Raw genomic sequence first — 56,681 nt, forward strand, 5'->3', positions numbered from 1 at the left:
CGAACCGAGCCCCCACGAGGAGCAGGCCCGTCGCCGCCAGATTGACCGGGACGTAGGACTGCGGGTAGCCCGGCGTCCGGGTGATGACGACGTTGTTCCAGGCGGCGAGGAGCACGGCGACAGCGGCGGCGAACAGGAGCGCGCCCCGGCGGCCTGCTGGTCGACCATGCACGCGTGAGGTCTTCCCCGTTCGCGCGCCGGCTCACCTTCGCGGCCATGGCGCTGTCCTGCGTCGCTGCCGTGATGGCCTGGGGTGAGCTGTCGGTGGGCGCGCTCGTCGTGATCGGCGCGGCCGGGACCGCCGTCGTCGTCGTGGCGCTGGTCCGGCAGTCGGGCGAGACCGCCCCATCAGTGGGGCGACGAGGGCTGCCGTGGCTCGCCCTCGTGACCGCCGCCGTGTCCTGGGAACTCGTGACGCTCGCCGACGACGAGCTGCCGACGGCGAGCGATCTCGCGGATCCCTTCCTCGCCGAACCGCTGCTGCGCGGCGCCGCCACCGTGTGCTGGCTGGCCGTCGGGGCCTGGCTGCTCGATCGTCCGCGCCGCCGGCCACAGCGATGACCAACGGCGTCCTGCTGAGCGCTGCCGGCTTCCTGGGGCTGCTCGTCGTCGGTGCGGCGATCGAGGTCTGCGCCCGCCTCGGACTCGGTCCGGCCACCGCGGGCCGAGCTCTGGGCGCCGCCATGCGGACGACGCCCGGCCGCGCAGTCGTCCTGCTCACCTGGCTCTGGCTCGGCGTGCACTTCCTGGCGCGTTGATGCGGTCGGACGGTCCCTCGGGTTGCGGGTCGGCCGAGCAGTGAGCGAGTCAGCTGTACGGCGGACGGGAGAGGCCCGGGGCGCTGCCACGACGGGCGTCACGCACCGTCTGAGATGCGGAACCGCTGCCGGTAGGACGTGGGAGTGGTGGCGTAGGCCGCGGTGAAGTTCTGGCGGAGGGTCACGGCGCTGCGGAAGCCGCACGCGCGTGCTGTCCGCTCGATCGACCAGGTCGTGGTCTCCAACAGCCGCCGGACCTCCTCGAGTCGCTGGGTCAGGACCCAGCGGGCGGGGGTGGTCCCGACCGCTTCGGTGAACCGGCGGGTGAAGTTGCGCCCGCTCATCCGGGCGTGGCCGGCCAGCTGGTCGACCGCCAGGTCCCGGTCGAGGTTGGCCAGCGCCCAGTCCATGGTGGCGCCGATCGGGCCTCCCCCGCCCGGTTCGGGCACGGGCCGCTGGACGAACTGGGCCTGGTCTCCGTCGCGATGCGGCGCCACCACCAGGTGCCGGGCCAGCGTGTTGGCCGCAGCGCTCCCGAGGCGGGTGCGGACCACGTGCAGACAGGCGTCCAGGCCCGAGGCGGTGCCGGCTGACGTGAGGACGTCGCCGTGGTCGAGGTACAGGGCAGAGGCGTTCACCTGCACCGCGGTCCGCCGCTGCTGCAGCAACGGTGCCGCCGCCCAGTGCGTGACGGCGCCCCGGCCGTCGAGGAGCTCGCTGTCGGCCACCGGGAACGCGCCCAGACACAGTCCGACGACGGTCGAACCGTCGTCGTGCGCACGGTTGACCAGTTGGACCAGGTCGTCGCTGGCTGGCCGGAGATCAGCCGGCCAGGAAGGCAGCACCACGATGTCGGCGCCCGACACGACCTCAGGTCCCGCGACGTCCTCGACGCGCAGACCCTCAGCAGTGCGGATGCCATGCCCATCCTGCGTCCACACGGAGGTCTGCCAGCCGGACGCCAGGCCGAGCCGGGAGGCCTCACCGAACACGAGCAGAGGTGTGGCCAGGTGGAACATCGTCATGCCGTCGAAGGCGTGCACCGCGATCTTCACTCTTGTCCTGATCTCATCGACTGTCGTCAGTTCAGCCACTCACGGTATGCCCAGCGCGGCGGGCACCCTGATGGGCGTCGACGCCGTCCAGCCAGGGAGTACGAGCCATGTCCGCCCCCCGCCGTGCCCTCGTCGTCATCGACGTGCAGAACGACTACTTCGATGGACCGCTGGAGATCCAGTACCCGCCGCGCGAGGACTCCCTCGCCCGCATCGTGAGCGCCATGGACGTCGCCGCTCAGCACGAGCTCCCGGTGGTCGTGGTCCGGCACGAGCTTCCTGAGGGGGCGCCGGTCTTCGCGGCCGGCTCGGCCGGGCAGGCGCTGCACCCGGACGTCGAGAAGCGCACGACGGACACGTCCAAGCTGGTGACCAAGAGCAACGCCAGCGTCTTCTCCGGCACCGACGTCGCGTCCTGGCTCGCGGACAACGGGCTCGACTGCATCACCTTGGTCGGGTACATGACCAACAACTGCGTCATCGGCACCGCAGCCGCCGCCGAGGACCTCGGGATCGCCGTCGAGGTCCTCTCCGACGCCACCGGCGCCATCAGCATCGTGAACGACGCCGGCAGCGCCTCCGCTCGGCAGGTTTACGAGACCCTCATGGCGCTGCTGAACTCCAACTTCGCCGCCGTCGCCACCACCGCGACGTGGACCAGTGCCGTCGAGCAGGGTGAGGCCTTGACCAGCAGCGACCTGGGGACGTCCGCCGTCCAGGGCCGTGCCGCCTACGGCGCCACGCCGTAGGCGCCTCCCGTCACGCCCGGGCGGGCGGTGCTCCCGCACCGGGCAGCCGCGGCCCGGTGGTCACTCCCGCAGGGCCGCGTGGACCTCCTCGGCGTGGTCGAAGACGAGGAAGTGCCCCTCACCGGCGAACCAGTGAGCCGAACAGTTCGGGAGCATCGCACTGAGCACCTGCCCGAGCGCCACGGGCACCAGCCAGTCCTGCGTCCCGTGCCAGAGGTGCACGCGCTGACGCACGCTGGACAGCGGGAAGCCCCACGGCCGGAACAACAACGCCCGGTCTTGGGCCAGCGACGAGGACCCCTGGCGCAGCCCCTCGGTGAAGGTCTCGGACAGCACCTGTCGGACGTCGGGCCGACCGAGCAGTCGCCGGTCGGTCGCGTTGAGCCGCAGCTGCAGGTAGCGCGGGATCAGCGCCGGCCGCAGCGCGATCGGCGCGAAGACCGGCTGCAGGAACGCCGCCGCCACGCCAGGCCGGTGGACGGCGTCCCGCACCCGTCCGGGCACCCACTGCGGCCAGGGCCACGGGACGTCGGGCGGCGGCGCCCCGCCGAGGACGCCGACGGCCCGCACCCGCTCTCCGAAGACGTGCGCACAGGCCAGGGCGTAGGCGGCGCCACCGGAGAGGCTGAGCACGGCGAACCGGTCGACGCCCAGGTGGCTGAGCAGCTCGTCGACGTCGTCGGGCCAGTCGAGCACGCGGCGGCCGGGTTGCGGGTCCGAGCGCCCGAAGCCGGGACGGTCGGGGACGACGAGGCGCACGCCCCACCGTCGGTAGGTCTCGCCGTCCGGGACGTGCCGCTCCAGCCGTGAGCTCGGTGAGCCGTGGCAGGCGAGCACCGGCCACCCGTCCGGGTCGCCCCACTCGGCGTACGCGAGCGCCCGGCCGTTCCGCAACCGGATGCTGCCCTCCCGGTGCCCCGCTGCGCCGCTCACGCAGCCTGCTTACCCCGCCCGGACGCTCAGCCGCACCTCACAGGCAGGAGCGATGGTCACCGGCGCTGGCGGACCGCGCCTCACCTTGCCGGCCGGTGGCGGGGCTCCTAGCGTCGGCCCACCCGAGGACGTGCGCGCGCCTGCCGGCGGGCCCTCTCGAGGGGCAGCGAGGAGCTGATCGTGGACCGCATGAGCGCGACCGACGCCGGGTTCTTCTACGCGGAGAGCGAGAACACGCCCATGCACGTGGGCTCGGTCTCGGTGTTCGAGGGGCCGGCACCGTCCTACGGCGACGTGGTGCGGCTGCTGGTGAGCAAGCTGCCCCTGGTGCCCCGCTACCGGCAGCGGGTGCGTTCGGTGCCGTTGGAGCTGGGCCGCCCGCTGTGGGTCGACGACGAGCACTTCCAGGTGCTGTACCACGTGCGGCACACCGCGGTGCCCAGGCCGGGTGACCGCGAGCAACTGCGCAACCTCGCCGGGCGGGTGCTGGGTCAACGGCTCGACATGAGCAAGCCGCTGTGGGAGGTCTGGCTGGTGGAGGGCTTGGAGGAGGACCGGTGGGCACTGATCCTCAAGGTCCACCACTGCATGGTCGACGGCGTGGCCGGCGCCGACCTGATGCAGCTCCTCTTCGACTCGAGCCCCGACGCCGTGCACGGCGACCCGCGGGACTGGTCGCCGCAGCGCAGTCCCTCGACGCTGGCAGTGGTCGCCGGTGCGGTGCAGGACGCCGCGCTGCGGCCCACCCGGCAGCTGCTCGCCGCCCCGGGCGTGGTCGGGACGGTGAAGGGGCTGGTCAGCACCGGCCGGGGCCTCGCCGCGGAGATGCCCACCCTGGCCCGGCAGCTGACGACCCCCGTCGCCCGGGCGCTGAACGGGCCGATCGGACCGCACCGCCGGTGGGCGTGGGCGGAGACGCAGCTGGCGGAGGTCAAGCGAGCTCGCACGGCCCTGGGCGGCACGGTCAACGACCTGGTGCTCACCGCCATCACCCGCGGCTTCCGCGATCTCCTGCAGGGCCGGGGGGAGCTCGCCGACGGCCTCGTCGTGCGCACCATGGTGCCGGTGTCGGTGCGCACCGAGGGCGAGCGCGGCTCGCTGGACAACAGGATCTCCGCGGTCTTCGTCGACCTGCCGGTGGCCGAGCCGGACCCCCGCTCTCGGCTGGCCTCCGTCCGGGAGCAGATGGACCACCACAAGTCCGCGCTGCAGCGGCTGGACACCCGCTCGATCATCGGGCTGGCCGACGTCACCGCCCCCGGCCTGCTCGCCTTCGGCGTGAAGGCAGGCACCCGGGCCGGGCAGTGGTACGCGCAGGCGGTGACCACCAACATCCCCGGGCCGCGGGTGCCGCTGTTCGTACTGGGCTCCCGGATGCTCAACTCGCACGCCTACGTGCCGATCTCCAGCGGGATCCGACTCAGCATCGGCGTCTTCAGCTACGTCGACGAGATGACCTTCGGCGTCAACGCCGACTTCGACGCCTTCCCCGACGTGGACGTCCTCGCCGAGGGGATCAGCGCGGGCATGGACGAGCTGTGCGCCCTGAGTGCGGAGCCGGCCGCCGGCACGGCCGGCTGACCCGCGGCGGCGTCCCCGGCCGGGTTGGCATCCCGTCCCGGGGGTAGCCGCCGGAGGTGACCGACACCGATGACCGGACCACCGCTGGCTCTCCGGGGAGCGCAGGGGACGGGGTCGGCCTGACGGTCGCCGTCACCGGGCCCACCGGGACCTTCGGAGCCGGCCTGGTCCCGCTCCTGCAGTCCGATCCCGGGGTCGCGCGCATCGTCGGGGTCGCCCGGCGTCCGTTCGACCCGGCCGACCGTGGCTGGACGAAGATGGAGTACCGCCGAGGCGACGTCCGGGATGCCAGCACCCTCGCCGACGCCTTCGCGGGTGCCGACGTGGTCGTGCACCTGGCCTTCCACATCACCGGCAACGCCCGGCCCGAGGAGATCCGGGCCATCAACGTCGACGGGACGCGGAACGCCTTCCGCGCCGCCTCGGCCGCCGGCGCGCGACGGTTCGTGCACGCCTCCTCGGTCGCCGCCTACGGCTTCTCCCGCGACAACCCGGTGGGGATGACCGAGGAGTGGCCGGTGCGCACGTCGTCCCGGCTGTTCTACGCCCGGGAGAAGGCAGAGGTGGAGGAGCTGCTGGTCACCGAGGCGGTTGCCGCCCCCGACGTGGCGCTCTACCTGCTCCGGCCGCCGTTGGTGCTCGGTCCGCACAGCCTCGGCGCCAAGGACCTGCTGCCCGGTCCCCTGGCGCCGCTGGCCCGGCGGTTCGCCGGGGCGGCCATCCGGCGCCTGCCGGTGCCCGTGCCGGTCGCCGTGCCCGCCGTCCCCGTGCAGTTCGTCCACGAGGACGACGTCGGCTCGGCCCTGCTCCTGTGCGTCCTCGGCGCCGGCCCGCCCGGGGCCTACAACATCGCCGGCGACGGCGTCCTCACCGCGGCCGGCGTGGCCCGCGAGTGCGGCGCGCTGCCGCTGCCGCTGCCGGCCGGCCCGGCGCAGCTGGCCGCCCGGGCGGTCTCCCGGCTGCCCTTCCTGCCGCCGCCGGCCCAGTGGGTGGAGGCGCTGAGCCATCCGGCGATCATGGACACCACGAAGGCCCGGACCCAGCTGGGCTGGCGGCCGCGGTACACCGGCCTGGAGGCACTGCGCGACACCGTGTCCCGCTGAGGCCGGGCCGCAGCCGGCCCTGCCCTCAGCCCGGCGGCAGCTGCTGCAGCCAGGGGACGACGTCGTCCGCCAGGCGCTCGGGAACCTGCAGCTGCGGCACGTGCCCGACGCCGGGGAGCTCGACGTACCGCCAGTCCGGGTGCCGGTGGGCCACGTCGCGGGCGTTCGCGACCGGCACCAGCCGGTCCCGCTCGCCGTGCACGAGCAGGACCGGCACCGAGATCGCCGCCATCGCCCGGCGGTAGCGACGCGGGTCCGCCTGCACCCGCAGCAGGGACCGGGCGGCGGTCAGGAACGCCCGGTCCATGCCCGCCACGTCCTGCCGCTGCTCCACCAGCGCCACCGACCGGTCCACCAGCGACGCCGGCACGCCGGCCGGGTCGACGCCGCAGAGCCGGAGCATGTCCAGCACCTGCGCCCGAGCCCCGGTCCGTCGGCGTCGCGCCCGCAGGGTCTGCTCCCCCACCCCGGGCAGGGCGTAGGCGGCGAAGGTCAGGGCGACCAACGGGTCCAGTGCCCGCCGCGGGCCGGGCAGGGCCGGGTCGAGCAGCACCAGGCCGCGCACCAGCTCGGGCGCCGCCGCCGTCTCCAGGATCGAGATCATCCCGCCCATCGAGTTGCCGACGAGGACCGCCGGTCCGCCGGCGACGTCCCGCAGGAACCGGTCCAGCACGAGCACGTTGCCGTGCACGGTGGCCTGCCGCCGGCCGGGCTCGCTGCGGCCGAAGCCGGGGAGGTCGAGGGAGAGCACCCGGGCATGCGGGGTGAGCAACGGCGCGAACAGATCCCAGTTCAGGTGCGAGCCGCCCAGCCCGTGGACGAGGACGACGGTCGGCCCGTCCGAGCGACCTCCGTGGTCCACCATGTGGACCGGGCCACCCAGGTCGACCGTGCTGCTCTCCCCGACCGCCCCGTCCTCCTGCGGCCCGTCCGGATCTGGCCCGTCCTGCTGCGCTCCGGCCATGCCCACCTCCTCCTCGACGACCAGGCCCCGCCGCGGGCGGGCGCACCCGCCCAGTCTGCGGCTGCCCACCCGACCTGCGGCCGGGTGGGCAGCCGCCACGCGTCGCTCGACAGGTGACGGTCAGGGCGCCATGCTCGACCGACAGCGGGCCACCGGCGGTCGGCGAGGAGGCCCACGTGCGCAGCCACACCCCCGATCGACCGCCGCTCCCGCTCTACCTGACCGAGGCCTGGCGGGCGACCGCCGACTACGGCCTCTACCTGGCCACCCACCCTCTGCTGCGGGCGCTGCCCTCCGGCGACGGCCACCCGGTGCTCGTGCTGCCCGGCCTGCTGGCCGACGACGCCTCCACCCGCGTGCTGCGGCGCGAGCTGCGCAGGCTCGGCTACCGCGCGCACGGCTGGCAGCTGGGGCGCAACATCGGCCCCACCCCGCTCGCGGTCAACGGCCTGCGGGACCGGCTGGACCAGCTCGCCCACCGCCACGACCGGCCGGTGACGCTCGTCGGTTGGAGCCTGGGCGGCATCTTCGCCCGCGACCTGGCCCGCCGGACGCCCGCGCACGTACGCCAGGTGATCACCCTGGGCAGCCCGTTCCGGATGGTGCACACGAACCAGAGCAGGGCCCACCGCGCCTTCGAGCGCTACTCGCACCTGCACGTCGAACGGCTCGCGCTGCCCCTGGAGGGCGACCGCGGCCCGCTGCCCATGCCGTCGACGTCCGTCTACTCCCGCTACGACGGGATCGTGCACTGGCAGGCGTGCCTGGAGGCCCCGGGTCCGCAGACGGAGAACATCGCGGTGCACGCCAGCCACCTGGGACTGGGCCACCACCCCGCCGTCCTCTACGCGGTGGCCGATCGGCTCGCCCAGGCCGAGGGCACCTGGCGGCCGTTCCGGGCTCCCCTCGCGCTCGGACGGCTCTTCCCCGCCCCGGACCAGCCCGTTGCCGACGAACTCGCGGGCACCGGCACGGTGGCCTGACCCGGACGGCGCAAGGTCGCCGCGGTCGCGGCCCGGACCGCCGGCTGCACTAACGTCCCCGGGCATGGCGGACGTCGACATCCAGCGGGCACAGATCGGCGAGATCGAGATCGCCTACGAGACCTTCGGCGACGCGGGGAACCCGCCCGTGCTCCTGATCATGGGCCTGGCCACCCAGATGGTCGGCTGGCCGGACGAGTTCTGTGCCGGCCTGGCCGACCAGGGCCTGTTCGTGATCCGGTTCGACAACCGCGACATCGGCCTGTCGACGCACCTGGACGCTGCCGGGCCGGCCGACGTCCTGGCCGTGATGGGCGGCGACCGGTCCGGCGTCCCGTACCCGCTGGCCGACCTCGCGAAGGACACCATCGGCCTGCTCGACGCCCTCGGCCTGGACAGCGTCCACCTGGTCGGCGCGTCGATGGGCGGCATGATCGCCCAACTGGCCGCCATCGAGCACCCCACCCGGGTGCGCAGCCTGACCTCGATCATGTCGACCACGGGGAGCCCGGCGGTGGGCGCACCGTCCGAGGCGGCCATGGGCGTGCTGCTGGCACCGCCCGCGGTCGACCGCGAGAGTGCGATGCGGCGGATGGTGGACACCTACCGGGTGATCGGCTCACCCGGCTTCGAGTTCGACGAGGCAGCGCTGCGGCAGCGCGCGGGGCTGTCGTTCGACCGGGCGTACGACCCCGACGGGGTGGCCCGTCAGCTCGCCGCGATCCTGAGCACGCCCGACCGGACCGCCCAGCTCGGCGGGATCGCAGTTCCCACGCTCGTCGTGCACGGCGACCAGGACGCGCTCGTGAACGTCGACGGCGGACGGGCCACCGCAGCCGCCGTCCCGGGTGCCGATCTGCTGGTCGTCGAGGGCATGGGCCACGACCTGCCGCGGGACACGTGGCCGCAGCTCATCGACCGGATCACCGACCTCGTGCGCGTGGCGGAGCGTGGGCGCTGAGCTTCAGCTGGTCAGCATCCCACCCTCGACCGGCAGCGTCGTGCCGCTGATGTAGCCTCCGGCGTCGCTGACCAGGAAGACCAGGGCGGCGGCGAGTTCATCGGGATCGCCCGGCCGGTTCATCAGGACGCGGGCCATCTGGGAGTCCAGGTAACCCTCGGCGTAGTTGTCCGTCATCTCCGACGCGAAGAACCCCGGTGCCAGGGCGTTGACCCGGATCCCCTTGCGGCCGGTCCACTGCTGGGCGAGGTCGCGGGTCAGGCCGATCAGCCCGGCCTTGCTGGCGGCGTAGGCAGCTTGCGGCAGACCCGCTGTGGTCAGTCCGAGGATGCTGGAGATGTTCACGATCGAGCTGCCCGGCTGCATGATCCGCCCGCAGGCCTGCGCCATCCAGTAGCAGCCGTTGAGGTTGACGTCGATCACCTGCCGGAACTGCTCGGGGGTCTCCCGGGTCGCCGGATGGGCGGTGCCGATGCCCGCGTTGTTGACCAGGACGTCGACCTTGCCGAACTCCGCCATGCAGGCGTCCACCAGCGCCTGGCAGTCCTCGGGGCGGGAGACGTCGGTGCGCACGGTGATCGCCCGCCGACCGGCCCGCTCCACCGCTTCCCGGGTGGCGGTGAGCCGGTCTTCCCTCCGGGCGGCGATCGCCACGTCGGCGCCGGCCTCGGCCAGGGCGCGGGCGAACACCGCCCCCAGCCCCGATGACGCGCCGGTCACGATCGCCACGCGGTCGTCCAGTCGGAACATGTCCAGGATCCTGCGGTCAGTCACCGGTGTCGGCTCCTCTCCCCCGCGACGTCCCGGCCCCGTGCGGTACGGGACCCGTCGTTGCGAGCACCGTATCCGCGATGTGCGGTACATCACCCGACGAGCGGGTAGGGCCCGGGTCCGCTTCCCCGCAGGAGGGCTCGACGATGACCAACCTGGCGCAGAACCTGCTCGACACCGCTGACCGGGAGGGCACCCGTACCGCACTGCGGATGGACGACGCGTCGTTGACCTACGCCGAGTTCCGGGACGCGGCCCTCCGGGTGGCTGCCGCCCTGCAGTCGCGCGGCGTCGAACCGGGCGACCGGGTGGGCATGGTGCTGCCCAACGTGGTGTCCTTCCCGGTGGTGTTCTACGGCGCCCTGCTGGCCGGAGCGGCGGTCGTGCCGATGAACCCCTTGCTCAAGGCGCGCGAGATCGAGTACTTCCTGGAGGACTCCGGAGCGCGGCTGGTCGTGGCGGTGGAGCAGTCGGCGGCGCCGGCACAGGAAGCGGCCACGCGCGTCGGTGTCGACGTCGTGACCGTCGGGGCGGCGCTGCCCGCCGAGCTCATGGACGCCGGAGGGGACCTGACCGCGCCGGTCGAGCGTGCCGACGAGGACACCGCCGTGATCCTGTACACGTCCGGGACGACCGGGCAGCCCAAGGGGGCCGAGCTCACCCACGCCAGCCTGGCCAGCAACGCCCGCACGACCCAGGACACGCTCCTGGAGGCCACCCCGGACGACGTCATCATGGGCTGCCTGCCGCTGTTCCACGTCTTCGGGCTGACCTGCGCGCTGAACGCCGGCGTCCTGGCCGGCTCCTGCCTGACGCTCATCCCGCGGTTCGACGGCGGCAAGGCACTGTCGATCGTCCAGCGCGACGCGGTGACGGTGTTCCAGGGAGTGCCCACCATGTTCTCCGCGATGCTGAACCAGCCCGACCGGGACGACCACGACCTGTCCAGCCTGCGACTGTGCGTCTCCGGCGGATCAGCCATGCCGGTCGAGGTCATGCGCTCCTTCGAGGAGACGTTCGACTGCGTCATCCTCGAGGGGTACGGGCTGAGCGAGACGTCGCCGGTCGCGTCGTTCAACCACCCGCACGCCGAGCGCAAGCCGGGCTCCATCGGCACGCCGATCCGCGGCGTCCAGATGCGCCTGGTCGACGACGACGGGAAGGACGTCCCGGCCGGCGAGGTCGGGGAGGTGGCCATCCGCGGCGAGAACGTCATGAAGGGCTACTGGCAGCGGCCGGAGGACACCGCGAAGGCGATCCCGGACGGCTGGTTCCGGACCGGCGACCTCGCCCGGCAGGACGAGGACGGCTACTACTCCATCGTCGACCGCAAGAAGGAGATGATCATCCGCGGCGGCTTCAACGTGTACCCGCGGGAGATCGAGGAAGCGCTCTACGAGCACCCGGCCGTGGCCGAGGTCGCCTGCATCGGCATCAAGCACCCCGAGCTCGGCGAGGAGATCGCGGCGGCGGTGGCACTCAAGCCGGGGGCGACGGCCGAGGTCGACGAGCTCCGGGAGTTCGCCAAGGCCCGGGTGGCCCCGTACAAGTACCCGCGGCACGTCTGGCTGGTCGAGGCGCTGCCCAAGGGCCCCACCGGGAAGATCCTGCGCCGCGCAGTGGACGTGCCCGGGGAGGTCGGGCAGCGATGACCGAGCCCCCGCTCTGGCGCGATGCCTTCGACGCCGCCGAACGCAGGGTGACGCCGCACGCGGAGCGGCTGGTGCGGACGCCGGGGTTCGCGATCGGGGCGGCACTGGTGCAACGGGCGCAGACGATGGCGCGCAGCTCCGTGCGCGGGGCCAGCGCCCGCGCCTGGCACCTGCTCAACCTGCCCGCCGGCAGCGACGTCAGCCGCCTGCGGTCCCAGATCGGCGCACTGGACCGCGAAGTGCGGCGGCTGACGGTGCAGTTGGAACTCGAGCGCCGCCGACCGCCGTCCGAAGCCACCGCCCGCGACGTCCCGGCCGAGCCCCACTCCGACACCAAGGAGCCTCATGCCAACGGTGCCCAACCCGCAGACCGTGCTCGACCGCGTGCGGCGCGACGTCGAGCGGAACGCCCTGCGGAGTCGTAACGGGATCCGCCTGGTCGCCGGGATCGACCGGCCGGGCGTCGGGCAGACGCCGAAGGACGTCGTCTGGCAGCGCGGCCGCTCGCAGCTGTGGCACTACCGCAACGACGACGTCCGCCACTCGCCTCCCCTGCTGATCGTGTTCAGCATGATCAGCCGCAGCTACATCCTCGACCTGTCCCCCGGCAACAGCTTCGTCGAGCAGCTGCTCGAGGCCGGCTTCGACGTGTACCTGCTCGACTGGGGACAGCCCGACGAACGGGACGCGCACAACCGGCTCGAGGACTACGCCGACGACTACATCCCGGCCGCGGTGGCCCGCGTGCTCGAGCTCGCGGGCACCGACGAGCTGAACCTGTTCGGCTACTGCTTCGGCGGGAACCTCTCGCTCCTCTACGCCGCGCACCATCCCGATGCGCCGGTGCGCAGCCTCACGGTGCTGGCCACCCCCGTCGACTTCCGGCATCTGGGTCCGCTCGCCGACGTCTTCACCGTCGGCGGTCTGGACGTCGACTCGGTCGTGGACGACCAGGGCAACGTGCCGCCGCAGATCGTCGTCCAGGCGTTCCGTGCACTGACCCCCACGTCGCAGGTGACCCGGTACGTGACGCTGTGGGAGCGGCTCTGGAACGACGAGTACGTCGCCGCCTACCAGGCGATGACCGGGTGGTCCGACGACCACGTCCCCTTCCCCGGCGAAGCGGCCAGGCAGGCCGTGCAGATGCTGCTGCGCGACAACGGCATGCTGACCGACCGACTCAGCCTGGACGGCGACCAGGTCCACCTACGGGACATCACGCTGCCGTTCCTCACCGTGCGGGCCAACCGCGACCACATCGTGCCCAACGACGCGTCTGCACCCCTCATCGACCTGGTGGGGTCGACGGACAAGCACGAACTGTGTCTCGACGCCGGGCACATGGGGCTCGTGGTCGGGCGCACGGCGGCGAAGACGACCGTGCCCACGATCATCGACTTCCTCCGCCGCCGCAGCGACGGCATCGGACCGGCCACCGACGGCTCGGGAACCCAGCAGGTGGACCGGTGAGCGTCGCCGCAGGTGGACCGATGGGCATCGTCCCGCTGGACGTTGCACTCGGCGACGCCCTGCTGCAGTTCTTCCGCTCGCTCCCGGAAGCCGACCGCACCTTCATCAAGGAGGACGTCACCGACCCGGCGACCGTCCGGTCCATGGCATCGGCGGCGACGTCCAGAACGGGCCGGCACCACCGATGGGTGGCCGTCGACGGGAACGGCGAGGACATCACCGGATACGTGGCGGTCCTCCCGCTGGCGGGCTGGTCGGACCACGTCGGCGAGATCCGGCTGGTGGTGGCCTCCTCCCGCCGCGGGAGCGGGCTCGGCCGCGCACTCGCCCGGCACGCCCTGGTACAGGCCGTCGAGGCGGGGCTGACCAAGCTGATCGTCGAGGTGGTGGCCGAACAGGGCCCGTCGCTGGCCCTGTTCACCGGCCTGGGCTTCAGCGGTGAGGCGCTGCTACGGGACCAGATCCGCGACCGGGACGGAGAGCTGCGCGACCTGATGGTGCTGGCCCACCACGTCGGCGAGACCTGGTCGAGGATGGACAGCGTGGGCGTCGCCGATGCGCTGGGGGAACCGGCCGACTGAGCGACCGGGAGTCCCCCCGGCTCCCCCGGGCTGCCGACCACCTCGGTGGGCACGGAACAGGGCGTGCGTGGCGATGGCCTGCCCGTCCTCCGCAGGCCGTCGTCGTCCGGCTCAGCGGAAGACGACCGTGCTGTGGCCGTTGAGCAGCACCCGCCGCTCGCTGTGCCAGCGCACGGCCCGGGAGAGCGCGAGCGCCTCGGCGTCCTGGCCCACGGTGGCCAGTGCGCGGGGGTCGTGGGTGTGGTCGATCCGGATGACCTCCTGCTCGATGATGGGGCCCTCGTCCAGCTCGGGGGTCACGTAGTGGGCGGTCGCCCCCACCAGCTTGACGCCGCGGTCGAACGCCTGGTGGTAGGGCTTGGCACCCTTGAAGCCCGGCAGGAACGAGTGGTGGATGTTGATCGCCCGTCCGTACAGCGCCGCGCACGTCTCGTCGGAGAGGACCTGCATGTACCGGGCCAGCACCACCAGGTCGACGCGGTGCTCGTCGACCAGCTCGAGCAGCCGGGCCTCGGCGTCGCGCTTCGTGGCCGGGGTCACGGGCACGTGCACGAAGGGCAGGCCGGCGGCCTCCGCCATGGGCCGCAGGTCCTCGTGGTTGGAGACCACCGCGACCAGCTCTCCGCCCAGGTTGCCCGCCCGCCACCGGAAGACCAGGTCGTTCAGGCAGTGCCCGAGCTTGGAGACCATCACGAGCACCCGCTCCGGCTGATCGCCGGCGACCCGGTAGGACATCCCGAACTCGTCGGCCACCGCGCCGAATGCCTGGGACAGGCGGTCGACGTCGGAGTCCTCGGCGCAGACGAACGCGGTGCGCAGGAACAACTGCCCGCGGAGTGGGTCGTCGAACTGCTGGTGCTCGACGATGTCGCAGCCGTGCTCGAACAGGAACGAGCTGACGGCGTGCACGATGCCCGGGCGCTCGGCGCAGCTGAGCGTGAGGGTGAAGGGGTGGGACACGGGTGCCTCCTCAGCACTCGACGATGTTGAGCGCCAGCCCGCCACGGGCGGTCTCCTTGTACTTGTCCTTCATGTCCGCGCCGGTCTCGCGCATGGTCTTGATCGCCTTGTCCAGCGAGACGTGGTGCCGGCCGTCGCCCCGGACGGCCATGCGGGCCGCGGTGATGGCCTTGATCGCGCCGACGGCGTTGCGCTCGATGCACGGGATCTGCACGAGCCCACCGACGGGGTCGCAGGTGAGGCCGAGGTTGTGCTCGATGCCGATCTCGGCGGCGTTCTCCACCTGTTCCGGGGTCCCCCCGATGATCTCGGCGAGCCCTGCGGCGGCCATGGAGCAGGCGGAGCCGACCTCCCCCTGGCAGCCCACCTCCGCACCCGAGATGGACGCGTTCTCCTTGAACAGCAGTCCGACCGCCGCGGCGGTGAGCAGGAAGCGCACCACCCCGTCCTCGGAGTAGGAGTCGACGAAGTCGCGGTAGTAGTGCAGGACGGCGGGCACGATGCCGGCGGCGCCGTTCGTGGGAGCGGTGACCACCTGTCCGCCGGCCGCGTTCTCCTCGTTCACCGAGAGGGCGTAGAGGGTCACCCACTCCATCGCCCGGAGCGGGTCGGACTCGTCCGGGTGCTGCTCCAGCTGGGTGCGGAGCGCGGCGGCGCGTCGGCGCACCTTGAGCCCCCCGGGCAGGACGCCGGAGGCCCGGGTGCCGCGGTCCACGCACTCCTGCATCACCGACCAGATGTGCAGCAGTCCGGCGCGGACCTCCGCCTCGGTGCGCCAGGCCAGCTCGTTGGCCAGCATCACGTCGCTGATCCGCAGGCCCGTCTCCCGCGTCCGGGCCAGCAGCTCGTCACCGGTGTGGAACGGGTACCGCACCGGTGTCGGGTCCTCGACGATGGCCGGGTTGCCCGCGTCGTCCTCGTCCAGGACGAACCCGCCGCCCACCGAGTAGTACTCCCGTCGGCTGATCTCCTCGCCGTGCGCGTCCAGCGCCCGGAAGAGCATGCCGTTGCTGTGGAAGTCCAGGCGCTTGCGCCGGTGGAGCACCACGTCGTCGTCGATGGAGAAGGAGATGAGGTGCTCGCCCGCCAGGCGGAGCGTGCCCTCGGTACGAACGGCGTCGACCCGGGGTTGGGCGGCCACCGGGTCGACGAGGTCGGGTCGCTCGCCCTCGAGGCCCAGGACGACCGCCTTGACGCTGCCGTGTCCGTGTCCGGTGGCGCCGAGGGAGCCGAAGAGCTCGCAGCGCACACCGGCGACACGTGGGAGCAGCGCCTCGTCGTGCAGCCGGGACGCGAAGGAGCAGGCCGCACGCATGGGCCCGACGGTGTGCGAGCTGGACGGGCCGATCCCCACCTTGAACAGGTCGAAGGCGCTGATGGTCATGCGGGCTCCTCGCAGCACCGGCGGCCGGAGCGGCACGTCGCGATCACTGGCTGATATACCAGTTATAGGATCAGCGTATGTCTTTCACCACATGGAGGCAAGCCTCGGTGATCGTCACCCCCTACGATCGGGGCGTGACCGCCGTACCGCTGGACCTGGACCCGTCCGCCGTCACGTCCTTGGCGGACAAGGCCTACGTGGCGATCAGGGACCGGCTGATCATGCTGGCCATCAGCCCGGGCGATCCCATCGACGACGACGCACTCGCCCAGGACCTCGGCGTGGGCCGCACCCCGGTCCGGGAGGCGCTGAAGCGGCTGGAGGTCGACCGTCTGGTCGTGTCGTACCCGCGACGCGGCACGTTCGCGACCGGCATGGACATCTCCGATCTCGCCCACATCTCCGACATCCGCGCCCAGCTGGAGCCGCTGGCCGCCCGCCGCGCCGCGGACCGGGCCGCCCGCACCGGGCCGGCCGAGCTCGAGGAGCTGGCCACGAGCATCGAGCACCTCGACGTGGCCCAGCTCGACCGGACGGAGCTGATGCGCTGGGACCTGGCCGTGCACCGGGCCATCTACCGGGCCGCCGGCAACCCGCACCTGGAGGACGTGCTCATCCGCTACGACAACCTGGCGACGCGCATCTTCTGCCTGTTCCTGGACCGCCTGCCGAGGGTCGACGAGCACGTGGGCGAACACGTCGACCTGCTCCGGGCGATCGCGGCCGGTGACGCCGACCGGGCCGATGACCTCGCCCGTGAGCACGTGCTCGGCTTCGAACGGGCCATCCGTGCGGTGATCTGACCGACGAAGACCGCTGCCCCGTCACACCGTCTCGACGGCCGCCAGGACGGCGAGGACGTCCCGCGTGGCCGCCACGTCGTGCACGCGCAGCACCGCAGCACCCCGCTGGGCCGCGATGACGGCCACCGCCAGGGAGGCGGGCAGCCGCTCCCCCACGGCCCGACCGGTGAGCTGCCCGAGCATCGACTTGCGGGACAGCCCGACCATGATCGGCACACCCAGGCTGCTGAGACTGCCGAGGGACGCCAGGAGCGCGAGGTTGTGCGACAGCTCCTTCCCGAACCCGAAGCCCGGATCGACCACCAGGTGCTCCGGCCGGACGCCGGCCTCGAGGCAGGCCCGCAGTCGCTCGGCGAGGAAGGCGCGCACCTCGGGTACGACGGCCTCGTAGCGGGGCTCGCGCTGCATGGTGTCCGGCGAGCCCTGCATGTGCATCAGGCACACCGGCACCCCCGACTCCGCGGCGGCCTGCAGAGCGCCCGGTGACCGGAGTGCTCGTACGTCGTTGATCATGCCCGCGCCGGCGGCGACGGCCTCCCGCATCACCTCGGGCCGCGAGGTGTCCACGGACAGCGGCACCGGGACCCGCCGCACCAGTGCCTCGATCACCGTGACGACGCGGTCCAGCTCCTCGGCGAGGGTCGGCGGGCGGGAACCGGGCCGCGTGGACTCCCCGCCGACGTCGATGAGGTCCGCCCCCTCGTCGGCGAGCGTGCACCCGTGCTCCACGGCTGCGGCGACGGTGGGACACCGCCCCACGTCGGAGAAGGAGTCGGGAGTGACGTTGAGGATGCCGCAGACCAACGGCCGCCTCGCCGCGAGAGCCCGACCGAGGGAGTGCGGCGAGCCCGCCCCGCCCGCGGGCAGACCGGGCACAGCGTGCGCCAGGGCCATGACGTCGCCCGATCTGGTCTGTCCCGGGCATGCCGTCCGGTGGCATGCCCGGGAAGGGGTCCCGGCTCAGCCGCGGATCCGGGTCATCTCCGGGTCCACCAGCGGTTCGGCGGCGACCGTCGCCCGGATGCGACTGCCGAAGTACTCGATCTCGACGGCCGTGCCGACGGTGGCCGAGGCCGGGAGCCAGGCGTAGGCGATCGGCCGGCCGACGGTGTGCCCGAAGGCCGCGCTGGTCACGTAGCCGGCCGGGCGGCCGTCGACGAACACCGGCTCGTGGCCGAGGACGACGCTGCGTCCGTCGTCGATGGTCAGGCAGGACAGCCGGCGGCTCACCGTGTCCGCGCTGAGCCCCTCGACGGCCTGGCGGCCCACGAAGTCGGTCTTCTTCTGCATGCGCACGGCGAAGCCGAGACCGGCCTCGTAGGGGTCGTGCTCCGTGGTCATGTCGTGGCCCCAGGCGCGGTAGCCCTTCTCCAGCCGGAGGCTGCTGAACGCGGCCCGTCCGGCGGCGACCACGCCCAGGTCCTGGCCGGCCCGCCACAGCACGTCCCACAACCGCTGACCGTTCTCGGCGCTGGCGTAGATCTCCCAGCCGAGCTCGCCGACGTAGGACAGCCGCATCGCCGTGACCGGCACTCCCCCGATCCGGGCCGGCTTGGCGCGGAAGTACTTCAGCCCGTCGTTGGTGAAGTCGTCGGCGCTGACCCGCTGGACCAGGTCGCGGGCCCGCGGCCCCCACAGGCCGATGCAGCAGGTGCCGCCGGTGATGTCCCGGATCTGGACCGTGCCGTCGTCGGGTGCCTCGCGGAGCAGGTGGTCGTGGTCGAGGGGGCCGTTGGCCCCGATCTGGAACCGCTGCTCCCCCAGCCGGGCGACGGTGAGGTCGCTCCGGACGCCGCCGGCCTCGTCCAGGGCGAGGGTGTAGGTGACCGCCCCGACCGACTTGTCCATCTCCCCCGTCGTCAGCCGCTGCAGCAGGCCGAGGGCGCCGGGACCGCTGACCTCGAGCCGCTTGAGCGGCGTCATGTCGTACATCGCCACGGCCGTGCGCGTGCGCCACGCCTCGGCCGCCGCGATGGGCGAGTGGAACTGCGCGCTCCACGGGTCACGCGCCGGCGGGGTCCACTCCGGCGGCAGCTCCGCCACCAGCCCCGCATTGGCCTCGTACCAGTGCGGCCGTTCCCAGCCGGCCCCCTCGAGGAAGACGGCGCCGAGCTCGCGCTGCCGGGCGTGGAAGGGGCTGACCCGCAGGTCGCGCGGGGACAGCCGTGGCTGCAGCGGGTGCAGCACGTCGTAGATCTCCACGAAGTTCTGCTGCGACGTCTCGCTCACGTACTCCGGCGCGAGCTGGACCTCCTCGAAGCGGTGGACGTCGCACCCGTGCAGGTCGACCTCCGACCGCCCGTTCACGAGCAGCTGGGCCACCGCCCTGGCCACCCCCGCCGAGTGGGTGACCCAGACCGCCTCCGCGATCCAGAAGCCCCGGACGTCGCGGGACTCGCCGACCAGCGGGCCGCCGTCCGGGGTGAAGGAGAAGACGCCGTTGAAACCGGAGTCGATCTTCGACGAGCGGAGGGAGGGCAGGAGGAGCTGGCTCTCCTCCCAGACCGGGGCGAAGTCCTCCTCGGTGAAGGGCAGCATCGAGGGCATCGACGACTCCCGCACGTCGTCCCCCTGTGGCAGCTCCTCCAGGTCGACCGGCATCGGCCGGTGGGCGTAGGAGCCGATGCCGAGGCAGTCGACGCGCTCGCGGAAGTAGAGGTCCTGGTCCTGGTGGCGCAGGATCGGCAGGCTCGCCTCGCTGAGCTCGTCGTTGCGGCCGACCAGGTCCGCCACCTGCCCCGTCCAGGCGAACTGGTGGGCGAGCGGCAGCAGCGGCACGTCCATCCCCACCATGGCGCCGAGCTCCACCCCCCAGAAGCCGGCGCAGGACACCACGATGTCGGCCGGGATGACGCCGTCCGGGGTCCGGACGCCGGTCACCCGGCCGCCGGTCTGCTCGACACCGGTCACGCGGGTCGAGCCCTGGAAGCGGGCTCCCCGGGCCTCGGCGCGACGGGCCAGCGCGACGACCGCCCGCGACGCCTTCGCCAGGCCGTCGCTGGGGATGTGCAGGCCGCCGAGGATCTGGTCGCGGTCGACCAGCGGGTGGAGCCGCACGCACTCGTCCACGTCGACCACCTGCGCCTCGACGCCCCAGGAGGTGGCCCAGCCCTGCTTGCGGTGCAGGTCCGCCAGCCGCTCCGGCGTGGTCGCGACCTCGAGCCCGCCGACCTGGTTGAAGCACCAGGCGCCGTCGACGTCGATGCCCGAGAACTTCTCCACGGTGTAGCTGGCCAGCGCCGTCATCGTCTTGGACGCGTTGGTCTGGAAGACCAGCCCGGGCGCGTGCGAGGTGGAGCCCCCGGTCAGCGGCAGGGGTCCCTGATCGACGACGGTGACGCGGTCCCAGCCACGGGCGGTCAGCTCGTCGGCCAGGTTGGCGCCGACGATCCCCGCTCCGATGATGACCACACGTGGGGTGGTGGACATTGCTTGCGCTCCTGACTGCAAGAGGATCACGGTCGGCCCCTCTGCAGGGTCCCGCCCCGAGCCTGCGAGGGGTGGGGGGCAGAGGGGTCCTTCATCAGCTGTCGTGGGTGGGGGTGAACTCGAGGGCCGCGTCCAGCAGCCAGTCGGCGAGGTAGCCGGCGAAGGACGAACGGACCAGGACGACGAAGTCGTCACCGGCGCCGGAGAGGGCCAGCAGCACGACGCCGGCCTGACCCAGCAACGTCTGGGCGCTGCTCCCCCGGCCGAAGACCCTCGGGTGCAGGTCGATCGAACAGCCCTTGGCGAGCACGTCACGCACCCGCGCGCCGGTCAGCCGCAGGCCGATCCGCTGGGCGGAGACGTCGGTCGCCGACCCGCCCAACGGGAGGACGGCGGCACGGACCCGGGCCTCGAGCTCCTCCGGGGCCTCCGTGGTGCTGCTGAGCAGCCACTCGTCCGGACCGAGCCAGACCGCCCGCCCCGTGCCGTGCTGTGCCCAGGTGTTGGGCACCGTCGGCAGGCCGGCGCCCAGCGCCTCCGACGCCGCGGCGCCGAGCCGGACGACGGCCATCGCCACGAACGGTTCGACGGTGATGGCGACGGTGTCGGGCAGCCGCTCCAGGGCGGTGCTCCACGCCTCGAGCGGGTGGGTGCGCAGCAGCTCAGCCATCGCGACGGGCTCCTTCGGGGTCGACCAGCACCGAGCCGGTGACCTCGGCCGGGACGAGGGTGCCGTTGACGGGGACGTGGACGGTGTCGCCGATGCGCGACCGGCCGCCCTTGACCAGGGCGAGCGCGAAGGGACGCGCCAGCTCGGCGCTGCGGTAGCTGGAGGTGACGTGGCCGAGCATGGGCACCGGCGGTGGTGGCAGCTGGCCGTCGGGGTGGAGTTCCACGATCTGCGAGCCCTCCGGCAGCACCGTCCGCCGGTCCACCGGCAGCAGCCCGACCAGCTGCTTGCGCAGCGGGTCCTGGTTGGCCGCGCGGGCGAAGGAGCGCTTGCCGACGAAGTCGGGCTTCTTCTTCGACACCGCCCACGCCATGCCCAGGTCGTGCGGGGTGACGGTGCCGTCGGTGTCCTGCCCGATGATCGGGTAGCCCTTCTCCGCCCGCAGCACGTGCATGGTCTCGGTGCCGTACGGCGTGATGCCGTACGGGCGGCCGGCGTCGAGCAGCCGCTCCCACACCGCGACCCCGTACCAGGGGTTGACGTAGACCTCGAAGGCGAGCTCGCCGGAGAAGCTGATCCGGGCCAGCCGGACCGGCACCCCGTCGAGGGTGGTGTCCCGCCAGGCCATGAACGGGAACGCCTCGTTGGCGACGTCCACCTGCGGGAAGACGGCGCCGATGACGTCGCGGGAGCGGGGACCGACGACGGGGAACGTGTTCCACTGCTCGGTGACCGAGGTGCAGTGCACCCGCAGGTCCGGCCACTCCGTCTGGGCCCACTCCTCCATCCAGTCGAGGACCTTCGCCGCACCGCCGGTGGTGGTGAGCAGCAGGAAGCGGTCCTCGGCCAGGCGCAGCACGGTGCCGTCGTCGATCACCATGCCGTCGACGCCGCACATGACGCCGTAGCGGACGGAGCCGACCTTCAGGCTGCTCATCATGTTCGTGTACAGCCGGTCGAGCAGGACGGCGGCGTCGGGACCCTGCACGTCGATCTTGCCCAGCGTGGAGCCGTCGAGGATGCCGACGCCGGTGCGGGCGGCGGCGCACTCGCGGAGGACCGCCGTCTCCATGTCCTCGCCGGGGCGCGGGTAGAAGCGGGGACGCTTCCACTGACCGACGTCCTCGAAGACCGCGCCGGCCGCCATGTGCCAGTCGTGCAGCGACGTGACCCGCTCGGGGTCGAAGAGCCGACCGCGGTCGCGGCCGGCGAGGGCAGCGAAGGCCACCGGGGTGTACGGCGGGCGGAACGTGGTGGTCCCGGTGGCCTGCACCGGGATCCCGAGCAGCTCGGCGGTGATCCCCGAGGCCAGGACGCCGGAGGTCTTGCCCTGGTCGTGCGCGGTCCCGATCGTCGTGTAGCGCTTGATGTGCTCGATGGAGCGCAGTCCGGCGCCGACCGCGCGGGCGATGTCGGCCACGGTCGCGTCGCGCTGCAGGTCGACGAACGAGGTGTTCCCGTCGGCGCCGGAGGTGTCCGGCACCCGCCACAGCACCAGGGGCGCCGCCGGGACGACCGGCTCCGGCGCCGTGGGCAGCCGGTCCTCCCCCGGTGGCGCGACCGCCAGCGCGGCCAGGGCCGCGCGGGCCACGCGCTGCCCGTCGGCCAGGCACCCGGCCAGGTCGAGCACCCCGGCTGCCGCGCCGGTGACCGACAGGCGGTCGAGCTCCTCCGCGGGGAGGAACGCCCCGAGGGCCTCGTCGTAGCGGAGCCGGCCGCGGGCCTGGCTGAACAGGTGCACCGCCGGGTTCCAGCCACCGCTGACCAGCAGCAGGTCGCAGGCGATCGCGCTGCCGGCGCCGACCTCACCGTCCGCGAACGGGGCGACGAGGGCGTGCGTGACCCGCTCGACGCCCTGCGTGCCCGTCACGACGGCCCCGGACAGGACCCGGATCCCGGCACGCTCGCACTCCTCCCGGCGCGGCGAGCCCCCCGGCCGCGCGTCGACCACTGCTCCGACGCGCACGCCCGCGCGGTGCAGGTCCAGGGCGGCGTCGTAGGCGCTGTCGTTCGTGGTGAACACGACGGCCTCGCGGCCGGGCAGCACGCCGTAGCGGTGCAGGAACGTGCGCGCGGCGCCGGCGAGCATGGTGCCCGGGCGGTCGTTGTCCGCGAACACGACCGGTCGCTCGTGGGCTCCGGTCGCGACGACGATGGAGCGGGCCCGGAGCCGCCACACCCGTTGGCGGGAGACGTGCTTGGGCGCCGCCGTCCCGAGGTGGTCGGTGCGCCGCTCCAGGGCCAGGACGAAGCCGTCGTCGTAGCTGCCGAAGGCGGTGGTGCGCTGCAGGTACAGGACCTCCGGGTGGCCGGCGAGCTCGGCGACCGCCGCGGCGACCCACTCCAGTGCCGGGGCGTCGTCGAGACGGTCAGTGCTCCCCAGCAGCGAGCCGCCCGCCTCGGACTGCTCGTCGACCAGGGCGACGCGGGCACCGGAGCGGGCGGCGGTGAGCGCGGCGGTCAGCCCCGCCGGCCCGGCACCCACCACGAGCACGTCGACGTGGTGGTGGACGGCGTCGTACCGGGCGGAGTCGGAGATCTCGGCGAGGCGGCCCTGCCCCGGCAGGCCGTGGGCGACCAGCCCGTCGTGGAGTTCCACCGTGGTGGCCAGCAGCATGGGCTCGGGGAAGGGCTCCTCGATCTGCACCAGGCCACCCGGGTCCTCGGCCCAGGCCGCGGCGATGCCGCGGGGGCGGCCCAGCTTGACGCTCGTGGCGACCTGGTGCCGGCCGGAGGCGAGCAGGGCCGAGGCGAGCGTGTCACCGGGATGGCCGGTGTGGGGCTGCCCGTCGAAGGTGAACTCGAGGATCGTGCCGCGGTCGATGCGACCACCCTCGGCGGTGCGGAAGGGGCTGGTCATGAGGCTGTGCTCCTGCGGGCCCTCGCGAGCTCGGTCGCGTGCGGCTCGGGGTCGTCGAGGCGCTGGACGCGCTCGAAGCGGTAGGTGGTGGTGTCGCGCACCGCGTTGAACCAGCGACGGCAGCCGGCGCTGTGGCACCACCGCTCGGCGAAGCGGCCCTTGGTGTTGTCGCGGAAGAAGACGTAGTGCGCCCACTCCTCGTCGGAGACCTCGGCGGGGGCGTCCGGGTACGGGACGTGGGCCTGGCCGCCGTAGTGGAACTCGACCTCCTCGCGGGGGCCGCACCACGGGCATTCGATGAGCTGCACGGGGACTCCCTGGGTCAGTGGGCCACGGCGGCTGCGCCGTGCTCGTCGACCAGCGCGCCGGTGACGAAGCGGTCGAGGGTGAACGGCGCCACGTTCGCGTGGGGCTCGCCGTGGGCGATGGTGTGCGCCAGGGCCCAGCCGACGCCGGGGGTGGCCTTGAACCCGCCGGTGCCCCAGCCGCAGTTCAGGTAGACGTTGTCGTAGGGGGTCCGGCCCACGATCGGCGAGGCGTCCGGGCTGGTGTCGACGATCCCGGCCCAGGTGCGCAGCAGGTGGGCGCGGGCGAACACCGGGAAGAGCTCGACGGCGGCGGCCATCTGACGCTCGATGACGTGGAAGGCACCGCGCTGCCCGTAACCGTTGTAGGAGTCGACGCCGGCGCCCATGACCAGCTCGCCCTTGTGCGCTTGGGAGACGTACACGTGCACGGCGTTGGACATGACCACCGTGGGGTGCACGGGCTCGAGCAGTTCGGAGACCAGCGCCTGCAACGGGTGGCTCTGCACCGGCACCCTGATGCCCAGCATGTCGGTGAGCACCGAGGTGTGGCCGGCCGCGCAGAGGGCGACCGTGCCGGCGGCGATCGTGCCGCGCGTGGTCTGCACACCGGTGACCCGGTTGCCGTCGGTGGCGAACCCGGTGACCTCGCAGTCCTGGATGAGGTCGATGCCGGCCTCGTGTGCGCGGCGGGCGAAGCCCCAGGCGACGTAGTCGTGCTTGGCGATGCCGGCCCGGGGCTGGTACGTGGCCCCCAGGACGGGATAGCGGATGTCGGCGGAGGTGTTGACGATCGGGCAGACCTTGCGGACCTCGTCGGGCTCCAGCCACTCCGCGTCGACACCGTTGAGCTTGTTGGCCTCGACCCGCCGCACGCTGTCGCGGACGTCCTGCAGGGTGTGGGCGAGGTTGAGCACGCCGCGCTGGCTGAACAGGATCGGGTAGCCGAGGTCCTCCTCGAGCCCCTCCCACAGCTTGAGCGACGCCTCGTAGATGGCCGAGCTCTCGTCCCACAGGTAGTTGGAGCGGATGATCGTGGTGTTGCGGGCCATGTTGCCGCCGCCCAGCCAGCCCTTCTCCAGGACGGCGACGTTCGTGATCCCGTGGTTCTTCGCCAGGTAGTGCGCGGTGGCCAGGCCGTGCCCGCCGCCGCCCACGATCACCACGTCGTAGGAGCGCTTCGGCTCCGGGTCACGCCACAGGAAGTCGGGGTGCTCCGGCAGGTCCGCGCCGGGGGTGCGTGGGGTGTGGGAGGGACCGGGGTTCATCGGGGGACCTCCGTCAGGTCGGGGTAGAGCGGGTGCCGGCCGGCGAGCCGGGTGACCCGGGTGCGGAGCCCCGCGAGCTGCTCCTCGCTCACCGAGGGCCGCAGCGCGGTGGCGATCACGTCGGCGACCTCGGCGAAGTCGGCGAGGCCGAAGCCGCGCGCCGCCAGGGCAGGGGTGCCGATGCGGACGCCAGAGCTGACCATCGGCGGGCGGGGGTCGAAGGGGACCGCGTTGCGGTTGACGGTGATGCCGATCGCGTGCAGCCGGTCCTCGGCCTGCCGGCCGTCCAGCTCCGAGTCCCGCAGGTCCACCAGCACGAGGTGGACGTCGGTGCCGCCGCTGACCACGTCGATGCCGGCCAAGCGGGAGTCGGGGGCGAGCAGCCGCTCGGCCAGGAGGCGAGCGCCGGCCAGCGTGCGCTCCTGGCGCTCCCGGAAGGCGGGCTCGCCGGCGAGCTTGAAGGCGACGGCCTTGGCGGCGATCACGTGCTCGAGCGGGCCGCCCTGCTGACCGGGGAAGACGGCGGAGTTGAGCTTCTTGGCCAGCTCTCCCGCGGCGAGGATGACGCCGCCGCGCGGCCCGCCGAGCGTCTTGTGGGTGGTCGAGGTGACCACGTGCGCGTGCGGGACGGGCGAGGGGTGCAGCCCGGCGGCGACCAGCCCCGCGAAGTGCGCCATGTCGACCATCAGGTACGCCCCGACCTCGTCGGCGATCCGCCGGAACTCGGCGAAGTCGAGCTGCCTGGGGTAGGCCGACCAGCCCGCCACGATGAGCCTGGGCCGCCGCTCGTGGGCCAGCCGCTCGACCTCGGCCATGTCCACGAGGTGGTCGTCGGCTCGGACGTGGTACGCGGCGACGTCGTAGAGCTTGCCGGAGAAGTTGAGCCGCATGCCGTGGGTCAGGTGACCCCCGTGGGCGAGGTCCAGGCCCAGGATGGTGTCACCCGGGTCCAGCAGGGCCGACATCGCCGCGGCGTTGGCCTGCGCACCCGAGTGCGGCTGCACGTTGGCGTACTCCGCGCCGAACAGCGCCTTCAGCCGGTCGATGGCCAGCTGCTCGATCACGTCGACGTGCTCGCACCCGCCGTAGTAGCGCCGTCCGGGGTACCCCTCGGCGTACTTGTTGGTCAGCACCGAGCCCTGGGCCTGCATGACGGCCACCGGCGCGAAGTTCTCACTGGCGATCATCTCCAGCGTCTCCTGCTGCCGGGTCAGTTCGGCCGAGATCGCGCGGTGGACCTCCGGGTCGGTGTCCGCCAAGGAACGGTCGAGCACGGGGTCCGGGACGGCCACGGCCCGCAGAGCTCCTTCGACCTGCGCCACCATCCGGCTCCTCCTGTCAGAGAATGGAGAACTAGGACTGGTATATCAGTCGTGCACCACAGTAGGGTCGAGGGCGAGCGGGGTCAAGGGACCCGTGGCAGCGATGTCTGGCTCGACGGCACCACAGGCGGCTCCTCCGACCGAGGGAGCCGGACCACCGCCTCCCCCACGCACGTCCCGAGAGAAGGAGACCCGCCATGGCCCACGAGGTGAAGGGCGTCGTCGCCCGCGGCAAGGGCGCACCAGTGACCGTCGAGACGATCGTGGTCCCCGATCCCGGCCCCGGTGAGGCCGTCGTCGACGTGCAGGCCTGCGGGGTCTGCGCCACCGACCTGCACTACCGCGAGGGCAACATCAACGACGAGTTCCCCTTCCTGCTGGGGCACGAGGCGGCCGGCCTGGTCTCCGCGATCGGCGCCGGCGTCACCAACGTGGCCGTCGGCGACTACGTGGTCCTCAACTGGCGGGCCGTGTGCGGGCAGTGCCGGGCCTGCCTGAAGGGCAAGCCGCAGTACTGCTTCGACACCCACAACGCGGCGCAGCCGATGACGCTGGCCGACGGCACGGCACTGTCCCCGGCGCTGGGCATCGGCGCGTTCGCGGAGAAGACGCTGGTCCACTCCGGGCAGTGCACCAAGGTCGACCCGGCCGCTCCGGCCACCGCCGCCGGACTGCTGGGCTGCGGGGTGATGGCCGGCGCGGGGGCGGCGATGAACACCGGCGCCGTGCAGCGCGGCGAGTCGGTGGCCGTGTTCGGCTGCGGCGGTGTCGGCGACGCCGCCATCGCCGGGGCGAAGCTGGCCGGCGCGGGCACGATCATCGCCGTCGACGTGGACGACCGGAAGCTGGGATGGGCGCGGGGGTTCGGCGCCACCCACACCGTCAACTCGCGCGAGACGGACCCGGTCGAGGCGATCAGGGGCCTCACCGGCGGCTTCGGGGTGGACGTCGCGATCGACGCGGTCGGCCACCCGGAGGTGTTCCAGCAGGCCTTCTACGCGCGCGACCTGGCCGGGCGGGTGGTGATGGTCGGCGTCCCCTCCCCCGACATGACGATCGAGCTGCCGGCGATCGAGGTGTTCGGCCGCGGCGGGGAGATCACGTCCTCGTGGTACGGCGACTGCCTGCCCAGCCGCGACTTCCCGCTCTTGATCGACCTGTACCTCCAGGGCCGCTTCCCGCTGGACGAGTTCGTCAGCGAGACCATCGGTCTGGACGACGTCGAGGAGGCCCTGGACAACCTCCGCCGGGGCGAGGTCCTGCGCTCGGTCGTGGTCCTGGACAAGTGAGCGAGGGCCGGGAGGACGCCGTCCTCCCGGCCGTCGGCGCTCGCTCAGCCCGACAGACGCTGCGTCAGCCACTCGTGGAAGGCGCCGATGTGGTGCTCGGAGGGCACGAGGACGCCGCCGTTGACGTAGGCCCGGGAGGACATGGCCGGCTGGGTCCGCTCGCACGCGGCGAAGTCCTGCTGGTTGACCCGGTGGAACAGCTCCACCGACCGCGACACGTCCCTGCCCGACTCGACCACGTCGCGGGTGTACAGCCAGTCGCACTGCACGATCGTCCGGTCGGCCGAGACCGGGAACATGCGGTGGAAGATGACGTGGTCCGGCGCCAGGTTGACGAAGACCGTCGGCCGGACCGTGATGGCGTAGTAGCGGCGGTCCTGGTCCTCGTCGACGCCCGGGAGCCGGTCGAAGCCCTCACTGCCGTCGACGGTGAAGCCCTTGACGTCGTCCCCGAACTCCGCGCCGTGCCCGACGAAGAACTGTGCGGCGTACCCGTCGGCGAACTCGGGGAGCACCTCGGTGAGCTCCGGGTGGATCGTCGCGCAGTGGTAGCACTCCATGAAGTTCTCGATGATGAGCTTCCAGTTCGCTGCGACGTCGTAGGTGATGCGGCGCCCCACGGACAGCGAGTCGACGTCGTAGCTGTCGATCACCTCCACAGTGCCGAGGCGCTCGACGACGGCGCCCACGACGTCCTCCTCGAAGGACGGGGGCTCCTTCGCCAGGCACACCCACGCGTAGCCCAGCCACTCGCGCAGCGCCACCGGGACCAGGCCGTACTCGACCCGGTCGATGTCGGGCATCTTGGTCAGGTTGGGGGCCGCGATCAGCTTGCCCTCGAGGTCGTAGGTCCAGGCGTGGTACGGGCACTGGAAGGCCCGCTTCACCGTGCCCGAGTCCTCCGTGCAGATCTGCGCACCGCGGTGCCGGCAGATGTTGAGGAAGGCGCGCAGCTGCCCGTCCCGGCTGCGGACCACGAGGACGCTCTCCTTGCCCACCTGGACCTTCTCGAAGGAACCGGGCGTCGGCAGGTCGCTCGATCGCACGGCACAGAACCACATGTCCTCGAAGACGCGCGTCTGCTCCAGCGCGAAGACGGCGGGGTCGGTGTAGTAGCGGCCCGGCAGCGTGGAGATGAGGCTCGCGGGCTGTTCGGTGATGGTCATGCGGCACCTCGGATGGCGTCGGCGACCCGGAGGTACGCCGGAAGTCGGACAACACAGGCCCTGCGACTGATCACGGACGTCACCCGTCAGCGAGCTCACGACGACCGGTGTGTCTCACATTACACACTCCGTCTCGCCAGCCGCAACAAGCCAAGGAGTGCGGACAGCACGCGAGAAGCCCCGACCGCCGCCCCGTTCGCGCGTCAGGTGCGCGCTTCGGGAGCGGAGGACGAGGCGGTGGTGAGGTCAGGACGGCGGGTCGACCCCGACGCCGGGAGGACCGGCTGGGTCAGCGCGGCTGACGGTAGAAGCCCAACCTCCGGCTCAGCTCGTCCGCACCCGCCATCACCCGCCGGGCGAGCGCGGGATGGTCCTCCTGGTCCATGCGGAAGGCCGGTCCCGAGACGCTGAGAGCCGCGATGATGTCCCCGTCCCCGTCCCTGACAGGCGCGGCCACGGCATTGAGCCCCACCTCGAGCTCCTCGACGGTGCAGCCCCAGCCCTGCTCGACGATCCGGTCCAGGTTCTGGCGGAGTGCCTCGGGGTCGGTGATCGTGGCCGGGGTGAAGCTCTGCATCCCCCGGGAGAGCAGGTCCTTGCGGACGGCGTCGGGAGCGTGGGCCAGTAGCACCTTGCCGCTCGATGTCGCGTGGAGCGGGGTGCCGTGACCCACCCAGTTGTGCGCGCTGACCGCCCCCGGCCCGCGGGCCTGGGTCACGTTCACCGCACGATCGCCGTCCAGGATGGCGATGTTGACCGTCTCCCCGAGGTCGGCGGCCAGCGCCTCGCAGATCGACCGACCCTCCCGGGCGATGTCCAGCTGCGCGACGGCCGCGCCGGCCAGGCGCACGACCCCGAAGCCCAACCGGTACTTGCCCCGATCCGCCAGTTGCTCGACGAAGCCCCGGCTCTCCAGCGTCGCCACCAGCCGGAAGGCCGTGGACTTGTGCACCCCGAGTTCGGCGGCCACCTCCGTGACACCGGCCTCGCCCTCGGCCGCCAGGATCTCGAGGACGCTCAGCGCACGGTCGACGGACTGGACGCCAGCGACTGGGCCGCGGTCTTCACTCTCGCTCTGCGGCTCACTCATGGAGCCAGCCTAGGTGGGCCACCGCGGAGCACCCCCCTCTTCCCTCTTGACGATGAGGTGAAGCCCGACGATGCTGTTGCGCTATCAGCACAGCGTTGCGGTCTCCGCAACATCTCCGCCTGGAGCGCCCATGATCCCGGTCTGCCCCACGACAGCGTTGCCACCCGGCGAGGCGATCCGCGTGGAGGCCACTGTGCCCATCGCGGTCTTCAACGTCGACGGCGACTTCTACGCGATCGACGACACGTGCACACACCAGGACGCCTCGCTGGCCGACGGCTGGCTGGACGGCTGCGCGGTGGAGTGCCCCCTGCACGCCTCGTGCTTCGACCTGCGCACCGGGAAGGTGTCCGGCCCGCCGGCGAAGACCCCGGTCCGCACGCACCGGGTCGTGGTGCAGGACGGCACCGTCTACGTGCAGCCGGGAACCGCCGCGGACGGTGCCGCATGAGCCGTACGGTCGCCGTGGTCGGAGCCTCCCTGGCCGGCCTCTCGGCGGCCCGAGCGCTCCGCGAGCAGTGCTACGACGACCGCATCGTGGTCATCGGCGACGAGGCGCACGCCCCCTACGACCGCCCACCCCTGTCCAAGGAGTTCCTGGCGCGGAGGGCGTCGCTCGACGACATCGCACTGGGCGCGCCGGACGACGCGGACCTCGGCCTCGAGTGGCGGCTGGGCACGACGGCGGTCGGGCTCGACCACCTCAGCCGCTCGGTGCTGCTGGCCGACGGCAGCGAGGTGCGGGCCGACGGCGTCGTCCTCGCCACCGGAGCCCGCGCCCGACGCCTGTCCGGCAGCGAGGGGCTGGGCGGGGTGCACGTGCTGCGCTCGCTGGACGACGCGGTCGCCCTGCGCGAGGACCTCGCGACGGCCGGACGTCTCGTCGTGATCGGCGCGGGGTTCATCGGCGCCGAGGTCGCCTCCACGGCCCGCACGCTGGGGCTTGAGGTCACCGTCATCGAGACCCAGCCCGTCCCGCTCGCCGGCCCGCTGGGTGCCGACATGGGTGCGGTGTGCGCCCAGCTGCACGCCGACCACGGCACCCGCCTGCTGGTCGGCACCGGTGTCGCCGGGCTGGTCGGGACCGGCAGGGTCGAGGCCGTCGAGCTGACCGACGGCACGCGCCTGCCCGCCGACGTGGTGGTCGTGGGGATCGGCGCCATCCCGAACATCGAGTGGCTCGCCGACTCCGGCGTGGCCCTCGGCAACGGCGTCCTCACCGACGCGCGCTGCGGCACCAGCGTCCCGGGTGTGGTCGCCGTCGGCGACTGCGCTGCGGCCTGGTCGGCCTCCCGGGAGCGGCACGTCCGCATCGAGCACTGGACCCACGCGCTCGAACAGCCGGCCACCGCGGTCGCCACCCTGCTGGGCACCGACAGGCCGGCGCCGACGCCCGTGCCGTACTTCTGGTCCGACCAGTACGGCGCGCGCATCCAGTTCGCGGGGTCGCGCCGCGAGGACGACGTGGTCCGCGTGCTGGAGGGCAGTTGTGCCGACCGCAGCTTCCTGGCGGTCTACGAGCGCCACGGGCACCCCGTCGCCGTCCTCGGGATGAACCAGCCCCGCCTGTTCACCCGGTGGCGCCGACAGCTGCGTGCCGCCGTCCTCGCGCACTCCTGACCCTGGCCGGTCCGTCGAGTCGAGCCGCTGCGCGATGTCCTCGCGAGGACCCTCAGCGGTTCGTCACCGCACCGACACGCTGGGTCGACGCGCGCAGCTTTTGTGTTCCAGGTCACTCTTCCCTCTTGTTCCAGGGTGAGCCGTCTGGTTCCCTCATGCGCACCTGGTCGCGTACTACGCAACAGTAGGAGAGAGCCATGGAACACCCGGGTCCCGAGCCGGTCTCATCCTCCAGCTCCCCGAGTGCCGGGCCGACGGGTGACGCGCCGGCTGGCACCGCGTCGACCGCCACCCATGAGCCCACTGCCCCGCCGCAGACCGACCGGGTCGTCTTCGGCGTCTCCCTGGCACTGGTGGTGGCGTTCGCACTCTGGGGGGTGCTCGCCAGCGACAGCCTCTCGAACGCGGTGAGCGCCGCGTTCGGCACGGTCATCACCAACGCCGGCTGGGTCTTCGTCGTGACCAGCTCGGGGTTCGTCGCACTCGCGGGGTTCCTGGCGCTGTCCCGCTACGGACGCATCCGGCTGGGGAAGGACGACGAGCGTCCGGAGTTCAGCACGGGCTCGTGGATCTCCATGCTCTTCGCGGCCGGGATGGGCATCGGGCTGCTCTTCTGGGGCGTCGCCGAGCCGCTCTCCCACCTCGCCGCCGCCCCGCTCGGCCTGGAGGAGGGCGGGACCCCGGAGGCTGCCCGGCTGGGGCTGCAGTACACGATCTTCCACTGGGGCCTGCACCCCTGGGCGATGTACGCCGTCATGGCGATGGCCCTCGCCTACGGCGTCTTCCGCAAGGGCCGGCCGAGCCTGGTCAGCTCCGCGGTCGTCCCGCTGGTGAACGAGAAGCGCACGGGCATCCGCCGCGCCGTCGACATCCTCGCCATCTTCACCACGGTGTTCGGCGCGGCCACCTCGCTCGGTCTCGGCGCACTGCAGGTCAACAGCGGTCTGGCCGCCAACTACGGCGTCCCGCGCAACAACGGCGTGGCCGTGGCCATCATCGCCGGCCTGGCGCTGCTCTACGTCCTGTCCGCGGTCAGCGGCGTGCACAAGGGCATCAAGCTGATCAGCAACACCAACGTGGTGCTGGCCGCCCTGCTCGTCGCCTTCATCTTCGTGCTGGGCCCGACCACGCACGTCTTCAACACCATCACCGACGCCACCGGGGACTACCTGACCGCCCTGCCCGCGATGAGCCTGGCCTCGGGGGCCTGGGGCGGCCAGGAGTGGCTCGCCGGGTGGACGTTGTTCTACTGGGCGTGGTGGATGTCCTGGACGCCGTTCGTGGGGACGTTCATCGCGCGCATCTCCCGCGGCCGCACGATCCGGCAGTTCGTCACCTTCGTGATGATCATCCCGACCATGGTCAGCATCGTGTGGTTCGGCGTGCTGGGCGGCACCGCCACCCACCTCGAGCTCACCGACCAGGCCGAGCTCAGCCAGGCCCTGCTCGACGACGGCACCGAGGGTGCCCTGTTCGCCCTGCTCGGTGAGTTCCCGGTGGTCACGCTCACCGTGCTGCTGGTGATGGTGCTGATCACGCTGTTCTTCGTCAGCAGCGCCGACTCCGCCTCCATGGTCCTCGGCATGCTCTCCCAGCGGGGCACGACCTCGCCCGCCCGCGCGGTGGTCATCCTCTGGGGCATGTGCATCGCGGCCGTCGCCGCCGCGCTCACCCTCGCCGGGGGGCTCGAGGTCATCCAGTCGGCCACCATCCTGGTGGCCACCCCCTTCGTGGTCGTGCTCATCGCCATCTGCGTCAACCTGGTCCGCGAGCTCCGCCAGGAGCCGTACACCTCGACGCTGGACCCGCAGGTCCGGCGAGCCGTCGTCGCCCACCTCCACGACATGCCGCACCCGAACGGAGCAGGGCCCACCTCACCCGGGGTCCCGGTGGTCGCCGACCCCGACCGTGAGCCGGCCGGTCAGCAGTAGGGCAGACCGCTCTCGGGGCGTCCGGGTCCACGGACGCCCCGAGTGCTGCGCCGTCACGCCCGTCGGCCGTGCTGACCGGAGGTCGGTCGGTACGGGGTCGTCAGGCTCCCGGCTCGGCGGGCAGCGCACCGCGGGCGACGGCCTGCACGAGCGTGTGGTGGTCCCGCTCCGTCTGGTCGGCATAGGCGCGGGCGAACCGGCACAGTGCCACGTCGACGTTGTCGGACTTGCCCAGGTAGCCGGCGATCATCGACGCGCCGCTGGTCCGGGCGTGCCCCTTGGCCAGCAGCCGGCCGCACACCCCCGCGTAGTCGCTCAGCGCCGCGGCGTCGAGGGAGTCGACCGCGATCGTGCCCTTCATGTTCCTGAACTGGCGGACGTAGTACTGCCGGGACCCGATCGTGGCCCAGCCCAGCAGCGGGTCGCTGACCGTCTGCAGCGCCTGCTGGTACTCCACGACCCGCTGCCCCTGGTGGGCGTGCCAGGCCGACTCGCCGTGGACGTGCTGGGCCACGACCGACCGGCGGGCCTGCTTCAGCTGCAGGAACACCACGTCGTCCGGGCTGCTGCCCTCGCACAGGGCCACGTAGGCACGCAGCCCCACGCTCCCCACCCCGACCACCTTGTGGGCGACGTCCACGACCGTGTAGCCGCTGAGGACCCGTCGCCAGTGGGACGGCAGCGTGTCGACGTAGCCGTCCAGTCCATCGACCACCTCGGCGGCCTCGTCCCCGTCGAGCCGGGTGATCAACGGCGGCTCCTCGATGATCCGCCGCCCGTCCTCCCGCTCCTCGGTGAACCGGGGCAGCGCCCGGTCGCTCACCCGCTTGCGGGCCCGCCGGGACGCGCGCTCGATCTCCTTCCGCAGCGACCGGTCCTCCACCGTGGTGTGCAGCCGCGTGACGTCCAACCGCTCGAACGACCGTGCCAGCAGCGGTTCCCCGGCCAGCCAACGCACGTGCTCCCGGTAACGGCGCCCCATGGACGCGACGGCGTCCGCGCACTGGTCCTCGGTGGCCGAGTTCTGCCGCCCGGCGACCCAGACGCTCGCGGCCAGCCGGCGGAGGTCCCACTCCCAAGCACCCGGATGCGCCTCGTCGAAGTCGTTGAGGTCGATGACCAGGTCGCGCTCCGGAGAGGCGTAGAAGCCGAAGTTGCCCAGGTGCGCATCCCCGCAGATCACCGGCCGGATCCCGGTGTCCGGGAGACCGGCGAGGTCGGCGGCCATCACCCCCGCGGTGCCCCGGAGGAAGCCGTAGGGCGAGGCGGCCATCCGGGCCACCCGCACCGGGACGAGCCGCTCCACGCGCCCGACGTGGGACTCCCGGACCTGGTCGACCACGTCGGGCCGGTCGACCGGCGCACTCCACCGCCCGAGCTCGGACCGGGGCACCTGCTTGCGCAGCGACCGCCCGAGGGCGTACCGCTCCGCGCGAGGTGTGGCGGGACGACGCAGCGAGCCGTAGCCCTCGCCGTCAGCTGCCGTGAGCACCACGTGCCCACCCTGTCGCGCACCGGCCACGGGACTCCCCAGACAGTCGACGGACGCTTCTCGGCCCTCGGTGCATCCTCCCCTGCCAGCCGCTCGACCGTCAGGGCGGGAACCGAGGGGAGCCGCGAGCTGATCAGGTGAGGACCCGGTCGGCGTCGGTCGCCGTGAGGTAGGTCTGCAGGGTCACGTCGTCGAGGTGCAGGAGCTCCGGGGCAGGCCTGCGGTCGGCGCGGCGTGGGGTCAGGGACACCGGCACCAGGGTGATGGTCTGCAACGCGTCGCCGGCGGCGAGGAGGCGCTGCAGGGCATCCGTGATGGTCACGTAGGTGTCGAAGGACGTCAGCGGGGGCGCGAGGCGGAGGTCCTCACCAGGTGCCGGCGCGTCGCAGTGTCCTTCGCCGCCGTAGCACCCGCCGTGGCCGAAGACGGTGTAGCGGCCGGCGTAGCCGCGTTCGGCCGTGCGCGGTGTGGTGGCGGTGGCGTCGGGGTCGTTGAGGAAGACCCGGACCTCGTAGGACGTGCTCGAGTGGTCGACGCCGGTGATGACCAGATCGGCGCGACTGAAGGGCGCCGGGGGGACGTCCCCGGGGAAGACGAGGTCGAGGACGCGGGTCTCGTCGTCCCGTCCCGCGCGTGCCTTGTCGAGCGTCGCCATCGCGGCCTCCTCAGCCGATGACCTGGGCGGCGTACTCGTATCCCAGGCTGGAGATGTCCAGGGTCTCGCGCACCGTCGTGGGGAACGGCGGCAGTGCTCGGTCGAGCACCCTGGCCGGTGGATCGCTGTTGCGCGGGGAGAGCTGCCACAGGTACCAGAGCCGGTCGATCATCGAGTGGTGCGCCCAGAAGACCGGGTCGAAGGCCGCGGTCGGCGCTGCGGACATGGCTCCCCCGACCCAGCCGTGGACACCGTTGTGGATGCTCTCCAGGATGCGGCTGAAGTCGGTGAAGGTCGTGGCACGCAGTGCGCGCTGCACGGTCGGGTCCCGGGGCAGTTCGGCGGGCTCCTCGGGGTCGCGCAACGTGATGGGGTCGGGGCCTTCGCTGATGGCGCCGGGGAGGTTCTCCCGCACCAGCTGCAGGTCGTCGGGGCCGAGCACGACCGGACCGGCGCTCAGCGGGTTCGTCGAACCGTCCGTTGCTGATCGGAACGGGGCTGGCAGGCCCCGGTCGTGCGAGACCGCCGACGACCAGTCCCACCACGGGAGACCCACCTCGACCGTCTCGTCCCCACGCGCGCGGCGCAGGGCGGCGGTGAGAGCCCGTTCGACGTGGTACAGGTACGCCCGGTGCCACGGCAGGAAGAGCGCGGTCCCGTGTTCGCAGTAGACCGGGAGCGGCAGGCCGTGGATCCCGGCGAAGAAGCCGTAGCCGCGATCGTCGTCGATCTGGTAGAGCGCCTCGAACGCCTCGCGCAGGTCGACCAGCTCGGACGGCGTCAGGTTCTCGGCGTTCTTCCGCAGCCCCACGGGCACTCCATCCGCCGCATCGCTCCCGACCTGTGGTCATCGTCGCGGCTGGCGGCCGAGGTGTCCATCACCTGCCGGGATCCTCTCCCGCAGCTGCTCCCCCGCGCAGTTGCGCCGAGGAGATCAGCCGCTCCGAGCCCGCAGGCCTGACTGCGCTGCGGCGCCTGCCGTCGGTCAGGCGGACCTGGGGACGGGGACCTCGCGGAGGGGGCACCCGCCGTCGATGAAGAGCCGGGCGTGCGGACGGGTCGCCGCTGCGATGCGTGCCAGGGCCGCTTCCCCGGCTCGGGGGTGACGGCCGTCGAGCGCACCGACTCGGAAGGCGACGACGAGGTCGAACGGCTCGTCGCCGTCGTCGACGGTGAAGTCCTCGATCGCGACGTGGCGTGCGCTCAGCCGACCGGAGACGATGTGCTCGGCAGAGCGGGCCTCCAGCTGCCTGATCGCCGTGGCGGACCTGTCGATCGCGAGGACGTGGCCGGTGGTGAGCCGGTCGGCGATGGCGCGCGCCGCGACACCGGGCCCCTCCCCTCGTGCGGTGCGTGACGAGACTCCAGACGGCGCGGACCCGCCCAGCTCATCGGTCTCCGCTCCCGTAGCGCGCTACGAGGCGGGCGCGGCCGGCACCGTGGGCGCAGGCTCGTCGAACTGCTCGGCTGCCGGTGGTTCGTGCGTCGGCATCATCGGACCGTCACCGGCCGGGTCGAGCACGTCCTCCTCGAACCACGTGTACCGGCCGGAGAGCACCTGCTGGGCGGCCTGGTACTGGTCTCGGTCGTCGTTGTCCCACAGTTCCGCGAACAGCCGATCGGCGCGACGACGGGCCTGACGGCAGAACAGGTCGGCCAGTTCCGCCGCCTCCTGCCGGCGGGCGGGCTGCTCGCTCCCGATGGTGTCCGCGTACACGCAGGCGCACGAGATCGCGTACAGCTCGGCGCCGATGTCGACGATCCGGCCGAGCAGGTGGCCCTTCTGCTCGAGGCGGGCCTGGTGTCGGCCCATCGCGTAGAAGGTCGAGCGGGCGAGCTTGCGGGAGTGGCGTTCGACGTAGCGCAGGTGCCTGGCCAGCTCCCCGAACTCGGCGTAGGAGCCGGGGCGCTGCCCGGCGCCGGTGGCCAGCGTCGGGAGCCACCGGGCGTAGAAGGCCCCCGCCTTCGCGGCGGCCTTGGCCTTGTCGACCGGGCGGGCGTTCCCGAGCACCAGGTCCCCCGCGACCCTCAGGTGCTCGTCCACGGCCTCGCGGGCGATCAGCAGGTGCATGATCTCCGTGGACCCCTCGAAGATCCGGTTGATCCGCATGTCCCGCAGCAGCTGCTCGGCCGGCACCGGCTTCTCGCCGCGCCGCGCGAGCGACTCGGCGGTCTCGTAGGCGCGACCGCCGCGGATCTGGACCATCTCGTCGACGGCGGTCCAGCCGAGCTCGGACGAGTAGAGCTTGGCCAGGGCTGCCTCGATGCGGATGTCGTTGCGCTTGTCGTCGGCCAGGCGACTGGACACGTCGAGCACCGCCTCGAGGCCGAACGCCGTCCCCGCCAGCCAGGCGAGCTTCTGCGCGACCGGGTCGTGCTCGCCGATCGGCCGCCCCCACTGCCTCCGTTCGGCCGACCACTCGCGGGCGATCTTCAGCGAGTACGTCACCGCCGAGGAACAGAACGCCGGCAGCGACAGGCGGCCGGTGTTGAGCGTGGTGAGCGCAATCCGCAGGCCCTTGCCCTCGCCGCCGATCACGTCCTCGGTGGGGACGACGACGTCGTCGAAGCGGGTCACCGAGTTCTCGATGCCCCGGAGGCCCATGAACTCGTTGCGGTGCTCGACCGTGATGCCCGCGCGGTCGCACGGGCAGAGGAACGCGGTGATGCCGCCCCGATGGCCGTCCGACCTCGGGACGACGGCCATGACCACGACCACGTCGGCGATGGCGCCGTTGGTCGCCCACAGCTTCGTGCCGTTGATCCGGTAGCCGGTGCCGTCGTCGGTCGGGACGGCGGTCGTGCTCATCCGCGCCGGGTCCGAGCCGACGTCCGGCTCGGTGAGCAGGAACGCCGAGATGTGGTCCCTGGCCAGCCTGGGCAGCCAGTGGCGCTTCTGCTCCTCGGAGCCGAACAGCCGCAGCGGCTCGGGCAGGCCGATCGACTGGTGTGCGGAGAGCAGCGTCGAGATCGACGAGTGCCACGTGCCGGCCATGGCCAGCGCCCGGTTGTAGTACACCTGGCTCAGCCCGAGGCCCCCGTACTCCTCGGGGATCTTCATGCCGAGCGCACCCAGCTCCCCGAGGCCCCGGAGGACGTCGTCGGGGATCTTCGCCTCGCGCTCGATCCGCTGCCGGTCGACGTGCTCGGTGAGGAACGTGCGGAGGCGCTCGAGGAACGCCTCGCCCTTCTCCACCGCGGCCCCGTCGAGCCCCGGCTGCGGGTGGACGAGGTCGAGCCGGAAGTCGCCGAGGAACAGCTGCTTGCCGAACGACGGCTGGGTCCACTCGGTCTCGCGGCTGGACTCGGCGACCTGCTTCGACTGCTCGTAGGACGGTTGCGACGCCATGCACCAGCATCACCCCTGCACGCCCGTGGGACAACGGTTCTCGGCGCCGTCGGTGCGAGCAGCAGGGCGGCGGTGGTCGTGCCCGCCGGCGCGCGGGCCCGAGCGGCGGGCTTAAGGTCGCGCGTGGACTTCGCCGACCTGAGCCGGCCGTTCGTCATCGCCCACCGCGGCGGGTCCCTGCAGGTGCCCGAGCACACGATGGAGGGCTACCGGGTCGCGGTGGGCCAGGGCTCGGCGGTCATCGAGCAGGACGTGTCGAGGCTCGCCGACGGCGGTCTCGGTGTCATGCACGACGGCACCGTGGACCGGATGACCACCTCCAGCGGCAACGTCGCCGACCACACGTCGGTGACCTGGAAGCAGCTGGACATCGACGCCTCGGTCACCCTCGGCGGAGGCTGGCCCGACGGGCTGCGCCCTCCCCTGTTCGAGGAGGTGCTCACCGAGTTCGGCAACCGCGTCCTCCTCTGCGCCGAGGCCAAGAGCAGCGATGCGATGGGCCCGATGATCGACGCGCTCGAGCGACACGGTGTCCGTCCGGCGTCCGTGCTGCTCCAGTCCTTCGCCCTCGCCGATTGCCGGCTGGCGCTCTCCCGTGGGTGGAGCGTCATCTGGCTCGGCAGCACCGACGTCGCCCGGGCCGCCGCCGAGGGCATCGGCTGGATCGGCCCGCCGGTGGGCCGCGTGACCTCCGCGGTCTGCACAGCGGCACATGCGGCGGGGATCCAGGTGGCCTGCTACACGGTGAACCGCCGGCACCAGCGGGACGCCGTCGTCGCCGCCGGCGTGGACGCGATCTTCTCCGACGACCCCCGCTACGTCGCCGGGGACGCGGGCCGCCGCACCTCGGACCTCTTCGCCCGACAGACCTGGCTGCCCGGGATGCTGCCGGACACCAGCCGCGGCCGGTTCCACCCGGACGACTCGTCCTGGGGCTTCGACGCCTCGGACACCGTCCACTCCACGCTCATGGGCTTCCTCGCACCGCCGGACCCGGCGGCGTTCACACTGCACCTCGACGTGCGGGTGGACGGGACGTGCCGCAGGAGCGGCGGGCCTGTCCTCCTGAGCACCGACGACCACCCGTACCGACCGTCGTCCCGGTCATCGCCCGGCGTCAACGGCTACCTCTTCACCGTGCGGGGAGACGGCAGCCTGGACGTCCAGCGGGTCCTCGAGGGGGTCGCCACCACGCTGGCGTCCTCGACGGGGGGAACGGCGCCGGCGCGGGGCACGTACGTCCGGCTGCGGATCACCGTCACCGGCGCGGGGCTCTCCTTCACGCGCGCGGACACCGTCGCCGAGACCCTGACCGTGGCGGACACCACCTGCCGCCCCGTGCCCGTCGTCCACCTCGGCAGCGCGTTCGCCGGGGTCCGTTTCAGGAACGTGGTGTTCGCATGACCGACCCGTACGAGCGCCCGGGCCACGGCCCCGCCGACCCGGACGGCTACCTCGTCGAGCAGACCCTGGACGGCTACCGGTGGACCTGCCGCGCCGACGGCCGCACCGCCGGGCCGTTCCCCAGCCGCGAGGAAGCCGTGGTCTCCGCCGAGGCCGACCAGACCGCCTGAGGCACCGGGAGGCAGGGGTCGTGAGTCCGCTGCCGAGCTCTCGCCGACCGTGGTCGTCGGGAGCGAGTACCTGACCAACCCGTCGTTGCGGCAGGTGCGCGAGGCGATGGCCCGCCGCTGACTCGCACCACGTCGGCGAGCGCCGTGGCGATCCGCCACAGCCGCACGGGCAGCGGGGTGTTGCGGCCTGCAGCGGCCGCAGGTGAGATGAGCCATGGTGTCGGCTCGGGGAGACGGGCGCGGGACGCGGACCGCAGCGTCTGGCCGTCCTCCCCCGGCGAGCGATGCCGACTCGCCCCGGAAGATCTCCGCCCTCGGCTGGCGCCGCCTCCTCCGGCGCGTCCGGGTGCACGTGATCAGCGATCGGCTGTTGGTGCAGAGCGCAGCGGTGGCGTTCTTCGCCATCCTGTCGATCGCCCCGGTGCTGGTGACGGCGATATCGGTCTACGGCGCGGTCAACACCCCCGAGGGGGCGCTCCAGCAGCTGTCACGCGTGACCGGGATGCTCCCCACCGAACTCCGGCCGATGGTGGCCGATCAGCTCACGACGATCACCGCCGCCTCGACGCACGTGCTCACCTGGCGCGGGCTCGCCGGGCTGGTGGTCGCGCTCTGGACGGCGACGACCGCCATGACCTACCTGATCGACGGGCTGACCCTCGCTTACCACGAGACCGAGACCCGGGGCTTCCTCCGTCGCGGCGGCCTCGCGGTCCTCCTCGTCCTCGGTGGTGCTCTCGTCCTGGGTGCCCTCGTCACTGCGGCCGGCGTCGTCTCGAGATCGCTCGCCGCGGCTCCGGACTTCGTCCGCACGCTCTCGCCCGTGCTCGCCTGGCTGTGCCTGGCCGCCCTCATGACCTCGGCGCTCGCCGTGCTGTACCGGGTGGCCCCTGATCGCAAGGAGGCCCGCTGGCGGTGGACCACGGGGGGCTCGACCGTCGCGACGCTCCTGTGGTTGGCCACCACGCTCGGGTTCTTCGCCTATGTCGAGCGCCTGGGTACCTACCACACGACCTACGGCGGCCTCGCCGGCGTGGCGATCAGCATGGTCTGGCTGTGGGTGACCGTGTTCCTGATCATCGTGGGCGCAGCGGTGAACGCCGAGACCGAACGCGAGACGACCCACGACTCGACGGTCGGACCGGAGCAGCCGCTGGGTGAGCGCGGGGCGGTCGTGGCCGACAGCGCACCGCCCTATCCGGGCGAACGATGAAGCCCCCACCCCTGAGGACGGCGGGAGCCGTCCCCTCGACCGTCGTCTCGCACCCGGTGCGTCGCTCCGGTCGCCGACGAGCGGCGAGCGGAGGACCGTGGGCACGTCGTCGCCCATGGCCGCGCCAGGTCCGGACGGAGGTCGCGTGAGACGGGTCCACCTGCTCGCCACGGGCGGCACCATCGCCAGCCGGCAGGGACCGGACGGGCTCGCGGCGGTCACCCCCGCCGCGGAGCTGCTCGCCGCGGCCCGCTCCCCCGCCGGTGTGTCCGTGACGACCAGCGACCTCGGCACCGTCGCGAGCTTCGCCCTGACGACGTCGGACCTGCGGGGCCTGGTGGCAGCGGCCCGGCGCTGCCTGGGGGACGGCGTGGACGGCGTCGTCGTCACCCATGGCACCGACACCATGGAGGAGTCCGCGTACCTCGCCGATCTCGTGCACGACGACCCGCGCCCGATCGTCTTCACCGGTGCGCAGCGCCCCTTCGACAGCCCGGCGCCCGACGGTCCGGCCAACCTCGCCGATGCGCTGCGGGTCGCCTCCGCCCCCGCCGCCCGGGACCTCGGTGTGCTGCTCTGCTTCGACGGCCTCACCTTCGCCGCCCGTGGGGTCCGCAAGATCGACACCCTGCGCAGCGGTGCGTTCGGTGCCCCCGGGCGAGGGCCGGTGCTCCGGCTGGCCGGCGAGTCGGTGCTGCCGCTGGCCAGGCCGCCGCGTCCGTCCCCCCTGCCGCTCGACCTGCGGGCGGAACTGCCACGCGTCGACGTCGTCGCCTGCCACCTCGGCGCGGACGCGGCGCTGCTGCACGCCGCAGTCGCCGCCGGCGCAGCCGGGCTCGTCCTGCAGGCCCTCGGCGCCGGGAACGTCCCCCCGTCGATCGCCGAGGCCACCGAGGAGCTCGTCGCCGGCGGGGTCCCGGTGCTGGTCTGCTCGCGGGTGCCGTCGGGCCCGGTCGCCCCCCTCTACGCCGCCGGTGGTGCCCGGCTTGCCCGAGGCGGGGCCGTGTTCGCCGGTGACCTGAGCCCCTGGCAGGGACGGCTGCTGCTGGCCGCAGCGCTCGCCCTCGCCCCCGACGACCCACGGCGGGTGCTGACCCAGCACCTCACCGGCTGACCCCACCGCCCCGGCCCGGGGCGACCTGATCGAAGGAGCGTGCCGACGATGAGCAAGGAGATCCTCGTGGCCTTCGGCGTCGACATCGACGCCGTGGGCGGCTGGCTGGGTTCCTACGGCGGGGAGGACTCCCCCGACGACATCTCCCGCGGCGTGTTCGCCGGCGAGGTCGGTGTCCCGCGCATCCTCGAGCTGTTCCGGCGGTACGGCCTGACGCAGACGTTCTTCTGGCCGGGGCACTCGATCGAGACGTTCCCGGAGCAGTTCGAGGCGTGCGTCGCAGCCGGGCACGAGATCGGCGTGCACGGCTACAGCCACGAGAACCCGATCGCGATGAGCCGGGAGCAGGAGCAGGCCGTCCTCGACCGCTGCATCCAGCTGATCGAGGAGCGGACCGGGCGCCGTCCCACCGGGTACGTGGCCCCCTGGTGGGAGTTCAGCGGCGTCACCAACGAGCTGCTGCTCGAGCGCGGCATCAAGTACGACCACTCCCTGATGCACCGGGACTTCGAGCCCTACTTCGTCCGGGTTGGTGACTCCTGGACGAAGATCGACTACTCGGCGTCGGCGGAGAGCTGGATGGAGCCGCTGGTCCGCGGGGAGGAGACCGATCTGGTCGAGATCCCGGCCAACTGGTACCTGGACGACCTGCCGCCGATGATGTTCATCAAGTCCAGTCCGAACAGCCACGGCTTCGTGAACCCGCGGGACATCGAGCAGATGTGGCGCGACCAGTTCGACTGGGTGCACCGCGAGATGGACCACGCGGCCTTCACCATGACCATCCACCCGGACGTCTCCGGGCGCCCGCAGGTGCTGCTCATGCTCGAACGGCTCATCGAGCACATCAACGGGCACGACGGCGTCCGGTGGGCGACCTTCGACCAGATCGCTGATGACTTCCTCAGCCGCTTCCCGCGGACCGGTGGCCGGCCGTAGACCTCGCTGCAACCTCCCTCCCGGCGGCGGGCTGGACCCAGTGGGCACGCCACCCTCGATCCCTCAGAGGGCGTCGTACAGAGCTGTCTCCACGTCCACGTGGACCTGGTGCACCTCGGGCGCGACGAACGGCAGGGTCTGGGTGTACACCGCCGCCGTGATGCCGGCCGTTCGGTCGACCCAGAAGGGCGTGTTGCAGAGCCCGGCCCACGCCTGTCACCCCGCCCGGTCTCAGTGCTTGCGGTGGGCGCCGCGGTGCTCCGTCCTCGGTGCGGCCAGGACCTTCCTGCGGACGGCGCCGGCAGCCTCGGCGACGAGCTCTTCGAACGGCCCTCGGGCGTGGCCACGGCTCCAGAGGAGTGCGAACGCCACCAGCACCGCGACCTGCAGCAGGAAGCCGGTCGGTCCACCGGGGACGGCGGGCGCGCTGAGCATCACCAGGTGCGTGCAGTAGAGGGTCAGCGTCATGCTCCCCGCTGCGGCCAGGGGCCGCAGCAGCGTGGTCGTCATGCGCCCGAGCAGGATGCACGCCCCGAGCACCACCAGCGCGACGCCGATCGTGTAGGCCAGGTCCAACGACGTGCTGGAGTGCGGCGCCATCGTGGCCAGCCACCAGCCGGTGTCCGTCGGGGTCGTCCCGTTCCACCCGGACGTCGTGACGTCGGCGTACTCCTGCGGCGTCATCGACTGCAGGGCCACCTGGTCGAGCCGCGCGCGGCCGCCGAGGACGTCGAGCAGCAGCCAGGACACGGTCATCGAGACGACGACCAGTGCGCCACCGACCAGGACCACCGCCCCCACGACTGCCCGGCTGGAGAGCGCGGCGCGACCGACGGCGAGCCCGACGCACAGGTAGGCCAGCCACGCCAGCGCCGGGTACTGGCCGGTGACGGTGAGCTCGACCAGCACCTGCAGTGGGTGGTCGACCAGGTCGGTGACGGTCATGTTGGGGACGATCACCGGTGCGGTGCCGGCTCGGAGCAGGTGGCTGAGGACGGGGACGGCGAGCACGATCACCGTCGCCAGCACCACCAGGGCACGGATGGACAGGGACAGCAGCGGGACGGCGAGCACGAACAGGGCGGCGTAGTACGGGAGGATCACCCCGGCCGAGTCCGTCGGGACGAGGTGGCCGAGGGCCAGCCCCACCACGCCGATGATGAGGGCGCGGACCAGCAGCGACGCCGCCTGGGCCGTCCACGTCCGTCCCGTCGGCCGTCGCCGGCGGCCACCCGTGGTGAAGGCGATGCCCACCCCGGCCAGCAGGGCGAACAGCGCCGCCGACTTGCCTGCCGCCAGGGTCCAGGCCAGGGACGCGGTCCCGTCCGCGTCGGTCGCCTCGAACTGGTGCACCGCGATCATCCCGACCAGGGCGATGCCACGGGCAGCGTCGATGCCGACCAGCCGGGGCGTCGACCGCAGCGACTCCGCGGTGCTCGGCGGCGTCCCGGCGACGTCGCCCGACGGGACCGGGTCGCACGCGTGCGAGAGCCCCGAGACGCCGCCGACGGAGTCCCTCACAGCCGGCGCCGCGGTCACCGTCGATCCCGGCCCCTGCTGCGGGGACGGTGCGGTCTCCGATTCGGCGCTCATCGGCTGATCCCGCTGTCACGTGACGACATTCGCTCACTCTCCGCACATGGCTGGGCATCCCTGACCCGGTGCCATGACCGAGTCGTCGTCCCTCGCACGAAGGGCGTTCGCAGCGCGGCCACCCGCTGGATGGCGCATCCGGCGGATTCACGTTCCGTCACCGTCAAGCATCTCGACGTAGCGGGAGGGTGCGGTCAGCCGGCGCGAAGAGCCTGCACCCGGCCGCTCCCTGTGCGGGGCGGTCCGGGAAGGACGACGACCCATCCAGAAACGGCCTCCACGCCGAACCCTGCACGGGTCAACCGACCCGTGATCGGCTCGTACGTTCCCTGACGCGGTGAGCCGGACGTGACCGCACACGGCCACGGCCGTGCACACTGTGCCGCCCCGACAGGAGCCCGGCCTCGATGGACCTTGGAGATGATGGGATGCGCAGGACATGGACGGTCCTCGGTGCACTGGTGCTCGTGCTCCTCGCCGCCGGGCCGGCATCGGCCGGCCCGCCGAGGCCGGTGTCGGGTCAGCTCACGGATGACAGCGTCGTGATCGGTGCCGCCGATCGACAGGTCGTCCAGCAGGCCGTCGACCGGCTGGAGGCCGAACGCGACATCGGTCTCCACACCGTCTTCGTCTCCGACTTCGACGCCGTGCCGGCCGGTGAATGGGCTCAACGCACCGCCGAACTGTCCGGACTCGGTGACTCGGACATCCTCCTGGCCGTGGCCGTCGGAGGGGGCACCTACGACTACGGGTGGTGGGTGGCCGAGGGGTTCCCGCTGCCCGTGGCGGACGTCGACGCCGTGCTGGCCGGTGAGGTGGTCCCGGACCTGGCGGCGCGCGACTGGACCCAGGCGGTCGTCACGCTGGCCGAGCAGCTCCGGTCCCTGGCCGAGACGCCGGCGGGCGCGGAGACGCCGGCGGCCGGTTCCGAGACGGCGGCCGGCTCGGAGGCAGTGGCCGGGTCCGGGACTGCACCTGACTCCGGGACTGCGACCGACTCCGGAACTGCAACTGATTCCGCCGCTGAGGCCGGCCCCGACACGGCGAGAGACAGCACCATGGCGCGCAGGGACAACGCGTCGGGGAACACGCTGCCGTGGTCGGGGACGACCACGCTGGTCGTGATCGGCCTCTTGGCGGTCGTGCTCGTGAGCGGGCACCTCCTCTCCCGTCGCAACGCCTCGAGCAGTTCACCGCGGTAGCCGCGCGCGCGGCTGGGCCCTTCGCCACCACGCCCGCGAGTCCTGACCCCCGCCTGTGGACGGTCGCAACCCCTGGCGTGGCGGTGCAGGGCCAGGACAACTGGGCCATCCGGGTCAACCGCAGGACCGCCACGGACAAGATCGACCACTGGTCGGTGTGCTGCCATCTGTGCACCGGAACGGGCCTGCCGGGAAGCCGGCCACCCCCCTGCCCCGGACGGCGCCGACACCCCGCAGGCGGAGACCCATGACGGACCAGGACTCCCACCGGCGCCGAGGGGGCGACCGGAGACGGAGGCGACCGTGGAGCAGGTGAGGGGACCGCGCGGCACCGTCGTCCAGGGCTACCTGGGCGAGGCGGCCGGGTCGGTGGCGCCGGACGCCGTCCTCCTGCACGGCCCGGCGCAGTGGGCGGGGCTGAGTGCACGCTCCTGGCACCTGGGCCGGATCCCGGCCTGCGACTTCCGTGACCGTGCCGACGTGGTGGTGACCCCGGTCCCGGCCACCCGCCGCCTCCCCGGCCACTGTCTGGGCGTGCTGTTCGAGGGCGAGGGGACGCTGCAGCAGTGCGGGCCCGGCGGCGAGGACCGAACGGTGCTGCTGGCCCCGGACCGGGTGGTGCTCTACTCCCGCAACCGGCCGTTCCGGCTGCAGGTCCGCGGTCCCTATCGCTACCTCCTCCTCGAGGTGACCCCCTCGGTCCTGGGCGTCGGCCAGGAGGTGCTGCGCACGGCCGCCGCCGACGACGCACTGGCGGCGTCCCCCTCGGCCCGGGTGCTGGCCGGCCTGCTGGCCCAGCTCTCCGACCAGTTCGCCGGGCTGTCGGCCCAGCAGCGGCTGCAGGCCGCAGACGCGGTGACCGGACTGCTGGCGGGGCACGTGCGGGCGGCCGCGGGAGGCGGCGGTCACCGTGATGAGCTGTTCGAGGCCGTCCTGCGGTGGATCGACGACCGGCTCGGCGACCCGTCCCTCTCCCCCGGCACGATCGCCGCCGCGCACCACGTCTCCACCCGTCACCTGCACAAGGTCTTCAGCCGGCACGCGCTCACCGTCGCCGGCCACGTCCGCGGCCGGCGGCTGGACCGGGTGCGCCGTGACCTCGAGGACCCCGTCCGGCGGGGAGAGCCGGTGGCCGCGATCGCCCGTCGCTGGGGGATCGTCGACCCGTCCCACCTCAGCAAGGCGTTCCGCAGTCGTCACGGCGTCAGTCCCCGTGAGCACCGCGAGCGGGCCGCCGCCGGCCTCCTCGCGACGTCGCCCGGCTGAACCGGCTCAGCCAGCGAGGTGGTGCGGACGGCGGTCAGCGCTGGCCGGCCGCGGACCTGGCGCGGCGTCGGGTCGGCCGGAGCGGTACGACCGCGGGGACTGGCCGTAGGTGGCCTTGAAGAGCCGGGAGAAGTGGGCGGGGTCGGTGAAGCACCACCGGGCAGCCACCGTGTGCAGTGGCTGGTCGAGCAGCTCCGGGCGCGTGAGGTCCTGCCGGCACTGCTCCAGCCGCCGCCTCCTGATCCACCGACCCACGCTCTCCCCCTCGGACTCGAACAGCTTCCGCAGGTAGCGCGGCGAGATGTGGTGCGCCACAGCGATCGTGGCCGGGTCCAGCTCCGGGTCGGCCAACCGCTCCTCGATGAAGGCCTTCACCCGGTGCAGGAGGGCCGCCTGGCGACTCCCGGGCACGGGCAGGGCAGCGCCCTCCAGCTCGTCCATCAGGGCGGCGACGAGCATGTCCAGCACGGCGTCGGCCAGGTTGGCGCCGGCACCCGGGGCGCACCGGCGGAGCTGCCCGGGCAACCCGGAGAGGAACGGCCCGATGAGCGTCCCGAGGCCGTGGTCACCGTCGATCCGCTGCCCGGCGAGGACCCGCACCGACGCCTCGGGGAGCCGCAGGAGCGGACGCCGGAACATCAGCACGACCATCCGGAAGGGCGCGTCGAACCGGAGGGTGTACGGCCGGGTGGTGTCGTAGAGGGCGAGGTCCCCGGGGCGGAGCACGGCGTCCCGGCCGTCCTGGGTCAGGATGCCGCGCCCCTCGACCTGGAGGCTCAGCTTGTAGAAGTCGGGGTCCGGACGTCGGACGAGGCGGCTGGTCCGGCGGACGACGTGCTGACCGGCCGTGACCTCGGCGAGGTGCAGCGGCCCGACGTCCGCCTGCACGACGCTTCCCGCGAAGCCCGCCTCGGCACTGGTCTGGGCCGACAGCGGGACGAACGTCGCGGAGACGGCCTCCTGGAAGGCCTCGAAGGACCAGGTCGGCGCCGTGCTCCGCCCCGTGCAGACCGCGTCGCTCATCGGGTCTCCCCACGCTCGTCCACCGGCCGGGACCCGGCAGAACGGCCCGCGGGTCATCCGCGCCTTGCGACGTAGGCTACGTCACATCCTGGCTCCCGGGACGGCCGCTGCGGCGGCGGCGCAGGTGCTCCGAGCACCGCCCGCCTGGACGCCGGACGACACAGCGGCGCCGACGCGCCGGGCTGTGCCGGTGCGGCCAAGTCCTGTGCCGCGACGTGCAAGGCCGCCATCGGGCTGCTTCCTACGCTCGGGGGATCCGGGCAGTGCACCGAGCGGGTGCGCTGCTGCACGAGCCGACCGCCGCCAGCGCTCGGCGTGGCCGCCGCCTCCCCAGGCGCCCGCCACTCGACCACGACCCCGAGGAATCCGATGAGCGCAGGTCCCCTCTCCCGACGCAGGTTCATCCAGGTCGCCGCCACCTCCGTGGCCGGCGTGGCAGCCGCCTCGGGCACTCAGCCCGCGTTCGCCGCGGATGCGTCGACCCGCTCCGGCCGGGAGGCCGCTGACCTGGTCCTCACCGGAGGGCAGGTCCTGCTCATGGACTGCCGGTCCACGGTCGCCGAGGCGATCGCGATCCGCGGCGGCGTGGTGGTGGCCGCGGGCCGGTCGGCGGCGATGCGTCGATGGATCGGGCGCCGGACGACCGTCGTCGACCTCCGGGGCCGGACGGCGCTCCCGGGCATCAACGACGCCCACCTGCACGGCATCCGGACCGGCCTCGCGCTGCCCCCGTACAACATCGACGTGGGCCCCGCGGCGGTGTCCTCGATCGCCGAGATCGCGCAGGCGGTCGGCGCCGCCGCGGCCACCGCCGCGCCCGGGAGCTGGGTGCGCGGCAAGGGCTGGAACCAGGAGGAGTTCGCCGAGGGCCGGCCCCCGACGCGCCAGGACCTCGATGCGGTCGCGCCGGACAACCCGGTCGCCCTGCTGGACTGGTCGAACCACCAGCTGTGGGCCAACAGCCGGGCCCTCGAGCTCGCGGGCATCACCGCGACGACGGAGCCACCGGTGGGCGGCGTCATCGTCAAGGACGCCGCGGGAGAGCCGACGGGACTGCTGTTCGAGACGGCGATGGGGTTGGTCACCCAGCGGATCCCGGCGTTCACCCGGGAAGAGCAGACCGGTGCCCTGGAGAAGAACATCGCCCTGGCGCTCAGCCAGGGCATCACCAGTTACACCGAGCCCGGCGTGGGCGCTCTGCAGCGCGGGATCTACGAGGACCTCGACGCAGCAGGGAGGCTGAAGCTCCGGGTCACTGCGCTGCTCAGCCGATCGGACGACACCTATCCCGTGAACGCGGAGCAGGTCCGGGAGATCCTCGCGGGCACGGGTACGACCGAGCCGATCGGAGACCGGTTCAGCATCTCCGGGGTCAAGCTCCGAGCCGACGGGGTACCCATCGCGAGCCGGACGGCCTGGATGCGGGAGCCCTACGTCGGTGGCGGTCGCGGCGGCATGGTGACGGAGGGGGCGACCGACGAGGAGAAGGTCGCCGAACTCGGCCGCATGATCGCCCTGGTGCACGGAGCGGGCCTGCAGATCGGCACGCACGCCACCGGCGACGCCGCCATCGACGCCGTCTCGGCCGCCTACGCCGCCGTGCTGGGTGGGCACGACCCGCTCGGTCTGCGGCACTACGTCATCCACGGTGACTTCGCCTGGCCCGAGACGCTGCGCGAGCTCGCGGCGAACGGGTGCGGCATCAGCTTCAACCCGAACATCAAGCACCTCATCGCCGACGGGCAGCCCGAGGTCGTCGGGGACGTCCGCGCGGCGTACCAGACGCCCTACGCGTCCGCCCTGCGGGCGGGGCTGAACGTGACCAGCTCCTCGGACTCCCCCAACGTCGCCCCGGACTGGCGCCAGGGACTGGAGACGGTGCTGCTGCGCCAAGGTGTGTCCGGCGAGGTCTCCGGTCCGGAGCAGCGCATCGACCTCACGGCGGCACTGCACACCTACACCACCGCCGGCGCATGGCAGGACCGGGCCGACGACTGGAAGGGTTCCCTGGCGGACGGCATGGCCGGGGACGTGTGCGTCCTGGACGGACGTCTGGTCGACGACCACGGCCGGCTGGCCGTGCCGGCGGAGGAGATCTCGGGGTTGGGCGTCGACCTGACGGTGGTCGGCGGCAACGTCGTCTTCAGTTCCGAGGACGCCGCACAGCGCCACGAGGCGGCCGCAGCCTCAGGTGCGAGCTGGGCGACCCGGCCGCCCGCCGGGAGCATGTGCGCCCACTGCTGACGATCGGCCGCCTCAGGCCGGCACCCGACGGGTGGCGGCCTGAGGCGCGCGGTACAGCGAGGCCGGTCAGGTGGGCCGGTCGCTCCGCGGCTGCTGTGCCAGGCCGTGCCGGATCGCCGTCCTGCGGAACGTCTGGGGAGCCTCCCCGAACTCGCGGGTGAACGCCCGCGAGAACACGCTGGGGTCCCGGAGGCCCCACCGCGCCGCGAGGGCCGACACGGGGACGTCGACGTTCCGCGGGTGCAGCAGCTCCTCGCGGATCCGTTCGAGCCGCTTGGTCCGAACGTACCCCGTGACCGTCGTCCCGTGGTCGGCGAAGAGCTTCCGGATGTAGCGCGTCGACAGGAAGTGGGCGGCGGCCAGGGCCTCGGTCGTCAGCAGGTGGTCGGCCAGCCGGAGGTCCAGCCAGTCCGTGAGCTCGCCGAACAGCATCGTGGAGCGCTCCCCGACCGCCGTTCCCCGGGACTCGGCGACGATCGCGGACAGGCACGCGAGCACGGCGTCGCCCAGGTGCTGTCCGGCTGCCGGCGGTGGCGGCCGGTCCGCGTCGACCATCGTCGCGAGCAGGGCTCCCAGTGCAGCAGCGCCGGCGAAGGCGGACAGATCGCGGGCGACGAGTGCGTCCCGGTCGTCCCGGCGGATGCGCAGCGCCTGGTCGCGGACGTGCGCCACCAGGTACCGGTGCGGCGCCTCGGAGTGCAGGGCGAACGGGGTCACCCCGTCGTACAGGGCGACCTGGCCGCTCCCGAGGTCCACCGCCCGACGGTCCTGGGTGATCCGCATCGCCCCGGCGACGACGTAGCCGAAGACGAACCCGGGGTTCTCGGCGACGACCTCCTCGACGGGCTCGTGCCGGTACGGCGCCACGTCGACGACGCTCCCCTCGAGCAGACAGCAGTCGACGTCCCGCATCCGCCACTGCCGCGCGACCCTGACGTCGGTGTCGCACTGCACGACGACGGCGTCGCGCGCTCGGTGGTCTCCCCGGCGGGTGTCGAGGTAGCCCTCGAGCACCCGCACCGGTCGTCGTCCTCGGTCCATGCTGTCGATGACCTCCAGCGACCTTGACCCCGGCGGCACTGCCCTCGTCCGGGGCGGCACGGTCTGACCCCGGGGACGGCTCTCCCCCGTATGAACTTGGACACCTCGCAAGCGCGAACCTAGCCGTTCGATCGGGATCGCAGTTGGCGCACGAGGCACATCGGCCAACTCGACGGATGAGAGCGATCCATGGACGAACACCAGATCACCCGCCGCAGCGCACTCAAGGTCGCCGCCAGCGTCGCCGCAGCAACGGGCTTCGCCGTCGCGAGCCCGACCGCGGCACACGCCGGTCCCCGGTCCCGTCGGGGAGCGGACACCGTGGTCCTGAACGGCAAGGTGCTGACCATGCACCGCCGGCGCGACTGCGCCGAGGCGGTGGCGATGAAGGACGGGCTCATCGTCGCGGTCGGCAGCAACCGGGAGATGGCCAGGCTCGTGCACCGCGGCACGAACGTGGTCGACGCCGGCGGGGGCACGGTCCTGCCGGGCATCAACGACGGCCACCTGCACTTCAACGGGTTCGGCTTCGAGGCCAGCAACTTCGGTTTCGCAGGACCGAGGATCTACAGCTACGACGTCGCCAAGCCGACGGTCGCGGAGATCGCGGCGGTCATCGCCCAGGCCGTCGCCGAGGCACCGACCCCGGACTCGTGGATCCGGGCCAGCGGGTGGGACGGCACCCGGCTGGACCGGCTGCCGACCCGCGACGTCCTCGATGCCGTGTCCGGCGACCACCCGGTCTACATGTCCGACATCTCCCACCACGCGCTCGCCGCCAACTCCAAGGCGATGCAGCTCGCGGGCATCACGCGGGACACCCCCACTCCCTCCGGCGGCACCATCGAGAAGGACGCCGCCGGTGAGCCCACCGGCATCTTCCGCGAGTCCGCCAGCGGTCTCGTGGCCGCCGCCGTCCCCCCGTACACGCCGGCCGAGATCTCCGAGGCGATGGACTTCGCCGCCTCGGTCCTGCACTCGCTGGGCATCACCAGCCTCACGGACCCGGGCGTCAGCCTCGACCAGGTGGAGCTCTACCGCGGCAAGATCAGGGACGGCTCGCTGAAGCTCCGCTTCAACCTCATGCTCCGGGCGGGCCAGACGGCCGCCGCGCTCCAGGAGACCCTGAGCGGCCTCACGTCGACGCGGGACGACGACCCGCGCATGCTGCGCGTCGGCGAGGTCAAGGTGCTGGCGGACGGCGTGCCCACCGACGCCGCGACCTCGTGGCTGTACGAGCCGTTCCTCGACGGGCGCAACGGCCACCTGCTCAGCGCCGGGGAGGACGACGCCGAGCGGCTGGCGTCCCTGCGGGAGATCATCGCGGTCGCCGCGGCGAACGGCTTCCAGGTCGGCACCCACGCCACCGGGGACGCGGCCATCGACGCGGTCGTCGCGGGGTACCTCGCCACGAGGACCAACGCGCTGCGCCACTACGTCATCCACGGCGACCTCACGCCGCTGAAGACGTTGGAGCTGATGGCCGCGAACGACATCGGGGTCAGCTTCAACCCGACGATCAAGCAGGTCTACAGCCGCTTCTTCGACTCCACGATCGGCCCCGAGCGCGTCGACTACCAGTGGCCCTTCCGGTCGGCCCTTGACGCCGGCGTCAAGGCGTCGAGCGCATCCGACGCCGCCGTCGTGACCCCCGACTGGCTCATCGGTGTCGCCGGCGCGGTCACCCGTCTCGGCTTCGACGGCAAGCTGGGCGGGATCAAGCAGGCCATCACGATCGAGGAGTCGCTGCGCTCCTACACCTGCACCCCGGCCTGGCAGGACCACGCCGAGGGCTGGAAGGGCCAGCTGCGGCCGGGCTTCGCCGGCGACGTGACGATCCTGGACGGCGACCTCCTCCAGGCGAGGACCGCGGAGGAGATCACCGGGCACCAGGTCATCGGCACGGTGTTCGGGGGCCAGGTGGTGTACGACGCCACCACGTCGACGGCGCCGGGCATGCGCGCCGGCGCCGCGAAGGTCGCCGCCTACCGGCACCAGTCGTCGGTGGCGTGCAGCACGAAGGGCGCCGGTTGCTGCTGCCGCGCCAACGAGGAGCTGATGTCCCGGCAGCACAGCGGCCGCGCGTGAGGTCCAGCGGCTCGTAGGGGCAGGCGGCGCCGCGCTCGGCACGGCGCCGCCTGCCCCGCTCTCACTCCCGGGCTGCCACGCCCTCCGCCGGCGGCACGGGCGAGGGGTCGAGGCGTTCGAGATCGGTCTCCAGCAGCTGGTAGACCTCCGGACGGCGGCTGCGCAGGACCGGCGCGTAGAGCAGGCCACCGACCAGGGCGAGGACCAGCAGCCAGGGCAGCAGCCGCACGTAGAGGGCGTCGGAGCCGGCCAGCAGCGGGAAGTTGCCGAGCGCCAGGACGCACATCGCCAGCAGCCCCAGCATCCCCAGCCCGGGGGCCACGAACGTCGTCCACCAGCGCGGGTCCCGACGGCGCCGGAAGTGCACGACGATGGAGAAGGCGGCCAGCAGCTGCAGCACCAGGACGCACAGCGTGCCGAAGCCGATCATGACGGGCACCAGGCTGGTGATCGGGTCGAGCCCCAGGACCGCGAAGAAGCCGGCCACCAGCAGGGCGAAGGCCAGGTTGGTCACCAGCGCGGTCTGCGGCACGCCGTTGGTCCGTGTCCTGGCCAGCCCACCCGGGAGGATGCCCACCCTGCCCAGGGAGTACAGGTACCGAGCGGCCATGTTGTGGAAGGCCAGCAGGGCGGCGAACAGGCTCACGATCAGCAGCACCTGTGCCACCACGAGCAGCGTGGAGCCGAGGTACTCCTCGAAGAGCACGAAGAGGAGGTCGCCGGTCTCGAGCCGGTCGAGCGCGACCTGCTGGGCGTCGCTCACCCCGGCGGCGCTCACGATGGCCCAGACCGTCAGGGCGTGGATGAGACCGATGAGGGTGATCGCGGTGTAGGTCGCCCGCGGCACGGTGCGCTCCGGATCGCGTGACTCCTCGCTGAACAGCGAGGTCGCCTCGAAGCCCAGGAACGCCGTCGCGGCCAGCAACAGGGCGACACCGACGGACCCGCCGAACATCACGTCCACGGTGAACACCTCCACGCTCAACCCGGTCTGGACCAGCACCGAGACGCAGAAGGCCAGCAGGGTCAGGGTCTCCAGCACGAGCGCGACGCCGAGCACCTTGGCGCTGATGTCGATCCCGCCCCGGGCCAGGAGGAAGGAGAGGACCATCAGGACGGCGCCGGCCAGGAACCAGTTGAGCTCCACCCCGACCAGGTCGGCGACGATGATCGAGGTGAAGAACCCGGTGGTGCCCACGGCGCCGGCGACGAAGAAGTTGTAGCCCATGGTGGCGATGAAGCCCGCGACCAGACCACCGGGCCTGCCGATCCCCTTGACGACGAAGGCGTAGAAGCCGCCGGCGTTGACCAGCTCGCGGGACATCTGCGCGTACCCGACGGCGAAGAGCAGCAGGATCGCAGCGACGGCGAGCACGGCGAAGACCAGGCCGCTGCCGTTGCCGAGCGCGATCGCCAGCGCCATGACGACGATGGCCCCGGTGAGGGGCGCGACCGCGGCGAGCACGAGGAACACGACCCCGGGCACGCCGAGCTGGTCGGGAGCGAGCCGTGAGGTGGAGCCGGAGGTGGGCGTGGCCATTCCGCTTCCCTTCTCCCCGGAGCTCGACGTCGAGGTCCGGGACGGTGTGGAGTGAGCGCCGCGGTGTGGGGACCTGCTCCCCAGCACCCGGGCGGGGACATCGGTCGAGCGTGCTGGTCCGCACGGAGACGGACTTGGAGATGCGCGCACAGCTCTTGGCCGGCCGCGCCCGATCCAGGTCGCCACGCGGGAGACCAGGGCTCCCGGCTACTCCCGCCGGGCCGTGCCGATGACGTGCGGCGCCATGGGCAGGGGTACCCGGGTGTCGGGCATGCGGCAGCGCTCCATGCGCTCCTCGGTGAAGCCGGCCGCGGTGATCTCCGCGGCGGTGTCGCGTCCGACGTGGCACCCGCCGGCGAACAGCGGCCACACGGTGCGGTCCAGGGCGTCCTGCACGACCGTCAACGGCTGCCGCTCGGCCCGGACGTGTTCCCAGAAGACCAGCCGCCCGCCGGGGCGCAGCACTCGGTGCAGCTCCGACAGCGCGCGCGACTGGTCGGCCACGCTGCACAGGACCAGCGTGCTGACGGCGGTGTCGAACTCGCCGTCGTCGGCGGGCAGCGCCTCCGCCGTGCCGTCCACCACGCGGACCGGCACGGGTGCTCGTCCGACGGCCCGCTCTGCCAGTCCGCGCAGGTACCGCTCGGGCTCGACGGCGACCACCTCTGTGACCGCGGACGGTCCTGCTCC

General features: G+C 72.6%; 51 protein-coding genes (1 of these 51 cut by a window edge). 25 read left to right on the forward strand and 26 right to left on the reverse strand.

The features are described 5' to 3' along the window. Window positions 1-172, reverse strand: partial view of a CPBP family intramembrane glutamic endopeptidase gene (locus O2W53_RS11275; protein ID WP_269163112.1) — the start only. The gene continues 545 nt to the left of window position 1, outside the view; only the first 172 of its 717 coding nucleotides appear in the window; the start codon lies at window positions 170-172; the stop codon falls past the left edge of the window. Between the two features lie 2 nt (window positions 173-174). Between O2W53_RS11275 and O2W53_RS11280 the strand changes: the two genes are divergently transcribed. Both O2W53_RS11280 and O2W53_RS11285 read left to right on the forward strand, forming a co-directional pair. Next, complete coding sequence (locus tag O2W53_RS11280; RefSeq protein ID WP_269163113.1) at window positions 175-561, forward strand: hypothetical protein; 387 nt, start codon at window positions 175-177, stop codon at window positions 559-561. Continuing rightward, window positions 558-758, forward strand: a complete 201-nt coding sequence (locus tag O2W53_RS11285; RefSeq protein WP_269163114.1) for a DUF6186 family protein — start codon at window positions 558-560, stop codon at window positions 756-758. Before O2W53_RS11280 ends, O2W53_RS11285 begins: the two co-directional genes overlap by 4 nt. Before the next feature lie 98 nt (window positions 759-856). Here O2W53_RS11285 and O2W53_RS11290 read toward each other — a convergent pair whose 3' ends face one another. Then, window positions 857-1,813: a GlxA family transcriptional regulator gene (locus O2W53_RS11290; protein WP_269163115.1), complete on the reverse strand. Its 957-nt coding sequence runs from the start codon at window positions 1,811-1,813 to the stop codon at window positions 857-859. Window positions 1,814-1,920: 107 nt separating this feature from the next. On the opposite strand from O2W53_RS11290, the gene O2W53_RS11295 reads away from it, so the two are divergent. Beyond that, on the forward strand, window positions 1,921-2,562 hold the full coding sequence (locus tag O2W53_RS11295; RefSeq protein WP_269163116.1) for an isochorismatase family protein: 642 nt from the start codon (window positions 1,921-1,923) through the stop codon (window positions 2,560-2,562). A 60-nt stretch (window positions 2,563-2,622) separates the two neighbouring features. Here the strand turns inward: O2W53_RS11295 and O2W53_RS11300 are convergent, their stop codons facing one another. After that, on the reverse strand, window positions 2,623-3,495 hold the full coding sequence (locus O2W53_RS11300; RefSeq protein ID WP_269163117.1) for an alpha/beta fold hydrolase: 873 nt from the start codon (window positions 3,493-3,495) through the stop codon (window positions 2,623-2,625). Between the two features lie 189 nt (window positions 3,496-3,684). On the opposite strand from O2W53_RS11300, the gene O2W53_RS11305 reads away from it, so the two are divergent. Beyond that, the gene (locus O2W53_RS11305; protein WP_269163118.1) at window positions 3,685-5,076 is read left to right on the forward strand and encodes a WS/DGAT/MGAT family O-acyltransferase; all 1,392 of its coding nucleotides are present in this window, start codon (window positions 3,685-3,687) and stop codon (window positions 5,074-5,076) included. Window positions 5,077-5,132: 56 nt separating this feature from the next. Further along, window positions 5,133-6,179: an NAD-dependent epimerase/dehydratase family protein gene (locus O2W53_RS11310; RefSeq protein WP_269163119.1), complete on the forward strand. Its 1,047-nt coding sequence runs from the start codon at window positions 5,133-5,135 to the stop codon at window positions 6,177-6,179. Between the two features lie 25 nt (window positions 6,180-6,204). On the opposite strand, the gene O2W53_RS11315 is transcribed toward O2W53_RS11310, so the two are convergent. Beyond that, window positions 6,205-7,143 carry an alpha/beta fold hydrolase gene (locus O2W53_RS11315; RefSeq protein WP_269163120.1) on the reverse strand — a complete coding sequence of 313 codons (939 nt, stop codon included), beginning with the start codon at window positions 7,141-7,143 and terminating at the stop codon, window positions 6,205-6,207. A gap of 176 nt (window positions 7,144-7,319) precedes the next feature. On the opposite strand from O2W53_RS11315, the gene O2W53_RS11320 reads away from it, so the two are divergent. Next, window positions 7,320-8,126: an alpha/beta hydrolase gene (locus O2W53_RS11320; RefSeq protein ID WP_269163121.1), complete on the forward strand. Its 807-nt coding sequence runs from the start codon at window positions 7,320-7,322 to the stop codon at window positions 8,124-8,126. A gap of 64 nt (window positions 8,127-8,190) precedes the next feature. Beyond that, complete coding sequence (locus O2W53_RS11325; protein ID WP_269163122.1) at window positions 8,191-9,087, forward strand: alpha/beta fold hydrolase; 897 nt, start codon at window positions 8,191-8,193, stop codon at window positions 9,085-9,087. Window positions 9,088-9,090: 3 nt separating this feature from the next. Here O2W53_RS11325 and O2W53_RS11330 read toward each other — a convergent pair whose 3' ends face one another. Next, complete coding sequence (locus tag O2W53_RS11330; protein WP_269163123.1) at window positions 9,091-9,861, reverse strand: SDR family NAD(P)-dependent oxidoreductase; 771 nt, start codon at window positions 9,859-9,861, stop codon at window positions 9,091-9,093. Between the two features lie 143 nt (window positions 9,862-10,004). Here O2W53_RS11330 and O2W53_RS11335 point away from each other — a divergent pair, with 143 nt between their 5' ends. Genes O2W53_RS11335 through O2W53_RS11350 form a run of 4 tightly spaced genes read left to right on the forward strand, consistent with a single transcriptional unit; the run spans window position 10,005 to window position 13,561 of the window. After that, window positions 10,005-11,510 (forward strand): long-chain-fatty-acid--CoA ligase, encoded by a 1,506-nt coding sequence (locus tag O2W53_RS11335; protein ID WP_269163124.1) that lies wholly within the window; start codon window positions 10,005-10,007, stop codon window positions 11,508-11,510. After that, the gene (locus tag O2W53_RS11340) at window positions 11,507-11,935 is read left to right on the forward strand and encodes a hypothetical protein (RefSeq protein ID WP_269163125.1); all 429 of its coding nucleotides are present in this window, start codon (window positions 11,507-11,509) and stop codon (window positions 11,933-11,935) included. Before O2W53_RS11335 ends, O2W53_RS11340 begins: the two co-directional genes overlap by 4 nt. After that, entirely contained in the window at window positions 11,856-12,980 is a 1,125-nt protein-coding gene (locus tag O2W53_RS11345) for an alpha/beta fold hydrolase (protein WP_269163126.1), read from the forward strand. Before O2W53_RS11340 ends, O2W53_RS11345 begins: the two co-directional genes overlap by 80 nt. Next, window positions 12,977-13,561, forward strand: a complete 585-nt coding sequence (locus tag O2W53_RS11350) for a GNAT family N-acetyltransferase (RefSeq protein ID WP_269163127.1) — start codon at window positions 12,977-12,979, stop codon at window positions 13,559-13,561. The genes O2W53_RS11345 and O2W53_RS11350 overlap by 4 nt, the downstream gene beginning before the upstream one ends. A 111-nt stretch (window positions 13,562-13,672) precedes the next feature. On the opposite strand, the gene purU is transcribed toward O2W53_RS11350, so the two are convergent. Both purU and O2W53_RS11360 read right to left on the reverse strand, forming a co-directional pair. After that, complete coding sequence (purU, locus tag O2W53_RS11355; RefSeq protein WP_269163128.1) at window positions 13,673-14,521, reverse strand: formyltetrahydrofolate deformylase; 849 nt, start codon at window positions 14,519-14,521, stop codon at window positions 13,673-13,675. Window positions 14,522-14,531: 10 nt separating this feature from the next. Beyond that, window positions 14,532-15,905 carry an L-serine ammonia-lyase gene (locus O2W53_RS11360; RefSeq protein WP_269163129.1) on the reverse strand — a complete coding sequence of 458 codons (1,374 nt, stop codon included), beginning with the start codon at window positions 15,903-15,905 and terminating at the stop codon, window positions 14,532-14,534. Window positions 15,906-16,039: 134 nt separating this feature from the next. On the opposite strand from O2W53_RS11360, the gene O2W53_RS11365 reads away from it, so the two are divergent. Beyond that, a complete protein-coding gene (locus O2W53_RS11365; RefSeq protein WP_269163130.1) occupies window positions 16,040-16,708 on the forward strand; it encodes a GntR family transcriptional regulator in 669 nt (222 codons plus the stop codon). A gap of 21 nt (window positions 16,709-16,729) precedes the next feature. Here O2W53_RS11365 and folP read toward each other — a convergent pair whose 3' ends face one another. The 7 genes from folP to glyA form a co-directional block, all read right to left on the reverse strand. Beyond that, window positions 16,730-17,512, reverse strand: coding sequence for a dihydropteroate synthase (gene folP / locus O2W53_RS11370; RefSeq protein ID WP_269163131.1), 783 nt, complete (start codon window positions 17,510-17,512; stop codon window positions 16,730-16,732). Window positions 17,513-17,668: 156 nt separating this feature from the next. Beyond that, window positions 17,669-20,137 (reverse strand): GcvT family protein, encoded by a 2,469-nt coding sequence (locus tag O2W53_RS11375; RefSeq protein WP_269163132.1) that lies wholly within the window; start codon window positions 20,135-20,137, stop codon window positions 17,669-17,671. 94 nt (window positions 20,138-20,231) lie between these two features. Further along, window positions 20,232-20,807, reverse strand: coding sequence for a sarcosine oxidase subunit gamma (locus O2W53_RS11380; protein ID WP_269163133.1), 576 nt, complete (start codon window positions 20,805-20,807; stop codon window positions 20,232-20,234). Then, the gene (locus O2W53_RS11385) at window positions 20,800-23,667 is read right to left on the reverse strand and encodes a 2Fe-2S iron-sulfur cluster-binding protein (RefSeq protein WP_269163134.1); all 2,868 of its coding nucleotides are present in this window, start codon (window positions 23,665-23,667) and stop codon (window positions 20,800-20,802) included. Before O2W53_RS11385 ends, O2W53_RS11380 begins: the two co-directional genes overlap by 8 nt. After that, the gene (locus O2W53_RS11390; protein WP_269163135.1) at window positions 23,664-23,975 is read right to left on the reverse strand and encodes a sarcosine oxidase subunit delta; all 312 of its coding nucleotides are present in this window, start codon (window positions 23,973-23,975) and stop codon (window positions 23,664-23,666) included. The genes O2W53_RS11385 and O2W53_RS11390 overlap by 4 nt, the downstream gene beginning before the upstream one ends. Before the next feature lie 14 nt (window positions 23,976-23,989). Next, entirely contained in the window at window positions 23,990-25,240 is a 1,251-nt protein-coding gene (locus O2W53_RS11395; RefSeq protein ID WP_269163136.1) for a sarcosine oxidase subunit beta family protein, read from the reverse strand. Beyond that, window positions 25,237-26,565 carry a serine hydroxymethyltransferase gene (gene glyA / locus O2W53_RS11400; RefSeq protein WP_269163137.1) on the reverse strand — a complete coding sequence of 443 codons (1,329 nt, stop codon included), beginning with the start codon at window positions 26,563-26,565 and terminating at the stop codon, window positions 25,237-25,239. The genes O2W53_RS11395 and glyA overlap by 4 nt, the downstream gene beginning before the upstream one ends. A 194-nt stretch (window positions 26,566-26,759) precedes the next feature. On the opposite strand from glyA, the gene O2W53_RS11405 reads away from it, so the two are divergent. Next, entirely contained in the window at window positions 26,760-27,851 is a 1,092-nt protein-coding gene (locus O2W53_RS11405) for an S-(hydroxymethyl)mycothiol dehydrogenase (protein ID WP_269163138.1), read from the forward strand. Between the two features lie 44 nt (window positions 27,852-27,895). On the opposite strand, the gene O2W53_RS11410 is transcribed toward O2W53_RS11405, so the two are convergent. Both O2W53_RS11410 and O2W53_RS11415 read right to left on the reverse strand, forming a co-directional pair. After that, window positions 27,896-29,017, reverse strand: a complete 1,122-nt coding sequence (locus O2W53_RS11410; protein WP_269163139.1) for an aromatic ring-hydroxylating oxygenase subunit alpha — start codon at window positions 29,015-29,017, stop codon at window positions 27,896-27,898. A 289-nt stretch (window positions 29,018-29,306) separates the two neighbouring features. Next, window positions 29,307-30,107, reverse strand: a complete 801-nt coding sequence (locus tag O2W53_RS11415) for an IclR family transcriptional regulator (RefSeq protein ID WP_269163140.1) — start codon at window positions 30,105-30,107, stop codon at window positions 29,307-29,309. A 130-nt stretch (window positions 30,108-30,237) separates the two neighbouring features. Between O2W53_RS11415 and O2W53_RS11420 the strand changes: the two genes are divergently transcribed. The 3 genes from O2W53_RS11420 (at window position 30,238) to O2W53_RS11430 (ending at window position 33,658) form a co-directional block, all read left to right on the forward strand. Next, entirely contained in the window at window positions 30,238-30,558 is a 321-nt protein-coding gene (locus tag O2W53_RS11420) for a bifunctional 3-phenylpropionate/cinnamic acid dioxygenase ferredoxin subunit (protein ID WP_269163141.1), read from the forward strand. Continuing rightward, the gene (locus tag O2W53_RS11425) at window positions 30,555-31,727 is read left to right on the forward strand and encodes an NAD(P)/FAD-dependent oxidoreductase (RefSeq protein WP_269163142.1); all 1,173 of its coding nucleotides are present in this window, start codon (window positions 30,555-30,557) and stop codon (window positions 31,725-31,727) included. The genes O2W53_RS11420 and O2W53_RS11425 overlap by 4 nt, the downstream gene beginning before the upstream one ends. A 197-nt stretch (window positions 31,728-31,924) precedes the next feature. Continuing rightward, a complete protein-coding gene (locus O2W53_RS11430; RefSeq protein WP_269163143.1) occupies window positions 31,925-33,658 on the forward strand; it encodes a BCCT family transporter in 1,734 nt (577 codons plus the stop codon). A 100-nt stretch (window positions 33,659-33,758) separates the two neighbouring features. On the opposite strand, the gene O2W53_RS11435 is transcribed toward O2W53_RS11430, so the two are convergent. From O2W53_RS11435 to O2W53_RS11455, 5 genes are all read right to left on the reverse strand, one after another. Next, the gene (locus O2W53_RS11435) at window positions 33,759-35,150 is read right to left on the reverse strand and encodes a DUF2252 domain-containing protein (RefSeq protein ID WP_269163144.1); all 1,392 of its coding nucleotides are present in this window, start codon (window positions 35,148-35,150) and stop codon (window positions 33,759-33,761) included. Between the two features lie 133 nt (window positions 35,151-35,283). Beyond that, window positions 35,284-35,805 (reverse strand): hypothetical protein, encoded by a 522-nt coding sequence (locus tag O2W53_RS11440; protein WP_269163145.1) that lies wholly within the window; start codon window positions 35,803-35,805, stop codon window positions 35,284-35,286. Between the two features lie 10 nt (window positions 35,806-35,815). Next, window positions 35,816-36,616: a tyrosinase family protein gene (locus O2W53_RS11445; RefSeq protein WP_269163146.1), complete on the reverse strand. Its 801-nt coding sequence runs from the start codon at window positions 36,614-36,616 to the stop codon at window positions 35,816-35,818. Window positions 36,617-36,790: 174 nt separating this feature from the next. Next, window positions 36,791-37,192: a class I SAM-dependent methyltransferase gene (locus tag O2W53_RS11450; protein WP_331253800.1), complete on the reverse strand. Its 402-nt coding sequence runs from the start codon at window positions 37,190-37,192 to the stop codon at window positions 36,791-36,793. Between the two features lie 27 nt (window positions 37,193-37,219). Then, on the reverse strand, window positions 37,220-39,154 hold the full coding sequence (locus O2W53_RS11455) for an acyl-CoA dehydrogenase family protein (protein WP_269163147.1): 1,935 nt from the start codon (window positions 39,152-39,154) through the stop codon (window positions 37,220-37,222). A 123-nt stretch (window positions 39,155-39,277) separates the two neighbouring features. Here O2W53_RS11455 and O2W53_RS11460 point away from each other — a divergent pair, with 123 nt between their 5' ends. From O2W53_RS11460 to O2W53_RS11480, 5 genes are all read left to right on the forward strand, one after another. Further along, entirely contained in the window at window positions 39,278-40,558 is a 1,281-nt protein-coding gene (locus O2W53_RS11460) for a glycerophosphodiester phosphodiesterase (RefSeq protein ID WP_269163148.1), read from the forward strand. Then, window positions 40,555-40,728: a hypothetical protein gene (locus O2W53_RS11465; RefSeq protein ID WP_269163149.1), complete on the forward strand. Its 174-nt coding sequence runs from the start codon at window positions 40,555-40,557 to the stop codon at window positions 40,726-40,728. Before O2W53_RS11460 ends, O2W53_RS11465 begins: the two co-directional genes overlap by 4 nt. A gap of 352 nt (window positions 40,729-41,080) precedes the next feature. After that, window positions 41,081-41,941 carry a YihY/virulence factor BrkB family protein gene (locus O2W53_RS11470; RefSeq protein WP_269163150.1) on the forward strand — a complete coding sequence of 287 codons (861 nt, stop codon included), beginning with the start codon at window positions 41,081-41,083 and terminating at the stop codon, window positions 41,939-41,941. Window positions 41,942-42,086: 145 nt separating this feature from the next. After that, a complete protein-coding gene (locus O2W53_RS11475; protein WP_269163151.1) occupies window positions 42,087-43,055 on the forward strand; it encodes an asparaginase in 969 nt (322 codons plus the stop codon). A gap of 48 nt (window positions 43,056-43,103) precedes the next feature. After that, on the forward strand, window positions 43,104-43,994 hold the full coding sequence (locus O2W53_RS11480) for a polysaccharide deacetylase family protein (RefSeq protein ID WP_269163152.1): 891 nt from the start codon (window positions 43,104-43,106) through the stop codon (window positions 43,992-43,994). Between the two features lie 231 nt (window positions 43,995-44,225). Here O2W53_RS11480 and O2W53_RS11485 read toward each other — a convergent pair whose 3' ends face one another. Next, window positions 44,226-45,587, reverse strand: a complete 1,362-nt coding sequence (locus tag O2W53_RS11485; protein WP_269163153.1) for an acyltransferase family protein — start codon at window positions 45,585-45,587, stop codon at window positions 44,226-44,228. A gap of 428 nt (window positions 45,588-46,015) precedes the next feature. On the opposite strand from O2W53_RS11485, the gene O2W53_RS11490 reads away from it, so the two are divergent. Beyond that, a complete protein-coding gene (locus O2W53_RS11490; protein ID WP_269163154.1) occupies window positions 46,016-46,789 on the forward strand; it encodes a TPM domain-containing protein in 774 nt (257 codons plus the stop codon). 312 nt (window positions 46,790-47,101) lie between these two features. Next, window positions 47,102-48,055: a helix-turn-helix domain-containing protein gene (locus O2W53_RS11495; RefSeq protein WP_269163155.1), complete on the forward strand. Its 954-nt coding sequence runs from the start codon at window positions 47,102-47,104 to the stop codon at window positions 48,053-48,055. A gap of 6 nt (window positions 48,056-48,061) precedes the next feature. Here O2W53_RS11495 and O2W53_RS11500 read toward each other — a convergent pair whose 3' ends face one another. Further along, on the reverse strand, window positions 48,062-49,078 hold the full coding sequence (locus tag O2W53_RS11500) for a helix-turn-helix domain-containing protein (RefSeq protein ID WP_269163156.1): 1,017 nt from the start codon (window positions 49,076-49,078) through the stop codon (window positions 48,062-48,064). A 369-nt stretch (window positions 49,079-49,447) separates the two neighbouring features. Between O2W53_RS11500 and O2W53_RS11505 the strand changes: the two genes are divergently transcribed. Beyond that, a complete protein-coding gene (locus O2W53_RS11505) occupies window positions 49,448-51,322 on the forward strand; it encodes an amidohydrolase (protein ID WP_269163157.1) in 1,875 nt (624 codons plus the stop codon). 66 nt (window positions 51,323-51,388) lie between these two features. Here O2W53_RS11505 and O2W53_RS11510 read toward each other — a convergent pair whose 3' ends face one another. Continuing rightward, window positions 51,389-52,363: a helix-turn-helix transcriptional regulator gene (locus tag O2W53_RS11510; protein WP_269163158.1), complete on the reverse strand. Its 975-nt coding sequence runs from the start codon at window positions 52,361-52,363 to the stop codon at window positions 51,389-51,391. 189 nt (window positions 52,364-52,552) lie between these two features. Between O2W53_RS11510 and O2W53_RS11515 the strand changes: the two genes are divergently transcribed. Beyond that, window positions 52,553-54,451: an amidohydrolase gene (locus O2W53_RS11515; RefSeq protein WP_269163159.1), complete on the forward strand. Its 1,899-nt coding sequence runs from the start codon at window positions 52,553-52,555 to the stop codon at window positions 54,449-54,451. A 61-nt stretch (window positions 54,452-54,512) separates the two neighbouring features. Here the strand turns inward: O2W53_RS11515 and O2W53_RS11520 are convergent, their stop codons facing one another. Beyond that, window positions 54,513-55,991 (reverse strand): APC family permease, encoded by a 1,479-nt coding sequence (locus tag O2W53_RS11520; protein ID WP_269163160.1) that lies wholly within the window; start codon window positions 55,989-55,991, stop codon window positions 54,513-54,515. Window positions 55,992-56,198: 207 nt separating this feature from the next. Continuing rightward, window positions 56,199-56,654, reverse strand: coding sequence for a class I SAM-dependent methyltransferase (locus tag O2W53_RS23910; protein ID WP_269163161.1), 456 nt, complete (start codon window positions 56,652-56,654; stop codon window positions 56,199-56,201). Window positions 56,655-56,681: the final 27 nt, after the last annotated feature.

The organism is Modestobacter sp. VKM Ac-2978 (genome assembly GCF_026968025.1).
In the GTDB taxonomy this organism is placed as follows: domain Bacteria; phylum Actinomycetota; class Actinomycetes; order Mycobacteriales; family Geodermatophilaceae; genus Modestobacter.

What these genes read in the sequence shown, in the direction of transcription:
- O2W53_RS11285 (WP_269163114.1), top strand. Translation starts at nt 558, where the DNA reads ATGACCAACGGCGTCCTGCTGAGCGCTGCCGGCTTCCTGGGGCTGCTC.
- O2W53_RS11295 (WP_269163116.1), top strand. Translation starts at nt 1,921, where the DNA reads ATGTCCGCCCCCCGCCGTGCCCTCGTCGTCATCGACGTGCAGAACGAC.
- O2W53_RS11305 (WP_269163118.1), top strand. Translation starts at nt 3,685, where the DNA reads ATGAGCGCGACCGACGCCGGGTTCTTCTACGCGGAGAGCGAGAACACG.
- O2W53_RS11315 (WP_269163120.1), bottom strand. Translation starts at nt 7,143, where the DNA reads ATGGCCGGAGCGCAGCAGGACGGGCCAGATCCGGACGGGCCGCAGGAG.
- O2W53_RS11325 (WP_269163122.1), top strand. Translation starts at nt 8,191, where the DNA reads ATGGCGGACGTCGACATCCAGCGGGCACAGATCGGCGAGATCGAGATC.
- O2W53_RS11335 (WP_269163124.1), top strand. Translation starts at nt 10,005, where the DNA reads ATGACCAACCTGGCGCAGAACCTGCTCGACACCGCTGACCGGGAGGGC.
- O2W53_RS11340 (WP_269163125.1), top strand. Translation starts at nt 11,507, where the DNA reads ATGACCGAGCCCCCGCTCTGGCGCGATGCCTTCGACGCCGCCGAACGC.
- O2W53_RS11345 (WP_269163126.1), top strand. Translation starts at nt 11,856, where the DNA reads ATGCCAACGGTGCCCAACCCGCAGACCGTGCTCGACCGCGTGCGGCGC.
- O2W53_RS11360 (WP_269163129.1), bottom strand. Translation starts at nt 15,905, where the DNA reads ATGACCATCAGCGCCTTCGACCTGTTCAAGGTGGGGATCGGCCCGTCC.
- O2W53_RS11375 (WP_269163132.1), bottom strand. Translation starts at nt 20,137, where the DNA reads ATGTCCACCACCCCACGTGTGGTCATCATCGGAGCGGGGATCGTCGGC.
- O2W53_RS11380 (WP_269163133.1), bottom strand. Translation starts at nt 20,807, where the DNA reads ATGGCTGAGCTGCTGCGCACCCACCCGCTCGAGGCGTGGAGCACCGCC.
- O2W53_RS11385 (WP_269163134.1), bottom strand. Translation starts at nt 23,667, where the DNA reads ATGACCAGCCCCTTCCGCACCGCCGAGGGTGGTCGCATCGACCGCGGC.
- O2W53_RS11395 (WP_269163136.1), bottom strand. Translation starts at nt 25,240, where the DNA reads ATGAACCCCGGTCCCTCCCACACCCCACGCACCCCCGGCGCGGACCTG.
- glyA (WP_269163137.1), bottom strand. Translation starts at nt 26,565, where the DNA reads ATGGTGGCGCAGGTCGAAGGAGCTCTGCGGGCCGTGGCCGTCCCGGAC.
- O2W53_RS11405 (WP_269163138.1), top strand. Translation starts at nt 26,760, where the DNA reads ATGGCCCACGAGGTGAAGGGCGTCGTCGCCCGCGGCAAGGGCGCACCA.
- O2W53_RS11410 (WP_269163139.1), bottom strand. Translation starts at nt 29,017, where the DNA reads ATGACCATCACCGAACAGCCCGCGAGCCTCATCTCCACGCTGCCGGGC.
- O2W53_RS11415 (WP_269163140.1), bottom strand. Translation starts at nt 30,107, where the DNA reads ATGAGTGAGCCGCAGAGCGAGAGTGAAGACCGCGGCCCAGTCGCTGGC.
- O2W53_RS11420 (WP_269163141.1), top strand. Translation starts at nt 30,238, where the DNA reads ATGATCCCGGTCTGCCCCACGACAGCGTTGCCACCCGGCGAGGCGATC.
- O2W53_RS11425 (WP_269163142.1), top strand. Translation starts at nt 30,555, where the DNA reads ATGAGCCGTACGGTCGCCGTGGTCGGAGCCTCCCTGGCCGGCCTCTCG.
- O2W53_RS11430 (WP_269163143.1), top strand. Translation starts at nt 31,925, where the DNA reads ATGGAACACCCGGGTCCCGAGCCGGTCTCATCCTCCAGCTCCCCGAGT.
- O2W53_RS11440 (WP_269163145.1), bottom strand. Translation starts at nt 35,805, where the DNA reads ATGGCGACGCTCGACAAGGCACGCGCGGGACGGGACGACGAGACCCGC.
- O2W53_RS11455 (WP_269163147.1), bottom strand. Translation starts at nt 39,154, where the DNA reads ATGGCGTCGCAACCGTCCTACGAGCAGTCGAAGCAGGTCGCCGAGTCC.
- O2W53_RS11465 (WP_269163149.1), top strand. Translation starts at nt 40,555, where the DNA reads ATGACCGACCCGTACGAGCGCCCGGGCCACGGCCCCGCCGACCCGGAC.
- O2W53_RS11480 (WP_269163152.1), top strand. Translation starts at nt 43,104, where the DNA reads ATGAGCAAGGAGATCCTCGTGGCCTTCGGCGTCGACATCGACGCCGTG.
- O2W53_RS11485 (WP_269163153.1), bottom strand. Translation starts at nt 45,587, where the DNA reads ATGAGCGCCGAATCGGAGACCGCACCGTCCCCGCAGCAGGGGCCGGGA.
- O2W53_RS11490 (WP_269163154.1), top strand. Translation starts at nt 46,016, where the DNA reads ATGCGCAGGACATGGACGGTCCTCGGTGCACTGGTGCTCGTGCTCCTC.
- O2W53_RS11500 (WP_269163156.1), bottom strand. Translation starts at nt 49,078, where the DNA reads ATGAGCGACGCGGTCTGCACGGGGCGGAGCACGGCGCCGACCTGGTCC.
- O2W53_RS11505 (WP_269163157.1), top strand. Translation starts at nt 49,448, where the DNA reads ATGAGCGCAGGTCCCCTCTCCCGACGCAGGTTCATCCAGGTCGCCGCC.
- O2W53_RS11510 (WP_269163158.1), bottom strand. Translation starts at nt 52,363, where the DNA reads ATGGACCGAGGACGACGACCGGTGCGGGTGCTCGAGGGCTACCTCGAC.
- O2W53_RS11515 (WP_269163159.1), top strand. Translation starts at nt 52,553, where the DNA reads ATGGACGAACACCAGATCACCCGCCGCAGCGCACTCAAGGTCGCCGCC.
- O2W53_RS11520 (WP_269163160.1), bottom strand. Translation starts at nt 55,991, where the DNA reads ATGGCCACGCCCACCTCCGGCTCCACCTCACGGCTCGCTCCCGACCAG.